At 72.9% G+C, this 56,990-nt stretch carries 52 protein-coding genes and 1 pseudogene (2 of these 53 running past the window's edge); 36 read left to right on the forward strand and 17 right to left on the reverse strand.

The features are described 5' to 3' along the window. Positions 1 to 277 carry the start of a sensor histidine kinase gene (locus AB0C21_RS11215; protein WP_500203887.1) on the reverse strand. The gene continues 917 nt to the left of window position 1, outside the view, so the window shows 277 of its 1,194 coding nt (coding positions 1–277); the start codon lies at positions 275 to 277; its stop codon lies off the left edge, out of view. A 119-nt stretch (positions 278 to 396) separates the two neighbouring features. Here AB0C21_RS11215 and AB0C21_RS11220 point away from each other — a divergent pair, with 119 nt between their 5' ends. The 5 genes from AB0C21_RS11220 (at position 397) to AB0C21_RS11240 (ending at position 4,605) form a co-directional block, all read left to right on the forward strand. Then, a complete protein-coding gene (locus AB0C21_RS11220; RefSeq protein ID WP_149261418.1) occupies positions 397 to 588 on the forward strand; it encodes a hypothetical protein in 192 nt (63 codons plus the stop codon). Next, positions 585 to 1,268, forward strand: a complete 684-nt coding sequence (locus tag AB0C21_RS11225; RefSeq protein ID WP_500203889.1) for an ABC transporter ATP-binding protein — start codon at positions 585 to 587, stop codon at positions 1,266 to 1,268. Before AB0C21_RS11220 ends, AB0C21_RS11225 begins: the two co-directional genes overlap by 4 nt. After that, the gene (locus AB0C21_RS11230; RefSeq protein ID WP_500203890.1) at positions 1,268 to 3,280 is read left to right on the forward strand and encodes an FtsX-like permease family protein; all 2,013 of its coding nucleotides are present in this window, start codon (positions 1,268 to 1,270) and stop codon (positions 3,278 to 3,280) included. Before AB0C21_RS11225 ends, AB0C21_RS11230 begins: the two co-directional genes overlap by 1 nt. Positions 3,281 to 3,455: 175 nt before the next feature. Further along, complete coding sequence (locus AB0C21_RS11235) at positions 3,456 to 3,662, forward strand: hypothetical protein (RefSeq protein WP_149261420.1); 207 nt, start codon at positions 3,456 to 3,458, stop codon at positions 3,660 to 3,662. Between the two features lie 142 nt (positions 3,663 to 3,804). Continuing rightward, complete coding sequence (locus tag AB0C21_RS11240; protein WP_500203891.1) at positions 3,805 to 4,605, forward strand: methyltransferase domain-containing protein; 801 nt, start codon at positions 3,805 to 3,807, stop codon at positions 4,603 to 4,605. Between the two features lie 22 nt (positions 4,606 to 4,627). On the opposite strand, the gene AB0C21_RS11245 is transcribed toward AB0C21_RS11240, so the two are convergent. The 4 genes from AB0C21_RS11245 to AB0C21_RS11260 form a co-directional block, all read right to left on the reverse strand. Continuing rightward, on the reverse strand, positions 4,628 to 6,337 hold the full coding sequence (locus AB0C21_RS11245; protein WP_500203893.1) for an acetolactate synthase large subunit: 1,710 nt from the start codon (positions 6,335 to 6,337) through the stop codon (positions 4,628 to 4,630). A 127-nt stretch (positions 6,338 to 6,464) separates the two neighbouring features. Then, entirely contained in the window at positions 6,465 to 7,484 is a 1,020-nt protein-coding gene (locus AB0C21_RS11250; protein WP_500203895.1) for an LLM class F420-dependent oxidoreductase, read from the reverse strand. Positions 7,485 to 7,614: 130 nt separating this feature from the next. After that, a complete protein-coding gene (locus AB0C21_RS11255) occupies positions 7,615 to 7,815 on the reverse strand; it encodes a DUF397 domain-containing protein (protein WP_149261424.1) in 201 nt (66 codons plus the stop codon). Then, positions 7,812 to 8,657 carry a helix-turn-helix domain-containing protein gene (locus AB0C21_RS11260; protein ID WP_500203896.1) on the reverse strand — a complete coding sequence of 282 codons (846 nt, stop codon included), beginning with the start codon at positions 8,655 to 8,657 and terminating at the stop codon, positions 7,812 to 7,814. The genes AB0C21_RS11255 and AB0C21_RS11260 overlap by 4 nt, the downstream gene beginning before the upstream one ends. Before the next feature lie 213 nt (positions 8,658 to 8,870). Between AB0C21_RS11260 and AB0C21_RS11265 the strand changes: the two genes are divergently transcribed. Next, positions 8,871 to 9,374 carry an ATP-binding protein gene (locus AB0C21_RS11265; protein ID WP_500204100.1) on the forward strand — a complete coding sequence of 168 codons (504 nt, stop codon included), beginning with the start codon at positions 8,871 to 8,873 and terminating at the stop codon, positions 9,372 to 9,374. A gap of 7 nt (positions 9,375 to 9,381) precedes the next feature. Here AB0C21_RS11265 and AB0C21_RS11270 read toward each other — a convergent pair whose 3' ends face one another. Further along, the gene (locus AB0C21_RS11270) at positions 9,382 to 9,987 is read right to left on the reverse strand and encodes a TetR/AcrR family transcriptional regulator (protein WP_500203898.1); all 606 of its coding nucleotides are present in this window, start codon (positions 9,985 to 9,987) and stop codon (positions 9,382 to 9,384) included. A 76-nt stretch (positions 9,988 to 10,063) separates the two neighbouring features. On the opposite strand from AB0C21_RS11270, the gene AB0C21_RS11275 reads away from it, so the two are divergent. From AB0C21_RS11275 to AB0C21_RS11355, 17 genes are all read left to right on the forward strand, one after another. Continuing rightward, entirely contained in the window at positions 10,064 to 10,699 is a 636-nt protein-coding gene (locus AB0C21_RS11275; protein ID WP_500203899.1) for a GNAT family N-acetyltransferase, read from the forward strand. Further along, positions 10,696 to 11,175 carry a hypothetical protein gene (locus AB0C21_RS11280; RefSeq protein WP_500203900.1) on the forward strand — a complete coding sequence of 160 codons (480 nt, stop codon included), beginning with the start codon at positions 10,696 to 10,698 and terminating at the stop codon, positions 11,173 to 11,175. The genes AB0C21_RS11275 and AB0C21_RS11280 overlap by 4 nt, the downstream gene beginning before the upstream one ends. Before the next feature lie 2 nt (positions 11,176 to 11,177). Then, positions 11,178 to 12,425 (forward strand): bifunctional cobalt-precorrin-7 (C(5))-methyltransferase/cobalt-precorrin-6B (C(15))-methyltransferase, encoded by a 1,248-nt coding sequence (locus AB0C21_RS11285; RefSeq protein ID WP_500203901.1) that lies wholly within the window; start codon positions 11,178 to 11,180, stop codon positions 12,423 to 12,425. Continuing rightward, positions 12,422 to 13,018: a precorrin-8X methylmutase gene (locus tag AB0C21_RS11290; protein WP_500203902.1), complete on the forward strand. Its 597-nt coding sequence runs from the start codon at positions 12,422 to 12,424 to the stop codon at positions 13,016 to 13,018. The genes AB0C21_RS11285 and AB0C21_RS11290 overlap by 4 nt, the downstream gene beginning before the upstream one ends. Next, positions 13,015 to 14,040 carry an Rv2231c family histidinol phosphate aminotransferase CobC gene (cobC, locus tag AB0C21_RS11295; protein ID WP_500203903.1) on the forward strand — a complete coding sequence of 342 codons (1,026 nt, stop codon included), beginning with the start codon at positions 13,015 to 13,017 and terminating at the stop codon, positions 14,038 to 14,040. Before AB0C21_RS11290 ends, cobC begins: the two co-directional genes overlap by 4 nt. After that, entirely contained in the window at positions 14,024 to 15,136 is a 1,113-nt protein-coding gene (gene cobT, locus AB0C21_RS11300) for a nicotinate-nucleotide--dimethylbenzimidazole phosphoribosyltransferase (protein WP_500203904.1), read from the forward strand. The genes cobC and cobT overlap by 17 nt, the downstream gene beginning before the upstream one ends. Positions 15,137 to 15,262: 126 nt before the next feature. Continuing rightward, on the forward strand, positions 15,263 to 16,501 hold the full coding sequence (gene cobA, locus AB0C21_RS11305; RefSeq protein WP_500203906.1) for a uroporphyrinogen-III C-methyltransferase: 1,239 nt from the start codon (positions 15,263 to 15,265) through the stop codon (positions 16,499 to 16,501). Next, entirely contained in the window at positions 16,498 to 18,645 is a 2,148-nt protein-coding gene (locus AB0C21_RS11310; RefSeq protein ID WP_500203908.1) for a GTPase family protein, read from the forward strand. The genes cobA and AB0C21_RS11310 overlap by 4 nt, the downstream gene beginning before the upstream one ends. Next, positions 18,642 to 20,354 carry a GTPase family protein gene (locus tag AB0C21_RS11315; RefSeq protein WP_500203909.1) on the forward strand — a complete coding sequence of 571 codons (1,713 nt, stop codon included), beginning with the start codon at positions 18,642 to 18,644 and terminating at the stop codon, positions 20,352 to 20,354. The genes AB0C21_RS11310 and AB0C21_RS11315 overlap by 4 nt, the downstream gene beginning before the upstream one ends. 84 nt (positions 20,355 to 20,438) lie before the next feature. Continuing rightward, positions 20,439 to 20,906 carry a single-stranded DNA-binding protein gene (locus AB0C21_RS11320; RefSeq protein WP_149261434.1) on the forward strand — a complete coding sequence of 156 codons (468 nt, stop codon included), beginning with the start codon at positions 20,439 to 20,441 and terminating at the stop codon, positions 20,904 to 20,906. 758 nt (positions 20,907 to 21,664) lie between these two features. Beyond that, positions 21,665 to 22,861, forward strand: a complete 1,197-nt coding sequence (locus AB0C21_RS11325; RefSeq protein WP_500203911.1) for a sensor domain-containing diguanylate cyclase — start codon at positions 21,665 to 21,667, stop codon at positions 22,859 to 22,861. A gap of 46 nt (positions 22,862 to 22,907) precedes the next feature. After that, on the forward strand, positions 22,908 to 24,572 hold the full coding sequence (ettA, locus tag AB0C21_RS11330) for an energy-dependent translational throttle protein EttA (protein WP_500203912.1): 1,665 nt from the start codon (positions 22,908 to 22,910) through the stop codon (positions 24,570 to 24,572). A 175-nt stretch (positions 24,573 to 24,747) separates the two neighbouring features. Beyond that, on the forward strand, positions 24,748 to 26,286 hold the full coding sequence (locus AB0C21_RS11335) for an aldehyde dehydrogenase (NADP(+)) (protein WP_500203913.1): 1,539 nt from the start codon (positions 24,748 to 24,750) through the stop codon (positions 26,284 to 26,286). After that, positions 26,283 to 26,936 carry an enolase-like domain-containing protein gene (locus AB0C21_RS11340; protein WP_500203914.1) on the forward strand — a complete coding sequence of 218 codons (654 nt, stop codon included), beginning with the start codon at positions 26,283 to 26,285 and terminating at the stop codon, positions 26,934 to 26,936. Before AB0C21_RS11335 ends, AB0C21_RS11340 begins: the two co-directional genes overlap by 4 nt. 48 nt (positions 26,937 to 26,984) lie before the next feature. After that, positions 26,985 to 27,416, forward strand: a complete 432-nt coding sequence (locus tag AB0C21_RS11345; protein WP_149261438.1) for an acyl-CoA thioesterase — start codon at positions 26,985 to 26,987, stop codon at positions 27,414 to 27,416. Beyond that, complete coding sequence (locus tag AB0C21_RS11350) at positions 27,413 to 28,006, forward strand: GNAT family N-acetyltransferase (protein ID WP_500203915.1); 594 nt, start codon at positions 27,413 to 27,415, stop codon at positions 28,004 to 28,006. Before AB0C21_RS11345 ends, AB0C21_RS11350 begins: the two co-directional genes overlap by 4 nt. 443 nt (positions 28,007 to 28,449) lie before the next feature. After that, the gene (locus tag AB0C21_RS11355; protein ID WP_500203916.1) at positions 28,450 to 29,862 is read left to right on the forward strand and encodes a S28 family serine protease; all 1,413 of its coding nucleotides are present in this window, start codon (positions 28,450 to 28,452) and stop codon (positions 29,860 to 29,862) included. Positions 29,863 to 29,944: 82 nt separating this feature from the next. Here the strand turns inward: AB0C21_RS11355 and AB0C21_RS11360 are convergent, their stop codons facing one another. The 4 genes and pseudogenes from AB0C21_RS11360 to AB0C21_RS11375 form a co-directional block, all read right to left on the reverse strand. Further along, positions 29,945 to 31,513, reverse strand: a complete 1,569-nt coding sequence (locus AB0C21_RS11360) for a glycoside hydrolase family 13 protein (RefSeq protein ID WP_500203918.1) — start codon at positions 31,511 to 31,513, stop codon at positions 29,945 to 29,947. A gap of 24 nt (positions 31,514 to 31,537) precedes the next feature. Then, positions 31,538 to 31,903 (reverse strand): annotated as a pseudogene (locus tag AB0C21_RS11365) (globin); the annotation flags it as partial. Positions 31,904 to 31,975: 72 nt separating this feature from the next. Beyond that, positions 31,976 to 33,016, reverse strand: coding sequence for a mechanosensitive ion channel family protein (locus AB0C21_RS11370; protein ID WP_500203919.1), 1,041 nt, complete (start codon positions 33,014 to 33,016; stop codon positions 31,976 to 31,978). A gap of 287 nt (positions 33,017 to 33,303) precedes the next feature. Continuing rightward, positions 33,304 to 33,603, reverse strand: coding sequence for a hypothetical protein (locus tag AB0C21_RS11375; RefSeq protein ID WP_149261444.1), 300 nt, complete (start codon positions 33,601 to 33,603; stop codon positions 33,304 to 33,306). 392 nt (positions 33,604 to 33,995) lie between these two features. On the opposite strand from AB0C21_RS11375, the gene AB0C21_RS11380 reads away from it, so the two are divergent. Next, a complete protein-coding gene (locus AB0C21_RS11380; protein ID WP_500203921.1) occupies positions 33,996 to 35,645 on the forward strand; it encodes an NsdA family TPR-like regulatory protein in 1,650 nt (549 codons plus the stop codon). A 5-nt stretch (positions 35,646 to 35,650) separates the two neighbouring features. Beyond that, entirely contained in the window at positions 35,651 to 36,256 is a 606-nt protein-coding gene (locus tag AB0C21_RS11385) for a GNAT family N-acetyltransferase (protein WP_500203922.1), read from the forward strand. A gap of 569 nt (positions 36,257 to 36,825) precedes the next feature. Here the strand turns inward: AB0C21_RS11385 and AB0C21_RS11390 are convergent. Both AB0C21_RS11390 and AB0C21_RS11395 read right to left on the reverse strand, forming a co-directional pair. After that, the gene (locus tag AB0C21_RS11390) at positions 36,826 to 37,611 is read right to left on the reverse strand and encodes a class I SAM-dependent methyltransferase (protein WP_500203923.1); all 786 of its coding nucleotides are present in this window, start codon (positions 37,609 to 37,611) and stop codon (positions 36,826 to 36,828) included. Beyond that, positions 37,608 to 39,710, reverse strand: a complete 2,103-nt coding sequence (locus AB0C21_RS11395; protein WP_500203924.1) for a prolyl oligopeptidase family serine peptidase — start codon at positions 39,708 to 39,710, stop codon at positions 37,608 to 37,610. Before AB0C21_RS11395 ends, AB0C21_RS11390 begins: the two co-directional genes overlap by 4 nt. A 262-nt stretch (positions 39,711 to 39,972) precedes the next feature. Here AB0C21_RS11395 and AB0C21_RS11400 point away from each other — a divergent pair, with 262 nt between their 5' ends. Together AB0C21_RS11400 and AB0C21_RS11405 are read left to right on the forward strand one after the other, a co-directional pair. Next, entirely contained in the window at positions 39,973 to 40,482 is a 510-nt protein-coding gene (locus AB0C21_RS11400; protein WP_149261449.1) for an HNH endonuclease, read from the forward strand. Positions 40,483 to 40,513: 31 nt separating this feature from the next. Beyond that, complete coding sequence (locus AB0C21_RS11405) at positions 40,514 to 40,732, forward strand: FmdB family zinc ribbon protein (RefSeq protein ID WP_089309617.1); 219 nt, start codon at positions 40,514 to 40,516, stop codon at positions 40,730 to 40,732. A 22-nt stretch (positions 40,733 to 40,754) separates the two neighbouring features. Here the strand turns inward: AB0C21_RS11405 and AB0C21_RS11410 are convergent, their stop codons facing one another. The 3 genes from AB0C21_RS11410 to AB0C21_RS11420 form a co-directional block, all read right to left on the reverse strand. After that, on the reverse strand, positions 40,755 to 41,105 hold the full coding sequence (locus AB0C21_RS11410) for a DUF1330 domain-containing protein (RefSeq protein WP_149261450.1): 351 nt from the start codon (positions 41,103 to 41,105) through the stop codon (positions 40,755 to 40,757). Between the two features lie 98 nt (positions 41,106 to 41,203). Further along, a complete protein-coding gene (gene ilvD / locus AB0C21_RS11415; protein WP_500203925.1) occupies positions 41,204 to 43,066 on the reverse strand; it encodes a dihydroxy-acid dehydratase in 1,863 nt (620 codons plus the stop codon). A gap of 247 nt (positions 43,067 to 43,313) precedes the next feature. After that, positions 43,314 to 44,126, reverse strand: coding sequence for a nuclease-related domain-containing protein (locus AB0C21_RS11420; protein ID WP_500203926.1), 813 nt, complete (start codon positions 44,124 to 44,126; stop codon positions 43,314 to 43,316). Positions 44,127 to 44,349: 223 nt separating this feature from the next. Between AB0C21_RS11420 and AB0C21_RS11425 the strand changes: the two genes are divergently transcribed. Both AB0C21_RS11425 and malQ read left to right on the forward strand, forming a co-directional pair. Beyond that, a complete protein-coding gene (locus tag AB0C21_RS11425; RefSeq protein WP_500203927.1) occupies positions 44,350 to 45,774 on the forward strand; it encodes an amidase in 1,425 nt (474 codons plus the stop codon). 28 nt (positions 45,775 to 45,802) lie between these two features. Then, a complete protein-coding gene (gene malQ, locus AB0C21_RS11430) occupies positions 45,803 to 47,908 on the forward strand; it encodes a 4-alpha-glucanotransferase (RefSeq protein ID WP_500203928.1) in 2,106 nt (701 codons plus the stop codon). Here the strand turns inward: malQ and AB0C21_RS11435 are convergent. Beyond that, positions 47,889 to 48,950 carry a hypothetical protein gene (locus AB0C21_RS11435; protein WP_500203929.1) on the reverse strand — a complete coding sequence of 354 codons (1,062 nt, stop codon included), beginning with the start codon at positions 48,948 to 48,950 and terminating at the stop codon, positions 47,889 to 47,891. The two genes, malQ and AB0C21_RS11435, sit on opposite strands and share 20 nt — an antisense overlap. A gap of 96 nt (positions 48,951 to 49,046) precedes the next feature. After that, positions 49,047 to 51,581 carry an aminopeptidase N gene (pepN, locus tag AB0C21_RS11440; RefSeq protein ID WP_500203930.1) on the reverse strand — a complete coding sequence of 845 codons (2,535 nt, stop codon included), beginning with the start codon at positions 51,579 to 51,581 and terminating at the stop codon, positions 49,047 to 49,049. Positions 51,582 to 51,745: 164 nt separating this feature from the next. Here pepN and AB0C21_RS11445 point away from each other — a divergent pair, with 164 nt between their 5' ends. The 7 genes from AB0C21_RS11445 to AB0C21_RS11475 form a co-directional block, all read left to right on the forward strand. Further along, positions 51,746 to 52,360 carry a mycothiol-dependent nitroreductase Rv2466c family protein gene (locus AB0C21_RS11445; RefSeq protein WP_500203931.1) on the forward strand — a complete coding sequence of 205 codons (615 nt, stop codon included), beginning with the start codon at positions 51,746 to 51,748 and terminating at the stop codon, positions 52,358 to 52,360. Between the two features lie 163 nt (positions 52,361 to 52,523). Continuing rightward, on the forward strand, positions 52,524 to 53,234 hold the full coding sequence (locus tag AB0C21_RS11450; RefSeq protein ID WP_500203932.1) for an energy-coupling factor ABC transporter permease: 711 nt from the start codon (positions 52,524 to 52,526) through the stop codon (positions 53,232 to 53,234). 10 nt (positions 53,235 to 53,244) lie between these two features. Continuing rightward, on the forward strand, positions 53,245 to 53,601 hold the full coding sequence (locus AB0C21_RS11455; protein WP_500203933.1) for a PDGLE domain-containing protein: 357 nt from the start codon (positions 53,245 to 53,247) through the stop codon (positions 53,599 to 53,601). After that, positions 53,601 to 54,365 (forward strand): cobalt ECF transporter T component CbiQ, encoded by a 765-nt coding sequence (cbiQ, locus tag AB0C21_RS11460; RefSeq protein ID WP_500203934.1) that lies wholly within the window; start codon positions 53,601 to 53,603, stop codon positions 54,363 to 54,365. Before AB0C21_RS11455 ends, cbiQ begins: the two co-directional genes overlap by 1 nt. After that, the gene (locus AB0C21_RS11465) at positions 54,362 to 55,114 is read left to right on the forward strand and encodes an energy-coupling factor ABC transporter ATP-binding protein (protein WP_500203935.1); all 753 of its coding nucleotides are present in this window, start codon (positions 54,362 to 54,364) and stop codon (positions 55,112 to 55,114) included. Before cbiQ ends, AB0C21_RS11465 begins: the two co-directional genes overlap by 4 nt. 129 nt (positions 55,115 to 55,243) lie before the next feature. After that, positions 55,244 to 56,188, forward strand: a complete 945-nt coding sequence (locus AB0C21_RS11470) for an ATP-binding protein (RefSeq protein WP_500203936.1) — start codon at positions 55,244 to 55,246, stop codon at positions 56,186 to 56,188. Between the two features lie 61 nt (positions 56,189 to 56,249). Continuing rightward, positions 56,250 to 56,990, forward strand: the 5' portion of a protein-coding gene (locus AB0C21_RS11475) for a hypothetical protein (protein WP_500203937.1). It continues 297 nt past the right edge of the window; 741 of the gene's 1,038 nt are visible here — the first part of the coding sequence; it begins with the start codon at positions 56,250 to 56,252; its stop codon lies off the right edge, out of view.

A 56,990-nucleotide genomic window follows, 5' to 3' on the forward strand; every position in this document is an offset into this window, starting at 1 on the left:
GGGCGGCGAGCTCCGGCCGGACCGCCGTCCCGAAGTACAGGGTGCCGAGCGCCGACAGCGCCCCGGCCGCGGCGGCCCAGAACAGGAAGCGGCGCCCGGAGACCGCCGCGGCGTTGGCCACCGCCGCGATGAACACCATCCCCAGGATCGGAGCGTGCCGGATCCCCGCGGCCGTGCACCCCAGCAGGTACAGGGCCGCGAAACCGGCGTAAGCCGCGCGCACCAGGCAGCCGCCCACCGAGTGGATGCGGTCCAGCCGTGCCCCTATGTCGCTCACGTTCACGGAGCGTACGACTCAATGCGGACCGGCGGATCGGCCGTTCGGCCGATCCGGCGGCGCTGGGTACGGCCCCGCGTCCGATGCGGCCGGGCGGCGGCGCGGCGCACGCTGGGGGCATGTACCTGATCTACCTTCCCCTCGCCGCCGCGTTCGCCGTCTTCGTGGTCTACGGCGGCGTCGTGATGCCCGCCATGGAGATCGCCGAGTCGATCCGGAACCGCCGCCGCACCCGTCCGCCCGACAACGTCGTGGAACTGCGCCCCTCGGGCGAGCCGAGCCCGTCGGGTGAGCGGGGGGAGGCGGCGTGAGCGAGCCCGTCCTGTCCGGCCGCGGGCTGGTGAAGCGGTTCGGGGCGACCGTCGCCCTGGACGGCGTCGACCTGGCCGTGGACCGCGCCGAGGCCGTCGCGATCATGGGGCCGTCCGGGTCGGGCAAGTCGACGCTGCTGCACTGCCTCGCCGGGATCCTGCCGCCGGACGCGGGGGAGGTGCACCTGCTCGGCCAGCGGATCGACACGCTCGGCGAGCGCCGGCGCAGCGCGCTGCGGCGCAGCCGGTTCGGGTTCGTGTTCCAGTTCGGGCAGCTGCTCCCCGAGCTGCCCGCCGTGGAGAACGTCGCGCTGCCGCTGATGCTGGGCGGCACGTCCAGGCGGGAGGCGGAGCAGGCCGCGCGGTCCTGGTTCCGGCCCCTCGGACTGGACGGGCTGGAGCGCCGGCGTCCGGGCGAGCTGTCGGGCGGCCAGGCGCAGCGCGTCGCGATCGCCCGCGCGCTCGCGCCGCGCCCGGCGGTCGTGTTCGCGGACGAGCCGACGGGCGCGCTCGACCAGGCGACCGGCCACGACACCATGCGGCTGCTCGTGGACGCCACCAAGCACAACGGCGCGTCCCTGGTCGTCGTCACCCACGACCCCGCCGTGGCGGCCTGGTGCGACCGCGTCCTGGAGGTCCGCGACGGCCGCATCCAGCACCCCATGCGGAGGACGGCCTGATGCGCGCGGCAGTGCAGCTCTCCTGGCGGCTGCTGCGCGGCGGCGGCCGGAACAGCATGCTCGGCACGTTCCTCACCCTCGCCGCCGTCGCCGTCTCGACGGGGCTCCTGCTGTTCGCGGCGGGCGCCGACCACGCGTTCCTCCAGCGCGCCCACGCCGACGCATGGCGGCATCCGGGCGGGACGAGCGCGGACCCCTCCGCGATAGAGGCGCTGTCGACCGACTACGTCCAGGGCAAGCCGATCACGGTCGTCGACCTGGCCGCGCTGAGGGGCGACGCCCCGGTGCCGCCCGGCATGCCCCGGTTCCCGAAGCCCGGCGAGGTCTGGACGTCGCCCGCCCTGGCCCGCCTGATGGCGGAGCTTCCCGCCGACCGGCTCGCCGAGCGGTTCCCCCGCCCGGCGGGCACGCTCGGACGCGGCGCGCTCGGACGCGGCGCGCTCGTCCATCCCGGAGAGCTCGTCGCCGTGGTCGGGCGCACCGCCGACGACCCCGCCATGACCGCCGACCGGGACGCCGTCGAGCACCTCGGGACCAGCGGAGGCCCGACCCGCATCGACCGGTTCGCGACCGGCGCGTCCTGGAGCGCCGGCATCTACCTGTGGCTCGCGGGCCTGGCCTCGGTGCTGATGGTCGTCCCGCTGCTGGTGTTCGGCGGGGCCGCGGCCCGGCTCACCGTGGCCCGCCGCGACGCCCGGCTCGCGGCGCTGCGGCTGGTCGGCGCCACCCCGGGGCAGGTCGTGGCGATCACCGCGGCCGAGGCGGTGCTGACGGCGGTGGCGGGCGCGGTGGCGGGGCTCGCGCTCTACGCGGCGGCGGTCCCGGCGCTCGCCCGGATCACGATCGCGGGCGGCGGCTGGTTCGCCGGCGACCTGTGGCCGGGTCCGGCCGTCCTCGCGGGCGTGCTCGCGGCGGTGCCCCTGCTCGTCGGCGCCAGCGCCGTCGCCGGCCTGCGCCGCGTGGTCGTCGGCCCGCTCGGCGTCGCGCGCCGCGAGACCCCGCCCGGTATGCGGGCGGTCCGGATCGTCGCGCTGCTCGCCGTCGTGGCCGCGTTCGGCGCGGTGGGCGGCGGCCTGGTCGACATGGGCCGCGCGGGGATGGTCATCCTGATGGTCTTCCTCGTGCTGGCCTTCCTTACGATCAACTTCGCGGGCCCGTGGGTGGTGGCGGTCATCGGCCACCTGACGGTCGCGGCGGCCCGCGGCCCGGCCCGGCTGCTCGCCGGGCGCCGCCTCGTGGACGACCCGCGCTCGGCCTGGCGGACGGTCGCCGGCGTCGCGCTCACCGGCTTCATCGCAGGGTTCTTCGCCCTGCTGAACGCCCCCGCGTCCACCGGCGAGGCGCGGGACGAGCTGAGGCTGGCCGTCCCGTACGCGCGGTCCGCCGCGGTCGCCGAGCAGGCGCGGGGCAGGCTCGCCGGCCTCGGCGCGGACGTGTCGGTGCGCCGCACCGAGACCGGGGACGGCCCGCCGGCCGCCGCCGGTCCTGCCATCGCGACCGGTGTAGTGGTCGTCAAGGTCTCGGGCGGTGCGGCCGCCGTCGACCGGGCGCGCACGGCGCTGAGCGGCCTCGTCCCGGGGAGGACGGCCACCGCGCCGGCGGACGACGAGGTGACCGGGGACCGGCTGCTGGCCGACCTGCGCACCGGCGCGCTGATCGTCCTCGCCGTCTCGTTCCTGCTCGCCATCACCAGCGCCGGCATCACCGGGGCGTCCGCCGTCCTGGACCGCAGGCAGGCGTACGCGATGCTGCGCCTCGCCGGGACGCCACTGTCCGTGCTCGACCGGGCGCGCCGCCAGGAGACGCTGATCCCGCTCGCCGTCATGGGCGGCGGCTCCCTGCTGGCGGGCCTGTTCATCAGCCTGCCGTTCGCCCGGGGGTTCGGGCTCTCCGGACTGGCGGGGCTCGCCGGGTTCGTCGTCCTCGGCTTCGGCGGCATCATCGGCGCGAGCGCGCTGAGCCGCCCGCTGTTGCGCTCCGTGACCGCCGACCCGGCGCCCCGTCCGGACTAGCCGGATAAGGGGTCGAGAATGTCAGACCCTCCGCGTAGCGTTGACCTTGTGATTTGGGAGACACCGGGAACAAGTGTCGAACCAAGTTGCTTTCAACTACGTACCTAGGGGTATGTGACAGACGGTGGCGTTCGCACAGGCGCGGCCCCACCGGGCTAAGGAAGGGGCGTTGGCAGTGAGCGCAGCGACCGGCACGTTCCATCTCACTCACCCGCGGCTGTACGGGCCCGCCGAGCGGACCGTCGTGGAGCCGTGGCTCACCGAGCTTCCCCATGCGGCGCTGAACGCCTACGCCGAGACCGCGCCCCCGCTCGCGGTGGTCGAGGCACTGCCCGTGCGCCCGCAGCCGATGCCCCGCCGCCGCGTCCCCGTGGCGGCCTGACGAACCGACCCCGCAGAGGGACCGAGGCCGACACCTCGGTCCCTTTTTTCACGCCTGCTCATCTCAAATAATGATACGCACTTCTCAAAGTATGAGAAGTGGTCGTACGGTGGAGGGCACCTGGACACAGAGAGGTGACCCCATGACCGCGAAGGCGACCTACACCCATGGGCACCACGAGAGCGTGCTGAGCGCGCACCAGTGGCGCACGGTCGAGAACTCCGCCGCCTACCTGATCGAGCACCTGCGTCCGGGCCTGTCGGTGCTGGACGTCGGGTGCGGGCCGGGCACCATCACCGCCGGGCTCGCCGAACGCGTCGCGCCGGGACGCGTCGTCGCCGCCGACTCCGCCGAGACCGTCCTGGACGAGGCCCGCAGGAACACCGCCTCACTGGACAACGTCGAGTTCGCGGTCGCCGACGTCCACGCCCTGGACCATCCGGACGGCACGTTCGACGTCGTCCACGCCCACCAGGTCCTCCAGCACGTCGGCGACCCCGTCCAGGCGCTGCGCGAGATGCGCCGCGTCACCAGGCCGGGCGGGATCGTCGCCGTGCGCGAGGCCGACTTCGGCACCATGGTCTGGTACCCGGACCCGCCCGGCATGGACGCCTGGCTGCCGATCTACTACAAGGTCGCGCGCGGCAACGGCGGCGAGCCCGACGCCGGCCGCCGCCTCGTCTCCTGGGCCCGCGCCGCAGGGTTCACCGAGGTCAGCGCGTCCGCCTCGGCCTGGTGCTACGCCACCCCGGAGGAGCGGGAGTGGTGGAGCGAGTCGTGGGGCGGCCGACTGATCAGGTCGTCCGTCGCCGACCACGCCGTGGCTGGCGGCCACGCCACCCGCGCCGAACTCCAGCGCGTCTACGAGGGCTGGAAGGCGTGGGCCGCCGCCGAGGACGGCTGGTACTCCGTCACCCACGGCGAGATCATCTGCCGCGCGTGACCCGCCCGCACCGGAGCCCGGGTCAGAAGGGACCGGTGAGGTCGCCGAGCTTGTCGGTCAGCTGCAGGTTGTGGGAGTAGTCGACCGGGACGGCGATGACCGAGACCGTGTCGTCCGCGAGTGCCTTGCGGAGGGTGGGGAGCAGTTCGGCGGCCGACTCGACGCGGTAGCCGCGGGCGCCGAAGCTCTCGGCGTACCGGACGAAGTCGGGATTGCCGAACCTGATGTTCGAACTGCGCCCGAGGTCGAGGTCCATCTTCCACTCGATCAGGCCGTAGGCGGAGTCGTCCCAGATCAGCACGGTGATCGGGATGTTCTCGCGGACGGCCGTCTCCAGCTCCTGGGAGTTCATCATGAACGCGCCGTCGCCCGTCGCGGCCAGGACCCTGCGGTCCGGGTGGGCGAGCTTGGCGGCGATCGCGCCGGGGACGGCGAAGCCCATCGACGACAGCCCGTTGGAGACCAGCAGCGTGTTCGGCTCGTAGGTCGGGTACATGCGGGCCATCCACATCTTCACCGCGCCGGTGTCGGCGAGGACGATGTCGCCCCGGCCCATGGCGGCGCGGACGTCGGCGACGATGCGGCGGGGGGAGAGCGGGAAGCCGTCCTCGGCCGCCCCCTCGGCCAACTCTTCCCGGAGCATCTCCCGGATCCTCTGGCCCGTCGAGCGGAGCTCGTCCTTTGGATGGTGGTGGGTGGGGGCTGGAGGACGGTCCGTGCCGTTCACGTCGAAGCGGCGGTGGACCGAGTCGGCGAGTGCGCGCAGCGAGCGGGAGATGTCGCCCTGGATGCCGACCTCGACCGGGTAGTGGTCGTCGACCTCGGCGGGCGACTGGTGGATGTGGATGATCTTCTTGTCCGCGTTCGGGTTGATCTTGACGGGGTCGAACTCCTGGAGCTCGTAGCCGACCGCGATCAGCACGTCCGCCTCGTCGAAGCCGTGATTGACGTAGTCGTGGCGCATGAAGCCGAACGCGCCGAGGGCGTTGCGGTGGTCGTCGGGGAAGACGCCCTTGCCGTTGAAGGTGGTGGCGACCGGCAGGCCGAGGTGCTCGGAGAAGTACACGAGGGCGTCGCTCGCGCGGGCCCGGGTGGCGCCGTGGCCGGCCAGGACGATCGGCCGCCGGGCGAGGGCGAGCACGTCGGCGGCGCGGGCGATCTGGGACGCCGACGGCTCCTGCGGGCGGACGACGTTGACCGGCAGGGGCCCGAGGTCGGCGGGCACCTTGGCCGACTCCACGTCCTCCGGGATCGCCAGGTAGACGGCGCCGGGGCGTTCGGTCTGCGCCGTCTTGAACGCCTTGCGGACCATCTCGGGCAGTGCCTCCGCCCGGGGCGCGAGCTCCGACCACTTGGTGATCGGGCGGAACAGGGAGACCAGGTCGACGATCTGGTGCGACTCCTTGTAGATGCGGTCCAGGCCGACCTGGGCGGAGATCGCGACGACGGGCGTGCTGTTGGTGGTGGCGTCCGCGACGCCGAGCTGGAGGTTGATCGCGCCGGGGCCGAGCGTCGCGGAGGCCACGCCCGCCTTGCCGGTGAGGCGGCCGTAGATCTCCGCCATGAACGCGGCGCCCTGCTCGTGCCGGACGAGGATGTAGCGGATCGGCGAGTCGTTCAGCGCGTCGACGAAATGGATGTTCTCCTCGCCCGGGATGCCGAAGACGTACTCGACGCCCTCCGCCTCGAGGATCCTGACGAGAAGCCGGGCGGCGTCCTCCTGCGTGGACATCGTGTGTCCCATCTCCAGTCTGCGTCTCTCCTGGGTGCATTCCGTGCAGCACCCAGGTCCCTACCTCCATTCCGCGCGATGATGTGTTCTTGATCTCCAGGGCCCGGCCGCCCGGGAGCCCGGCCGCTCAGGCGTCGGCCATCTCCTTGATGGCGCGCAGGGTCGGCTCGTCCTTCACCCCGGCGATCAGGAGGGTGGTGACCGGGCTGTCGCGCCACAGCTGCAGCCTCTCCTTGATCCGCCCGAGCGGGCCGAGGAGGGAGATCGCGTCGGCCAGCCCGTCCGGGACGGCCTTGATCGCCTCGTCGCGCCGGCCGCTCAGGAACAGCTCCTGGACGCGCCCCGCCTCCTCCGCGTAGCCGAGCCGGCCGATCAGGTCGAGGTGGAAGTTGCGGTCCTTGGCGCCCATCCCGCCGATGTAGAAGGCGAGCGGGATCTTGGCGAACTCCAGCGCGGACGCGAGGTCGTCGGTGACGATCGTGGTGACGGTCGCGGCGATCTCGAAGCCCTCCGGGCGGCCGGCCAGCGACGCGCCGAACACGGGCTCGATCTGCTCGGGGTCGACGAACAGCGGCAGCCAGCCCTGCGTGATCTCGGCGGACAGCGCGACGTTCTTCGGCCCCTCCGCGCCCAGGTAGACGGGGATCTCCGGGCGGAGGGGGTGGGCGATCGACTTCAGCGGCTTGCCGAGGCCCGACCCGCCGGGGTAGGGCAGCGGGTAGTGCGGGCCCTCGCTGGTCACCGGGGCCTCGCGGCGCCACACCTGCCGCACGATGTCGAGGTACTCGCGGGTGCGGGCGAGCGGCTTCGGGAACGGCTGCCCGTACCAGCCCTCCACCACCTGCGGGCCGGAGGCGCCGAGCCCGAGGATGACGCGCCCGCCCGACAGCGCGTCCAGCGTGAGCGCGTGCATCGCGGTGGCCGCCGGGGTCCGCGCCGACATCTGGACCACGGCCGTGCCCAGCTTGATCCGGGACGTGCGGGCGCCGTACCAGGCGAGCGTGGTGAACGCGTCCGAGCCGTACGCCTCGGCGGTGAACACCGAGTCGTAGCCGCAGCGCTCGGCGGCCAGGACCGTCTCGGTCTGGTCCTCGGGGTCGCGCTGCCAGTAGCCGACGTTGATGCCGAGCTTGAGTTCCGCGGTCACGTTGCACCCTCCGGTAGTCGACGCACCGGCGATACTAGAACACGTTCTAGTTTCTCGGGAAGGGGTGCGGGCTCCCGGCGGGCACGGAACGGGGCCGCGGCGTCCTTCGCCGCGGCCCCGCCACCGCTCGCTAGCTCTCCTTGATCGTGTCCAGCAGGCTCCGGCAGGCGGACGGCGTCAGCACCAGGGCGGGGCCGGCGGGGTCCTTGGAGTCGCGCACCGCGCGAAGGCCGCTGGACAGGGCCGCCATCTCGACGCACTGGTCTCCGCTTCCGCTGCGGGACGACTTGCGCCAGACGGCCAGGGTGAGTTCGCGGTGGAGGTGGGTCACAGGCTGCTCCTTGCTGCCTCGGCGATGAGGTGCGCGGAATCCTCGGGGGACAGGGCCGCGTCCACGATCCGTTGGAAGCGATCCCTATGTTTTGCTATTGCCTCGGCGCTCTCAAGGTAAACGTCACCCATGGTCCCCTCGACGTAGGCGATATCGGGGTCTGCGGGGTCCGGATACGACAATATGGTGAAACGTCCGTCCAAGCCCGCATGCTCCGCTGCTGTAAACGGAAGTACCTGGATCGTCACGGATGGGCGGATTTTCGCGGCGGTGGCGAGGGCCTCCAGCTGGGCCCGCATCACCTCCTGGCCGCCGATCGGGCGGTGCAGCACCGCCTCGTCGAAGATGACCTCCAGGCGCGGCGCGTCGGCGCGGTCCAGGAGGGCTTGGCGGATCTTGCGGGCGGCGATGCGGCGCTCGATCTCCTCCTCGGAGGGCAGCAGCCGGCCCGCCCTGATGACGGCCTGGGAGTACGGCTCGATCTGCAGCAGGCCGTGCACGAGCTGCGGGTCCCAGGTGCGGATGTGGGAGGCCTCGTCCTCGAGCGCGACGTAGCTGCCCGCGAAGACGTCCTGGTAGGCGGTCCACCAGCCGCGCTGGCCGGCCTGCCGGGCCAGCGTGATGAGCGCGTCGCGGTCCGGGCTCGGCACTCCGTAGAGGTCGAGGATGTCGGCGATGTCGCCGGGTTTGGGGCGGGTCTGGCTGGTTTCCAGGCGGGAGACGGTGGCTCTCGACCAGTCGAGCCGGTCCGCCACTTCCTGCAGCGTCAGGCCCTGCTCCTCGCGCAGCTTGCGGAGCTCCCGGGCGAGACGGCGGCCACGGACGGTGGGGCGGTAGGTCATGGGAGTGGAGTCTTTATCACTCCCGGCGCCCGTCACAACGCGATTGACGAACCCGGCAGGAAGGGCAGAGCAATTCCATGAAGGGTGTTGCGGTTGTGAGAATCTCACGTCACGCTGGGATGCGTGATCGGTCGTGGACCCACAGTGACGAACGCGGTCCGCCGGCCCGGTCCGTCCCACTCGCACGATTCCGCGGGAGGAACCGTGAAGAGCATGCCAGCCGACCTGACGGCGGAGACCATGGCCGACGCCATGACGGGCGTCGAGCCCGTCCGTGGCGACGGCGCGCCCGGGTGGGTGTGGGCCCTGCCGGGCGGCCCGGGAGGCGCGGGCTACGCCCGGCGCGTCCTGCGCGACGCCCTCGCCTCCCTCGGGGCGCCGGCGGACGGGATCGCCGACGCCCAGCTCATGGTGAGCGAACTGGCCACCAACGCCCACCAGCACGCCGGCGAGCACGGCCCGCACGAGCTGTGGCTCTACATGGGGGACGGGGCGGCGGGCGAGGTGCGGTGCGCCGTCTTCGACACCTACGCCGACGCCGGCCTGCCCGGCTACTCGTGGACGTCCGGCGACTGCGGGCGCGGGCTCAGCATCGTCCGGGAGCTGTCGGCCGGGCGCTGGGGGCTGCGGCGCACCCTCTCCAGGCTCGGGCCGCCCGTGCGCGGGAAGGCCGTCTGGTTCGCCGTCCCCGGAACCGGCGAGACCCCCGTCGCCTAGCCCGCCGCTAACCCCGCGGGGGCTTCTCCAGCGCGGGGCCGATGTCGCTGACGAGCGCGAGCAGCGACCTGGTGAGCAGCGTGCGGACCTGGTCGCGGTCGAGCGTCTTCTCCTGGAGCCACTGGCGCGTCGCCGCGTCCGCCAGCCCCGAGTAGGCCCGCAGCACGGCACGCAGCGTCTCGGTCGGCTCGGGCACCCGCAGCACGGCGAGCATGTGCTCGACCGTCTCGTCCCGGAACCGGTTGACGATGCGCAGGAGCTCGGGGTCCTGACCGAAGCCCTCGGCGTCCAGCGCCGCGAACCACGTCGTCGCGTTGCGCTCGGCCGTGTCGAGGAACAGGTCGACGCACAGCTCGACCGCCGCGGGGAGCGTCAGCCGCTCGTCCGGCGGCGGGGCCTGCATCGCGGCCGACGCCGTCAGGCCCTGCACGACCTTGAGGAACAGCTCCCGCTTCGTCCCGAAGTAGTAGTGGATCAGGCCGCGCTGCACGCCGGTCTCCCGCGCGATCGCGGCCGTGGACACCTCGGCGTACGGCAGCTCGGTGAACATCCGCCGCGCGACGTCCAGGATCTGGGCGCGCCGCTCGTCCGGGGACAGGCGCTGGTAGCTCACCGCGACAGCCTATTGTGTGGGGCGGCCGGCGCAGTACGGTCGGCGGTGCGCGGCGGGCGACGTGAGGGGAGCGCGCGTGAACGCGTTCGAGGAGAGCGTGCGCCTGGAAGGCGAGCGGCTCGTCCTGCGACCGTTCGGCCTCGACGACGCGCCCGCGCTGATCGAGGCGATCCGCGCCGGGGAGGACTACCTGCCCCCCAACTTCCCGGACGTCCTGGAGGCCGAGCCCATCGCCTGGTTCCTGCGGGAGGGCGTCCACAAGGTCCAGCGGTTCGGCCTGGGCGTCCATCTGGCGGCGGCGGACCGCGACACCGGCGACCTGGTGGGCACCATCGGGCTGTTCAGGGTGAACTGGACGCACCTGACGTGCGAGGTCGGTTACGGCATGCGGCCGAGCGCGCGCGGGCGGGGCCACGCCACCGAGGCGCTCTCTCTGATCTCCGACTGGGCGCTGCGCACCTGCGGGCTGTTCCGCGTCGAACTGCGCGCGATGGTCAACAACCCCGCCTCGATCCGCGTCGCGGAGAAGGCCGGCTACGTGCGCGAGGGCGTCGCGCGCGGCGGCGAGCGCGACTCCGAGGGCGTCAGCCGCGACATGGTCGTCTTCAGCCGCATCGCGACCGATCCGCCTCTCGTCGGCGCGCCAGCGCGCCGCCCCGGCAGCGCCTCGGGAAAGCTCGTCGCCGACGACCAGGAGGGACGGCACAGGTGACCGCTGCTGACAGGACGCTCGTGATGTACGGAGAGGGCGCGGGCGAGGCCGCGCGCCGGATGCTGCCGAACGTGCCGGAGGCGAGCTTCGTCCCGGTCTCGGCGGAGCGGCTGCAGGAGGCGGTCAAGGCCGGGTACGGGCAGGTCGTCATGGTCGCCCGCATCGCGGAGCAGGCCGCGTTCCTCGGCGGCGCCGCGGGCCTGTTGGAATCGATCACGCTCGACATGGACTGCGGGCCCGCCCTGGCCGGCCGCGTGGCGCAGGCCGAGGCGGTCCAGGACGTCTACGCGCTGTGGGACGCCGCCGGCAAGCTCGGCCCGTGCGGGCGCGAGCTGTGCCGCAGGACGGCCGAGGGCCTCGAACGCCTCGCCGCAGAGGCGGCGGGCACGGCGGCCAGTCCGGTCGCCGCCCAGGTGGTGCTCCTGGACGCGGCAGGAGACCGCATGGTCGGCATGTACGGGCGGATGGCCAGGTAGCGATGCTGACGGTCGTCGGCCGCGACGGGTCGCCCCTTCCGGAGGGGGCCAGGGCGGCTCTGGAGAGCGCCACGCTGGTGGTGGGCGCCGCCGGGCATCTCGACGGGCTTCCCCTGGCGCCGGATGCCCGCACGGTCGCCACCACGGATTTCCTGGAAGCGCTCGAAGGCGTCGACGTCAGCAAAGAGGACGTCGTGCTCGTCGTGGACGGCGATCCCGGTTACTTCGGCGTCGTCCGCGAACTGCTCGAAGCGGGGCACGCGCCTGAGGCCTTTCCCGGGACGCCCGTGGTGGCGCGGGCTTTCGCCCAGGCAGGCCTGCCCTGGGACGACGCTCTCGTCGTCTCCGCCAAGGACGGGCATCTGAGGCAGGCCGTCAACGCGTGCCGCGCCCATCCGAAAGTGGCCGTCCTGACCGAGCCGGGCGCTGGACCATCCGAGTTGGCACGCGCGCTGTTCCCGGTCACGCCGCGCTCGTTCGTCGTCTGCGAGGACTTGGGCGGCCCCAAGGAGCGTGTCGTCTACGTCCGTCCGGCGGAGGCGACCACCCGTCCGTGGAACGACCCCGAGGTCGTGCTCGTTCTGGACAACCGCCATGCGCTGGGAGAGGCGGGCTGGGTCGGCGGGCCGGCGCCGGGCCCGGCCGGGTGGGCGCTGCCGGCGGACGCCTTCGGCGGCGGACCGGGCCCGCGCCCGGAGGTGCGCGCCTTCGTCCTGGCCAAGCTCGGCCCCAAGGTCGGCGACATGGTGTGGGACGTGGAGTCCGGCGACGGCTCGGTCGGCATCGAGTGCGCCCGCTTCGGCGCGGCCGTCGTCGCCGTCGACCGCGACCACGCCGCGTGCGCGCGGGTGCGGGAGAACGTTCGCCTGCACGGCGTCAAGGTGGCGATGGCGTCCGGAGACGTCCGGTCCAGCGCCGAACACCTCCCCGTGCCCGACGCCGTCTTCCTCGGCCGTGGCGGGCCGGAGGCCGTCCGGGTCTGCGCGGCCCTTCGCCCCGCCCGGATCGTCGTCCTGGCGACGCCCGCCGAGGCTCGCGCCATACTGGACGAACTGGGCGGGCAGGGCTTCGCCGCCGACGCCGTCCGGCTCCAGGCCGCCCCGCTGGACCCGGGGGCGGAGGCGGGGGAGCCCGTGATCGTCGTCTGGGGCGAGCGCGACGCCCGGACCCCCGAGCGGCCGACCTCCCGGACGAGCCGCCCCATCGAGACCATCTCCGCGTTGCCCGGAGTTGTGGAGGAGCGCAGTTGACCGTCCGCCGGCCCCACCCGATCGAGGTCCGCTCGTACGAGGTCCTCCGGTCCCGTGTCGACCTGTCCCCGATGCCGCCGCTGTGGCGGGCGGTGGCCGAGCGGGTGATCCACGCCACCGCCGACCTGGAGTACGCGGTCGACCTGGTGACCACGGAGGAGTCCCTCGCCCAGGGCTGGGCCGCGCTGCGCGCCGGTGCGCCGATCGTCGCCGACGAGGGCATGGTCGCCGCCGGGATCACCGCCCGGGAGGCGGTCTGCCACGCCGCCGACCCGGCCGCCGCCCGGATGGCGCGCGCCGCCGGCATCACCCGGTCGGCCGCGGCGGTCCGGCTGTCGTACTCGGAGGTGGGCCCGGGCGCGGTCTGGGTGGTCGGCTCCGCGCCGGAGGCGGTCTTCGAGATCATCACCCGCCGGGTGAGCCCCGCCCTGGTGATCGGGATGCCGGTCGGCTTCGTCGGCGCCTGCGAGGCCAAGGACGCCCTGCGCGCGAGCGGGCTGCCGCAGCTCAGCAACGTCTCGGAGAAGGGCGGGTCCGCGGTCGCGGCCGCCGCCGTCAACGCGCTGCTCTACTACGAGGCGGAGCGGCCGTGACCGAGCCCGCCGACATCGACCTGCGCCACCACGGGGACGCGGAGGTCGGCGACGGCCTCGCCGACTTCGCCGTCAACGTCCGCACCGGGACGCCCCCCGAGTGGCTGGCCGAGCGGATCCGCGCGTCCGTCGCCGACCTCGCCGCCTACCCCGACCCCCGTCCGGCCCGCAAGGCGGTCACCGCCCGGCACGGCAGGTCGACCGAGGAGGTGCTGCTCACCGCCGGGGCCGCGGAGGCGTTCGTGCTGCTCGCACGGGTGCTCACCCCGCACCGGGCCGTCGTGGTGCACCCCCAGTTCACCGAGCCGGAGGCCGCGCTGCGCGCCGCCGGGCACGAGGTGGAGCGGCTGGTCCTCGGGAAGGACTTCACCCTCGACCCCGGAGCCGTCCCGGACGACGCGGACCTCGTCGTGATCGGCAACCCGACCAACCCGACCTCCGTCCTGCACCCGGCCGGCGCGCTCACCGCGCTGGCCGCGCCCGGCCGGACCGTCGTGGTCGACGAGGCCTTCATGGACTGCGTCCCGGGCGAGCCGGAGAGCCTCGCCGCGCGGCTGCCCCCGGGCGTCGTGGTCATCCGCTCGCTGACCAAGACGTGGGGCCTCGCCGGGCTGCGCGCCGGTTACGTCCTGGCCGACCCCGCCCTGATCGGACGGCTGGCGGAGGCGCAGCCGCTCTGGGCGGTGTCGACCCCGGCGCTCGCCGCCATCGAGGCCTGCTCCGGCCCCGAGGCCGTCGCCGAAGGGGAGGCGTGGGCCGTCGAGCTCGCCGCCGAACGCGACCGGCTGGCCGCGGAGCTGGCGGCGAGGGGCCTGTACGTCGTGCCCGGAGCGCGCGCGTCGTTCCTGTGCCTGCGCGTGCCGGACGCCCTGGGCATCAGGGCCCTGCTGAGGCAGCGCGGTTACGCCGTCAGGCGCGGAGACACCTTCCCGGGGCTCGGCTCCGACTGGCTGCGGATCGCCGTGCGCGACCGCCCGTCCAACGACCGGCTGCTGGAGGTGCTCGGTGAGCTGGGCATCTGACATGGGAAAGGACGCCATGAACCTGATCGAGGAGACCGTCGCCTCCATCGCCCCCCTGGACGAGGCGGCCATGCGGGACGCCCGCGACCTCCAGGCCCGGCTCACCAAGCCGCCCGGGTCCCTCGGCGTCCTGGAGGAGGTGTCGGTCCGGCTCGCCGGGCTGGCCGGGCAGTGCCCGCCACCGCTGCCGGAGCCCGCCGCCGTGGCCGTGTTCGCCGCCGACCACGGCGTCCACGCCCAGGGCGTCACGCCGTGGCCGCAGGAGGTCACCGCGCAGATGGTCGCCAACTTCCTGGCGGGCGGCGCCGTCGTCAACGCGTTCGCCGCCCAGGTCGGCGCGGACGTCACGGTGGTCGACATCGGCGTCGCCGCCGAGCTGGACGAGGCCCCCGGCCTGCTCCTCCGCAAGATCGCGCCCGGTACCGCCGACATGACCGCGGGTCCCGCGATGACCGCCGAGCAGGCGCGGCGCGCCGTGGAGGCCGGCATCGAGGTCGCCGGACGACTCCGCGCGCGGGGCGCCCGGTGCCTGATCACCGGGGACATGGGGATCGCCAACACCACCGCGTCCGCCGCGCTGATCGCCGCCTTCACCGGCCTGCCGCCCGAGCGGGTCACCGGCCGGGGGACCGGCATCGACGACGCCACCCACGCGCGCAAGGTCGAGGTGGTGCGCGCCGCGCTGGACAAGCACGGGCTGGCGGAAGGGCACGGCAAGGCGCCGATGGAGGTCCTCGCGGCGGTCGGCGGGCTGGAGCACGCGGCGATCGCCGGATTCGTCCTCGGCGCGGCGGCCCTGCGCGTCCCCGTCGTCCTGGACGGCGTCATCGCCGGCGCCGCCGCCCTGGCCGCCGCCGCGCTGTGCCCGGACGCCCTCGGCGCCTGCGTCGCCGGACACCGCTCGGCCGAGCCCGGCCACTCCGCCGCCGTCGAGTCCCTCGGCCTGCGGCCCCTGGTCGACCTGGAGCTGCGGCTGGGCGAGGGGACCGGCGCCCTTCTCGCGTTGCCGCTGGTCCAGGGTGCGGCGCGGGTCCTGCACGAGGTCGCCACGTTCGACTCCGCCGGGGTGAGCGAGAAGGACGCCGGGCGGCCGTAACAACGTGATCACGGAATGAGTCACGCTCGGCTATCGAACGGGCGGAGCCCCTCTCCACCGACTCCCCGGGCCGAGTACCTTTGTTCCACAAAGCCACTGTCCGCCACCCCGTCCGAGAGAACCACCGTGCCCCCGTACCTGCTTGGCCTGCGACTCGGCGGGCGACGCGTCCTCGTCGTCGGCGGGGGGCGGGTCGCCCAGCGCCGCGTGCCCGCCCTGCTGGACGCCGGCGCCGAGGTGGTCCTCGTGTCCCCCTCGGTCACCGCGACCCTGGAGGGCCTCGCCGACCATGGCCGCATCACCTGGCACCGGCGGCGCTACGAGCACGGCGACTGCGCCGGCGCCTGGCTGGTGCAGGCCGTCACCGACGACGCCAAGGTCAACGGCGACGTGGTGGCGGAGGCCGACGCCGCGCGGATCTGGTCCGTCCGGGCCGACGACGCCGAGTCGTCCCCGGCCTGGACGCCCGCCAGCGGGCACGCGGGCGACGCGACCGTCGGGGTGCTGCTCGGCGGCGACCCCAGGCGCGCCGCGGGCATCCGCGACGCGGTGGTGGAGGGGCTCCGCGACGGCGCCCTCGAATCCCGGCACTCCCGGCGCAAGCCCGCGGGCGTCGCGCTCGTCGGCGGCGGGCCGGGCGACCCGGGCCTGATCACCGTGCGCGGGCGGCAGCTGCTCGCCATGGCCGACGTCGTCGTCACCGACCGGCTCGCCCCCGGCGGGCTGCTGGACGAGCTGGCCGCCGACGTCGAGGTGATCGACGCCGCCAAGATCCCCTACGGCCGCACGGTCACCCAGGACCGCATCAACGAGTACCTGGTCGAGCACGCGCGGCGGGGCCGCTTCGTCGTCCGGCTCAAGGGCGGCGACCCGTTCGTGTTCGGGCGCGGCGGCGAGGAGGCGCTGTACTGCGCCCGCCACGGCGTCCCCGTCACGGTCGTCCCCGGCATCACCAGCGCGGTCGCCGTGCCGTCCGCCGCCGGCATCCCGGTCACCCACCGGGGCGTCGCGCAGGAGTTCCACGTCGTCTCCGCGCACGTCCCGCCCGGGCACCCCGACTCGACCGTCGACTGGGAGGCGCTCGCCCGCGCGAACGGCACGATCGTCCTGCTCATGGCGGTGGAGCGGATGGGGCTCATCGCGGCGGCCCTCATGCGCTATGGTCGGTCGTCCGGCACGCCGGTGGCCGTGGTGCAGGACGGCACCCTTCCCGGCCAGCGGGCGCTGACGGCGACGCTGGGCACGGTGGCCGACGAGATGGCCGCCGGTGAGGTCCGGCCCCCGGCGATCGTGGTCGTGGGCGACGTGGTCAACGTGGCACGAGAGATCGACATGATTCGAGCGGACTTGGGACGGGATCCGTGACACCCCCCGCAGAGCAGAGCACGGTCCACGACGAGGAGGCCGGCGCCGGCTCGGGCCGCGGGGTCGAGGAGCCCGCCCCCGGCGAGACCACGGCGTCCGGTGAGACCACTACGTCCGGTGAGACCACTACGTCCGGTGAGACCGCCACGTCCGGTGAGAGCGGGGCGTCCGGTGAGACGGCGTCCGGCGAGAACACGTCCGGCGAGGACGCGCCCGCCGAGCGCGGGCGGGTCGAGGACACGGGAGGCCGCGCCACGGCACGGAAGAAGGAGACCTCGAAGAAGGGCAGGGCGGGAGACGACGCCGTGCCCGAGGACGAGGCGAAGGACGTCCAGACCCCCGAGACCGAGACCTCCGAGGGCGCCGAGACGCCCGAGGCCGTCGAGAACGTCGCGATGGCCCAGCCCAAGCCCAAGCGCGGCAGGCGGCGCGCCCCCAAGGCCGGGGCCACGGTCAACCAGGGCGAACTGGTGCGCGCCCTGACCGCGCTGCGCGAGCAGCTCGGCGCGTTCGACTTCCTGCTCGACGTCCCCGGCGTGGAGCAGGCCCGCGAGGCCCGCGACGAGCTGCGCGGCCAGCTCGTCGACTACGTGCTGCCCCGCGTCCAGGCCGCCGGCGCCCCCATGCTCGTGGTGCTCGGCGGCTCCACGGGAGCGGGCAAGTCCACCCTGGTCAACACGCTCGTCGGCGCCCGCGTCAGTGCGACCGGCGTGCTGCGCCCCACCACCAGCAGCCCGATCCTCGTCTGCCACCCCGACCACGTCCAGTGGTTCATGGAGGGCCCGCTCCTGCCCGGCATGGGACGGGTCCGCGGCCCCGCGCCCGACGCCATCGCGGGCGACCAGCTGGTCATCATCGCCAGCGACGTCCTCCCGCCGGGGCTCGCCCTGCTCGACAGCCCCGACTTCGACTCCGTCTTCGAAGACCACTACGAGTTCGCGACCAAGCTGATGGCCGCCGCCGACCTGTGGCTGTGCGTCACCACCGCGGCCCGGTACGCCGACGCCCAGGTCTGGCAGATGCTCCAGCGGGCCAAGGAGAACGGCGCCACGATCGGCGTCGTGCTGTCGCGCGTCCCGCAGGGCGCCGGCGCGGGCGGCGGCGAGATCGTCGAGCACTTCGCCGAGATGCTCGACGAGCACGAGGTCGGCGACGCGCGGCGCTTCACCATCCCGGAGACCCGGGTCGAGGACAGCCGCCTCCCCGAGGAGACCGTCGAGGACATCCGCTCCTGGCTGACCGGCGTCGCCGAGGACGCCGAGGACCGCGAGATCGTCGTCAGCGACACCCTCGCCGCCGTACTGGACAGCTTCCGCACCCGCGTTCCCGAGGTCGCCCGGCAGGTCGAGGCCCAGGTCGAGCAGCGCACCGAGCTGGCCAGGGAGGTCGAGGCCGGATACGGCACCGCCCTCGCCGAACTGGACGAGGCCACCCGCAACGGCTCGCTGCTGCGCGGCGAGGTGCTGGCCCGCTGGCAGGACTTCGCCGGCACCGGCGACCTGCTGCGCTCCCTGCACGTCCAGCGGTCCCGGCGCGGCCGCGCCGCGAACCGGCGGCACCGCAGCCCGGCCCGCGTGCGCGCCCTCAAGGCGGCGCTGCGCAGCGGCCTGGAGTCGCTGATCATGGCGTCCGCCGAGCACGGCGCCGAGCAGGTCATGGCCCGCTGGCGCGAGCACCCGGCGGGCCCGCAGGTGCTCGCCCGCGCCGACGCGAGCCTCGGGCACGTCTCCCCGGAGCTGTCGCGCCGCGTCACCCGGGCCGTCAGCGCCTGGCAGGACCACGTCCAGGAGCTGATCCGCACCCAGGGCGTCACCAAGCGCTCGGTCGCGAAGCTGGTCTCGTTCGACACCGAGGCGGTCTCGCTCGTCCTGATGGTCGGCATGCTCGGCTACGGGACGTCCGACGTGGCCGTGGAGGGCGGCAACAGCGCCGTCCCGCAGCGGCTGCTGAAGGCCCTGTTCGGCGCCGAGTCCCTGCGCGGCATGGGCGCCAAGGCCCGTGCCGACCTGCGCAGCCGCATCGGGATGCTGTTCGACGAGGAGGCCATCCGGTTCGGGCAGGTGCTCGACTCGGCCGGCATCCCCGACGAGACCGTCCCCGTCCAGCTGTACCAGGCCACCTACAACCTCGAGGTTGCCCGATGACCACCTCGGCCATCCCCGCGAACTCCCCGGCGGGAACCGGCGAGACCCCGCTCCCCGGCGCGCCCGCGCCCGGCGCCCCCGCCGAGCCCGCCGGCCCGCCCGCGCTGGTCGACCGGCTCAACGGCCTCGACCGGCTCGTCCAGGCGGGGCTCGGACGGCTCGACCAGCCCGTCCTGGACGACGCCGACGCGCTGCTGCGGCGTGCCGGGCAGCGGCTGCGGCTGTCCGGGGACCACACCGTCGTCACCCTCGCCGGCGGCACCGGCAGCGGCAAGTCCTCGCTGTTCAACGCCATCTGCGGGCTCGAACTGTCGCCGACCGGGATGCGCCGCCCGATGACCTCGCAGGCGCACGCGTGCGTCTGGGGGCTGGACGGGGCGGGCCCCCTCCTCGACTGGCTCGACGTCGACAAGCGCCACCGCTACGCCCGCGCCAGCGCCCTCGACGAGCGCGCCGACGCCTCCCTGCAGGGCCTCGTCCTGATCGACCTGCCCGACCACGACTCCATCCAGGCGATGCACCGCGCCGAGGTCGACCGGTTCGTCACCATCGCCGACCTGCTGGTCTGGGTGGTCGACCCGCAGAAGTACGCCGACGCGGCCCTGCACCGCAACTACATCGTCCCGTTCGCCCGGCACACCGGCGTCACCCTGGTCGTCCTCAACCAGGTCGACCGGCTCGCCCCGCACGAGATCGACGACTGCGTCGCCGACCTGCGCCGCCTCCTGGAGGCCGAGGGGCTCGCCGACCCGCGGATCGTCACGACCTCCGCGGTCGCCGAGGACGGCGTGCACGGCTTCCGCGACATCCTCGTCGACACCGTCGCCGCCCGCCGCGCCCGCACCGAGCGGCTGTCGGCCGACGTCGACCGGGCCGCCGAGCGCTTCATCGGCTACCGCTTCGACGCCGAGCCGCCCGTCACGGTCGACGACGGGCGCAAGGCCGACCTCATCCAGGCCTTCACCGACGCCGCGGGCGCGCCCGCCGTCGCCGAGGCCATGGAGAGCGCCTACGAGCTGCGCGCCGCCGACTTCATCGGCTGGCCCGTCACCGCCATGATCACCCGGCTGCGGTCGGACCCGCTGCGCCGGATGCGGCTCACCGAGCTGCGCGAGGAGCTGCGCAACGCCTTCACCGGCCCGATCGGCGCCCAGCAGGGCGACGTGGACAACGCGCTCCAGGCCGTCACCGAGGGCGTGGCCGCCGAGCTCCCGCCGCACTGGGGCCGCTCGGTCCGCGCGGCGGCCCGCTCCCACGCCGGCGAGATCCCGGAGGCGCTCGGCGAGTCCCTCAAGGAGGCCCTGCCGACGTTCAACGTGGTGCCGCGCTGGTGGTGGCTGGTGAAGACCTGGCAGTACTTCCTGATCCTGGTCGCCGCCCTCAGCGTCGTGTGGATCGGCTTCCTCGTCGCCTACGGGCTGCTCGGCCTCGGCGGCGACGACCCCGACGGCCTCCTCGGCCAGGCGGGGCTGATCCCGTACGTCGCCATCCTGGCCGTCTGCACGTTCGGGATGGGCTGGCTCACCGCCTCCGCGTGCCGCAACATGGTCGCCCTGTCGTCCGCCAAACACGGCGAGAAGATGGAGCTCCACATGCGCCAGGGCATCGAGCGCGTCGCCCGGGAGAAGGTGATCGTCCCCATCGAGGACGACCTGGAGGTCTACGCCCGCTTCCGCCGGGACGTGGACGTCGCCCTCGGCCGCGGCTGAGTTATCCACAATTCCGTGACGCCCGGCCGGGGCCGCCGCCGCTGAGCCACCGTTGTCCTCGTACGCGAGACAACGGAGGACGCGATGAACGAGGCGCTTGTCACCATCACCGGCTGGGTAGCGGCCGAGCCCCGCTACGCCGTGACGGCCAACGGCCACCCCTTCCTGTCGCTGCGGGTGGGCTGCACGCCCCGCCGCTTCGACCGCCAGACCAACCAGTGGCAGGACGACGAGTCCCTGTTCGTGACGGTGAACTGCTGGCGCGGCCTCGCCGACAACATCAACGCGTCCGACCTCCAGCGCGGCACCCCGGTCCTGGTCACCGGCCGCCTGCGCATCCGCCAGTACGAACGCGACGACCAGTGGCGCTTCTCCGCCGAGGTGGAGGCCACCACCCTGGGCCCCGACCTGTCCCGCGGCACGGTCGACTACCGCCCCGCCCAACGCAGCGGCCCCCTGACGGACGAAGACCGCCAACTGGCCCGCGAAACCGCCGACCAATGGGCCCTGACAACCCCTACCGACCAGGAGGAGGAACCCAAGGCCGCCTAACCCACCCCATGCCCCCCGCCCCCGATCACAGCCCCCCACACCAACCCCGCCCACCGAACCCGCCGCCGGACCGGCCGTCGAGCCTGGCCGTTGCGTCCGGTCGTAGGACCCGGCTGCCGGAATAAGGCCGTACGGGGGCGCTGGTCCGGGGTGCCGGATCCGGGCGTCGAGCCCGGTCGTCGGACCGGCCGTCAACTCTGGACGTCGAGGTCGGTCGCCGAGCCTGGCTGCCGGAGCCGCCCGCCGGAGCTGGCCGTCGAGTTCTGGTTTCCGGATTCGGTCGCTGGATCGGTCGGCGGGCCGGTGGCCGGGTTCGGCCGCGCGTTCGGGCGCGCGGGCCCCCCGGGCCTGCTTGGCCGCGGAGTTTTTCGTGGGCGAGCAGGGGTGGGCCGGGATGTCCGGGTGGGGGGAGGTCGCGGGTCGCAGGTGGCGGGTCCGTGTGGGCGTGCCCGCGGCCTTGGTGGCTTTCTGGCAGGTCAGATCCAGGAAACGCCGCGCATGATGGTCCCCCTCAGGATGTGCCGGGCGCCGTGAGATGTCGGGCCCGGACGCCGGTGATCAGATCGGTCACCCGCTTGGGCGTTCCCGAACGTACCTGTTTCACGCCCGTTCCGCACACGTTGCAACTATCGTATTACACAACGTGATGTGCGTAAGGGGGAAGGATGACGGCAGTGCAGTCGTCCGCCGAGGACCGGGGTGGGGAGCTGGCGCGCAGGCCGAGGCGCAGGGCGCGACTTAAGCGTCCGTCCCTGCTCGTGGTCTACGTGCCGGTGGTCGTCGCCGTCCATCTGGGGCTCACCGTCGCCGGGCTCCTGGACACCCCGTTCCGGGGCGACGACCTGATGACCTTCGGCGCCCTGCTGGCGTGCAGCGCCGTGTGCATCGAGGCGACCCGCAGGCTGGGGATGCCGGCGGGCGTCGCGCGCGACCTGCTGTCGGCCTGGTGGCTGCCGGTCGCGCTGCTGCTGCCGCCGGTGTACGCGCTGCTGATCCCGGTGCCATTGCAGGCGCTGCTGCAGTTCCGCGTCCGCCGGACGCTGATCTACAGGCGGGCGCTCGTCGCCGCGGCGCACGGGATCGCCGGCGCGGGCGCGTCGGTGGTGTTCCACCTCGTGGTGCCCGATCCGCTGCAGGGCGCGCCGCAGTGGGTCGTCGACGCCTACCCGGGCATCCCGGCGGCCGTCGGCTGCGCGGCGCTGTTCACGGTGGTGAACACGGCGATCGTCGCGGTCGCCGCGCACGCCGCCGATCCCGAGAGCCGCTGGCGGGACGTCCTGTGGACGCGCGAGAGCCTCCTGCTGGACGTGGTGGAGCTCTGCGTCGGCATCCTCGTGGCGATCACGAGCGCGCTGTCGCTGGGGCTGCTGCTGCTCGCCCTGCCGCCGGTGATGCTCCTGCAGCGCAGCCTGATGCACCAGCAGCTCCAGGCCGCCGCGCGCACCGACGCCAAGACGGGCCTGCTGAACGCCGCCGCGTGGCAGCGCGAGGCCGACACCGAGCTGTCCAGGGCCCTGCGCACCCACGACGCCGTCGCCCTCCTGCTGATCGACATCGACCACTTCAAGCGCGTCAACGACACCCACGGCCACCTGGTCGGCGACCAGGTGCTGGTCGGCGTGGCCAGCACCCTGTGCCACCAGCTGCGCGACTACGACGTGGTGGGCCGGTTCGGCGGCGAGGAGTTCGTCGTCCTGCTGCCGGGCGCCGACACCGTGGAGGCCTGCCGCGTCGCCGAGCGCCTCCGCGGACGGGTGCGCCGCCTCGCCGTCCCCGCCGAGGAGGGCACCGTCACGGTCACGGTCTCCGTGGGCGTCTCGCTGTTCCGCACCCACGGCCAGGACCTCCTGGAACTCCTCGCGGCGGCCGACCTGGCGCTCTACCGCGCCAAGTCCTCGGGACGCGACCGGGTGTGCCTCCCCGCCCTGGAGGGGCCCAAGCCGTCCGACAACTGAGGCGCGACGCGATAAACAGGTTCCAGGACCCCCTAGTCTTGACGACATGGCCGAGTACATCTACACGATGCAGCGTGTGCGCAAGGCACATGGCGACAAGGTCGTCCTCGACGACGTCACCCTGCATTTTCTTCCGGGCGCGAAGATCGGCGTCCTGGGGCCCAACGGCACCGGTAAGTCGACGCTGCTGCGCATGATGGCCGGTCTGGAACAGCCCTCGAACGGCGACGCGCGCCTCATGCCCGGTTTCTCCGTCGGCATGCTCCAGCAGGAGCCGCCGCTGAACGAGGAGAAGGACGTCCTCGGGAACGTCCAGGAGGGCGTCGCCGAGACCAAGGCGATGCTCGACCGGTTCAACGAGATCGCCGAGCTGATGGCGACGGACTACTCCGACGAGCTGATGGAGGAGATGGGCAAGCTGCAGGAGCAGCTCGACCATCGCAACGCGTGGGACCTCGACAGCCAGCTCGACCAGGCGATGGACGCGCTGCGCTGCCCGCCCGGCGACGCCGACGTGTCGAAGCTGTCGGGTGGTGAGCGCCGGCGCGTCGCGCTGTGCAAGCTGCTGCTGGAGGCGCCCGACCTGCTGCTGCTGGACGAGCCCACCAACCACCTGGACGCGGAGAGCGTCCAGTGGCTGGAGCAGTTCCTCGCCAAGTACGAGGGCACGGTCCTGGCCGTCACGCACGACCGGTACTTCCTCGACAACGTGGCCACCTGGATCCTGGAGCTCGACCGGGGCCGCTGCTACCCCTACGAGGGCAACTACTCCGTCTACCTCGAGAAGAAGGCCGACCGGCTCAAGGTCGAGGGCAACAAGGACGCCAAGCGCAAGAAGCGCCTCGAGGACGAGCTGGAGTGGGTCCGCTCGAACCCGAAGGCGCGCCAGACCAAGAGCAAGGCCCGTCTGGAGCGGTACGAGGAGATGGCCGCCGAGGCCGCGAAGCACCGCAAGCTCGACTTCGAGGAGATCCAGATCCCGCCGGGCCCGCGCCTCGGCCAGACGGTGATCATCGCCGACAAGCTGACCAAGGGCTTCGACGACCGGCTCCTGATGGACGACCTGACGTTCAACCTCCCCCCGAACGGGATCGTCGGCGTCATCGGCCCCAACGGCGTCGGCAAGACCACGCTGTTCCGGATGATCGTCGGGGAGGAGCAGCCGGACGCGGGCGACCTGCGGGTCGGCGAGACCGTCAAGATCTCCTACGTCGACCAGGGCCGCGGCGGCATCGACCCGAAGAAGACGGTGTGGGAGGTCGTCTCCGACGGCCTGGACCACATCAACGTCGGCCAGGTCGAGATGCCGTCCCGCGCCTACGTCGCGGCGTTCGGGTTCAAGGGCCCCGACCAGCAGAAGCCCGCCGGCGTCCTGTCCGGCGGCGAGCGCAACCGGCTCAACCTGGCGCTGACGCTCAAGCAGGGCGGCAACGTCCTGCTGCTGGACGAGCCGACCAACGACCTGGACACCGAGACCCTGTCCAGCCTGGAGAACGCCCTCCTGGAGTTCCCCGGGTGCGCCGTGATCACCTCGCACGACCGGTGGTTCCTGGACCGCATCGCCACGCACATCCTCGCGTGGGAGGAGGGCTCGAACTGGTTCTGGTTCGAGGGCAACTTCGCCGACTACGAGAAGAACAAGATCGAGCGGCTGGGCGCCGACGCCGCCCGCCCGCACCGGGTCACCCACCGCAAGCTGACCCGCGACTGACCCCGTCGCCACCGGACGGCCGCGCGATCACGATCGCGCGGCCGTTCGCGTTCCCGTCCGAAACCGGCGATACCGGTCGCGCATCGAACGATGCGTTCTTCGTGTTGGACAGGTATCGATCACGTCTCCTATCGTCCGGGTTCAGACACTCCGCCGGACCGAGGAGGACGGGACGTTGGCGCGGCTCACCGGGCAGATGCTGATCGGTTCCGAGCACGTCACCGGGACGGGGGAGGCGATCACCGCCGTCGATCCCCGCACCGGGGAACGCCTCGCGCCCGAGTACCGCTACGGCGGCGACGCCGAGGTGGACCGGGCCTGCGCCCTCGCGGAGGAGGCGTTCGACGCCTACCGCGCGACGGGGCCCGAGGAGCGGGCCGCGTTCCTCGAATCGATCGCCGCGAGGCTCGACGACCGAGCCGGTGATCTCGTCCGGCGCGCCGCGTCCGAGACGGGACTTCCCGAAGCCCGGCTGACCGGGGAGGTCGCGCGCACCTCGGGGCAGTTGCGCCTGTTCGCCTCCGACCTGCGCGCGGCCGTGAAGCCCGGCGCCACCGCCCGCTACGGCTCGCGTCCGCCGGAGGGCGCCGGACCAGGGGCGGGCGGCCCGGCCGCGAGCACCGACCCGCCGGGCGAGGGCGCACCCGAGATCCGGCAGGGGCGGGTGCCGCTCGGGCCCGTCGCGGTGTTCGGCGCGAGCAACTTCCCGCTGGCGTTCTCGGTGGCGGGCGGCGACACCGCATCCGCGCTCGCGGCGGGCTGCCCGGTGGTCGCGAAGGCGCACGACGCCCACCCCGGCACCTGCGAGCTGGCCGGACGGGCCGTCTCGGAGGCCGTCCGGGAGGCCGGGCTGCCCGAGGGGGTGTTCTCGATGCTGTACGGGGACGGCCCCACGCTCGGCATCGCACTCGTCACCGACCCGCGGGTCCAGGCCGTCGGGTTCACCGGTTCCCGGAAGGCGGGCCTGGCGATCGCGAGGGCGGCGGCGGGCCGCCCGCGGCCGATCCCGGTCTACGCGGAGATGAGCAGCGTCAACCCGGTCTTCCTGCTGCCGGACGCGCTGGCCGAGCGCCCCGCCGAACTGGCGGAGGAGTACGTCGGCTCGGTCACGCTCGGCGCCGGCCAGTTCTGCACCAACCCGGGCCTGGTCTTCGCGGTCGGCGGCACCGGCCTCGACGCCTTCCTGGACGCGGCGGCGGCGGCGATCGAGGCCGCCCCCGGGGCCCCCATGCTCACGCCGGGCATCGCCCGCGCCTACGCCGAGGGCGTCGAACGGCTCGGACGGCGTCCCGGCGTGAAGATCCTCGCGCGCGGCCGGGAGCCCGAGGCGGCGGCCGGATGCCGCGCCGCCCTCGCGGCCGTGGACGCCGGGGACTTCGGGCCCGACCTCCAGGAGGAGATCTTCGGCGCCTGCTCCCTCGTCGTCCGCTGCGGCGACCTCGACGAGGCCATCGGCCTGGCGCGCGGGCTGGAGGGCCAGTTGACCGCGACGATCCATGGCGGGGGGAAGGCGGCGGCCCGGCTGCTGCCCGTCCTGGAACGGCTCGCCGGACGGATCCTGTGGGGCGGATGGCCCACGGGCGTCCGGGTAGGGCACGCGATGGTGCACGGCGGGCCGTACCCGGCGACGTCCGACGCGCGGACGACGTCCGTCGGGAGCTTCGCCGTCGAGCGGTTCCAGCGGCCGATCGCCTACCAGGGGGTTCCGCGGTGAGCACGCCGGTCGTCACCGGGATGCGGGTCGTCCCGGTCGCCGGGAGCGACAGCATGCTGCTCAACCTCGGCGGCGCCCACGGGCCGTTCTTCACGCGGAACATCGTGCTGCTCAGCGACTCGTCCGGCAGCACGGGCGTCGGGGAGGTGCCGGGCGGCGAGGGCATCCGGCGGACGCTGGAGGAGGCCCGCGGGCTGGTGGTCGGCAGGCCCATCGGACGGTCCGACGAGATCCTCAACGCGGTCCGCGCGGCGTTCGGCCACCTGGACGCGGGCGGGCGCGGCCCGCTCACCCACGACACCAGGATCACCGTCCACGCGCTGGCCGCGATCGAGTCGGCGCTGCTCGACCTGATGGGGCGGTTCCTCGGCGTTCCGGTGGCGGCGCTGCTCGGGGACGGCGTCCAGCGCCGGACGGTCCCGGTGCTCGGCTACCTCTTCTACGTCGGCGACCGGAACAGGACGGACCTTCCCTACGAAGCGCCACCGGAGGGCGCGGACGGCTGGGAGCGGGTGCGCCGGGAGGAGGCGCACGACCGCTACGTCCGTTACGGGCTGGGCGACCGCGACGACGCCGCCGCGATGGAGTACCTGGTGCCGGGCTGGCGGTTCGACCCGAAGCGCCCGTGCCTCGTCAGGGACTTCACCTGACACGGGTAGCATCAGGCCGACCCCGGTTCCCCTCACCCAGGCGAGGACATGCAGCAGTTGCCCACGGCCGAGTACCGGCACGTCTACGAGTTCAAGATCCGGTTCGGCGACATCGACTCCCAGGGACACGTGAACAACGTCAAGTTCCTCGGCTACCTTGAGGACGCCCGGCTGGAGATGTTCCACGGCGACCCGGTGCGCAAGGGCGAGCAGCCCGTCCGCGGCATGGTGATCTCGCGGCACGAGATCGACTACCGGCACCCGCTGCTGCCGACCGTCTACCCGATCCGGGTGGAGACGTGGGTGACCGAGGCCCGCGCGGCGTCGTTCAAGCTGGCCTACGAGGTGCGCGACGACGACCACCTGTACGCCGAGGCGACCTCGACCCTCGTCGCGTTCGACGTGGAGGCGAACCGGCTGCGGCGGTTCACCCCCGAGGAGCGGGAGTTCATCGGCCGGTACGTGGCGCCCGGGTCATGACCGCCCTCGCCGGCCCCCCGCCCGCGCTGGAGGGCCGCAGGCTCGGTGTCCGCCTGCGCGCCGTCCAGATGGCGGACGCGGAGGCGCTGGCGGCGCTGTACCGGGAGAACCGCGACTACCTGCGCCCCTGGGAGCCGGAACGCGACGAGGCGTACTTCACCCTCGGCGGCCAGCGCGACAACCTGCGCGAACTGACCGAGGCGTACGCGGCGGGGGAGATGTGGCCGGGCGTCATCCTCGCCGGCGGTGAGGTCGCCGGACGCATCACGCTCAACAACATCCTGCGCGGGCCTCTCCAGAGCTGCTTCGTCGGCTACTGGGTCGCCCGCGCACACGCCGGCAGGGGCGTCGCCACCGAGGCGGTCAGGCAGGCACTGGACGTGGCGTTCGGCGAGCTGCGCCTGCACCGCGTCGAGGCGTTCACGCGGGTCGACAACCTCGCGTCCCAGCGCGTGCTCGAACGCAACGGCTTCACCCCCGTGGGGACGGCCCGCCGCCACATCCACCTGGACGGGCGCTGGCACGACGAGCGCCTCTTCGAGCGCTTGGCCCCCTGGGACGACGGCTTCGCCCTCGTCCCTCCCACCTGACCCTCGCTCCCGCCTTCCCCCGCTTCTCGACCTGCACGCCGATCTCTGGGCTCCGGCGGCCGAGTCATCGTCGTGAGGGCTGCCGCCGTCAGGCTTGCCGATGCCCCGCGCTCGGCCGGGGCCCGACTCGACCGCCGCACTCGGCGGGGCCGACTGCCCGAGGCGGTCTGATCTCCGGTCACCGTTGCTCGCCGTTCCGAACGTGATCGAGGTCCACCGGTCGGCGGGCGTTCCTCCAGCGTGACCGCCATTGCCCGCCTGATCACGCTCTGCCGCTTACTGTGCTTGATTTCCGGTCTGATCGGGTGACAACCGAGGCGTCACGGATAGGTAACAAGCCCAACAGCAATCCGTTTTGGCCGGGCTTCTCCCTCTAGGGTCGCGACGCGAATGTGGAGAACCCACGTGAAAGGGGCACAATGCGGCGCGTCTCACGAGGAGCCATGGCACTGCTGCTCGCCGCGGGCATGACCGGGGCGGGCGCCACCGTGGCGCAGGCCGCGGCCACGGCCCAGGCGGGCACGGCGAAGGCCGGCGCCGCCCAGGCGGGCGACATCCTCGCCCAGCTGAAGGCGATCCCCGGCATGCAGGTGACGGAGAAGCCGTCCACCCTGCCGGGCTACCGCTGGTTCTGGCTCGAGTACCGGCAGCCGGTCGACCACCGCAACCCGCGGGGGCAGTGGTTCGAGCAGCGCATCATGTTGCAGCACAAGTCGGCGGACCGTCCCATGGTGCTCTACACCAGCGGGTACAACACGCCCGAGGTGATGTTCACCTCCGAGCCGACGGCGCTGGTCGACGGCAACCAGATCTCGGTCGAGTACCGGTACTTCACCCCGTCCCGTCCCGAGCCGACGGACTGGAAGAAGGACACGATCTGGCAGGCCGCCACCGACGAGCACCGGCTGATCGGCGCCCTCAAGACCATCTACCAGGGCAAGTGGATCTCGACGGGCGCCAGCAAGGGCGGCATGACGGCCGTCTACCACAAGCGCTTCTACCCGCGGGACGTCGACGGCAGCGTCGTGTACGTGGCGCCGAACGACGTGAACAACAACGACGACCGCGCCTACGACAAGTTCTTCCAGACGGTCGGCACCGACCCCGAGTGCCGCGCGAACGTCAAGGCGCTCGCGCGCAAGTTCCTCGAGCGCCGCACCGAGATGCTCAAGCGCTTCAAGGCCGCCGCCGACGAGAACGGCTGGACGTTCGAAATCCTGCGCACCCAGGACCGCGCGTTCGAGAACTCGGTGATGGACTACGAGTGGGGCTTCTGGCAGTACAGCCTGCAGTCGGCCTGCGCGTCGCTGCCGAAGGCGGCGGACGCCACGGACGACCAGCTCTACGAGACGCTCGACAACATCTCCGGGCTGTCGTTCTACAGCGACCAGGGCCTCGCCCCGTACATCCCGTACTACTACCAGGCGGGCACCCAGCTCGGCTGGCCGACGCCGAAGTTCAAGCACCTGCGGCCGCTGCTGCGGTACGAGGACAGCTACCAGCCGCGCACCTACGTCCCGCGCGACATCCCGATGCGGTTCGACAACGGCCGTGCCATGCGCGACATCGACAGCTGGGTGCGCGGCAACGCGAACCACATGCTGTTCCTGTACGGCGCCAACGACCCGTGGGGCTCCGAGCCGTTCCGCCTCGGGCGCGGCAGCCGCGACTCGGCGGTCTACGTCGCCCCGGGCATGAACCACAGCGGCCGCCTCATCGCCAAGCTGCCGAGTGACCAGCAGTCCAAGGCGATCGCCGACGTCAAGCGCTGGGCGGGCCTCGGGGCCGGCATGCAGACGTTCAAGGCGGGTCTGGTCGCCGACGACCCGCTCCAGCTCCAGCGCCCGCCGCTGTAGCCGGAGGCACCTCCAGCGAAGTCCGCGGTGTGCCGGACCGTGCGTCGACCCCTCGCACGGACCGGCGCACCGCGTCGCGCTTTCAGGGGGCGGTCAGCCAGGCGGCGGTGTTGCCGGGGAGCAGGTCGCCGTAGAGGGGCGTGCTGGTCAGCAGCGGGGTCCCGGCGGGGAGCCGCACCGGGTTCTCGCCGCAGTTGAGCGCGCAGACGAGCGGCCCGCGGCGGAAGAAGAGGGCCGTGTCGGGGGAGTCGATCCACTCCAGCTCGTCGGGGAGGCCGTCCTTCAGGCGGCGGCGCAGGGCGAGCGCCTCGCGGTACCAGTTCAGCATGGAGGACGGGTCGGACGCCTGCGCCTCGGCGGTCATGGACGCCCATCCCCGCGGCATCGGCAGCCAGGGCCGGACGCCGTCGGGGGAGAAGCCGTAGGGCTCGGCGCGTCCCGACCACGGCAGCGGCACCCGGCAGCCGTCGCGTCCGGCGGTCCGCCCGTTCGTGCGCTTGAAGATGGGGTCCTGCCGGGCCTCGTCGGGCAGGTCGGTCACCTCGGGCAGGCCGAGTTCCTCGCCCTGGTACAGGTAGGCCGACCCGGGAAGCGCCAAGAGCAGGAGCAGCGCCGCCTTGGCCCTGCCGTGCCCGATCCCGGGAAGCCCGCCCGGCTGCTCGTAGCGGGTGACGTGGCGGACGGAGTCGTGGCTCGACAGCACCCATGTCGGAGCGGCGCCCATGGGCGCGACGGCCTTCAGCGCGGCGTCGATCACTTCGCGGAACGCCATGGCCGACCACGGAGCCAGTTGCAGGTCGAACTGGAAGACCTGGTGCAGTTCGTCTGGGCGCAGATAGAGCGCGAGGTCCTGCGGGCCGTCCGTCCACACCTCGCCGATGGCCATGCGGTCGTCGTACTCGTCGAGGATCTGCCGCCATCTCCGGTACACGTCGTGGACCTCGGGACGGCTGTACATGGGTCCGTTCAGCATGCGCCGGTCCTGGCCGTGGAGGTCGCGGAACGACTCGTCCTTGAACAGGCCGGCGGCGACGTCGATGCGGAAGCCGTCCACGCCTCGGTCGAGCCAGAACCGCAGGATGTCCTCGAACTCGTGGCGCACCTCCGGGTTGCGCCAGTTCAGGTCGGGCTGCTCGGGCGCGTACAGGTGCAGGTACCACTCGCCGTCGTCCAGCCGCGTCCAGGCCGGGCCGCCGAACGCGGACGGCCAGTCGTTCGGCGGGTCCTCCTCGCCGGGACGTTCCCCTGGCTTGCCGGACCGGAAGATGTAGCGCGAACGTGCGGGCGACCCGGGCGGCGCCGCCAGCGCCTCCCGGAACCAGCGGTGCCGGTCGGAGGAGTGGTTGGGGACGATGTCGACGATCATCCGGAGGCCGTGGTCGTGCGCGTCCGCCACGAGGGCGTCGAAGTCGTCCAGCGTGCCGAACCGGGGGTCGACGTCGCGGTAGTCGGCCACGTCGTAGCCGCCGTCGGCCAGCGGCGAGGTGTAGAACGGGGTGAGCCACAGCGCGTCCACGCCGAGGTCGCGCAGGTGGCCGAGCCGCGACCGGATCCCCCGGAGGTCGCCTTCGCCGTTCCCGTCGGCGTCGGCGAAGCTGCGGACATAGACCTCGTACACGACGGCGTCGCGCCACCACGGGATTCGCGTCATACGAGGCGATCTACCCGCTTAGGTCGGGGCGTTCACCATGCTCTGCGCCGCCATCGTGAAGTAGTTCCAGAGCTGCTTCTCGAGGTCCTCGGGGAGCCCGAGCTCGTCCACGGCGACCCGCATGTGCCGCAGCCACGCGTCCCGCTCGGCCGCGCCGATGACGAACGGCACGTGCCGCATGCGGAGCCTCGGGTGCCCCCGCCGCATGCTGTAGGTGTTGGGGCCGCCCCAGTACTGGATCAGGAACAGCCGCAGCCTCTCCTCGGCCGGACCGAGGTCCTCCTCGGGGTAGAGGGCGCGTAGCTCGGGGTCGTCCGCGACGCCCTGGTAGAAGCGGTGGACCAGCCGGTGGAAGGTCTCCTCGCCGCCGACCGCTTCGTAGAAGGTCACCTGTTCAGCCATAGCGGTCCCACCCTATGTGAGGGGCGTCCCATTCCTCACCTTGATCCATCCGGAAGGCGGCTAGGGCGTGGGGGTGGCGACGGTGACCCCCGCCTCGTCGAACGCGCGCTTGACGCGTTCGCGCAGCTCGCGGGCCACGTCCCCCTGCTTGCCCGGTGCCGTCTTCAGCACGACGCGGATCACGATGGCGTCTCCGGCGAGGGCCTGCACGCCCCACACCGACGGCTGCTCCAGGACGAGGTCGCTCCACGGCGAGTCCGCGGCCATCTCGTCGGCGGTGGCCTGGAGGATCTCCTTGACCTTCTCGGTGTCCTCGTTGATGTCGACCGGGATGTCGAGGACGGCGCGCCCCCAGTTCTGCGACTCGTTCCCGACCTTCTTGATCTCGCCGTTCGGGACGTACCAGACGACGCCGTTCACGTCCCGCATGCGGGTGACCCGCAACGTGACGGCTTCGACCGTCCCCTTGGCGCTGCCCACGTCGATGATGTCGCCGACGCCGTACTGGTCCTCCAGCAGCATGAACAGCCCGGCGAGGAGGTCCTTGACGATGTTCTGCGCGCCGAAGCCGACCGCGACGCCGATGACGCTGGCGCTGGCCAGGATGGGGGCGAGGTTGAGGCCGAGCGAGCCGAGGATGCTGAACGCGGCCGTCCCCATGATGATGACGGACGCGATGGAGCGCAGCACCGAGCCGAGCGTCTGGGCCCGCTGGGCGCGCCGCTTGTTGAGCAGTGCCGGGCTGCCCTCGAAGACCGTCCGGGACCGCTCCCGGACCTTCTCCGACATCGTGCCCTCGGCCATCCGCAGCGTGACCTTGGTGATCATCCGGTGCGCGATGTTCTTCACGATCAGCGCGACCACGAAGGTCACGATGATCCACAGCAGGGTGGTGAGCGGCTTGTCCAGCCAGGTGGCCCAGAACTGGGTGAAGTCGGTGTTCTTCGAGATGTTCCAGACCAGCCGGCAGGAGATGCTGGGGTCGGTGCTCTTGCAGGCCGCCTCGGGGGTGCCCTGCTCGGCCCAGGGCAGGACCTTGGCGACCGGCGACACGGCGAGCGGCGCGGCGAGCGGCACGCTGATCGACGCGACTAGAGACATGGTGTGGCAGACCCTCCCCGGCCATTGTGGTGCCTCGACACCTCGCCGTGGACCCGCGGCGGGCACGAGCCGATCGTAGGGGACTGTTCCGACCGGTTCGTACGACCGCCGGGCATATGGCGGGGCCCGGCCGGGGAGGGGGCCTTCCGGGCGAACGTGCCCCGCGAGGTCGCTGCTGCCGCGCCCTTCTCGCCGCGGCCTCGCGGGACACGCCCGGCTTTGCGGGCGCCCCCTCTCGGGGCGCCCGGGTCTGTGGTGGGGCTCGGACCGGGCCGGGGCCCGGGAGCTCAGGTGCGGCCGCTCACCTCGCGGCGGAGCGGCTGGAGGACGTGCGCCAGCTTGAGGGCGGCGCCGCCCACGTCGTCGACGCGGTGCATGCGCTCGCCCCACGACCACCAGAAGTAGTGGTCCTTGGTCTCGGGAGCCGGCGCGCAGGTGACGTCCTCGGCGAGGCTCGCGGCCTCGGGGTTCACGACCCTGAGGAAGGCCGGCCCCGAGCGGGTCCTGACGACGCGGGCGACCAGCCCCCGCGTGTCGAGTTCGTGTTCCAGCTCTTCGAGGTAGCCGACGCGTCTGTCGCTGACCACCTTCGCACCCCCTCCATCGGCGGGCGGCCCGCCCGCGGGCCCGGAGCCCGGTCGACCGGGCGGTCGACTCTCCGGATTCGTTCGATCACACCATGCGAGAATTGCAACTCTCACGGTGACCGGTCAAGGGGTCGGTCGGGCGCCGGAGAACCGGATTTCCCCACCTCAGAGGAAGTCCCTCGTCCGGCGGAGGAAGAATCTCTACCCGAGGGGTGCCGGGCGCCTCCCGGACATCACCACTTGCCGCGAATCGCTTGGCGGTGGCTGTGACCAGGATTACGCTGCGTGCGCAAGAGATTATCTGTTGTGGCCATTTCGACCGGTCGCCGTGGCACGGACGACCGCCCACCCCCCGAGTGGACGGCGCTCCGGCACGACGGTGAGGAGGCCGGATGTCGGATCCCCCTCGGAAAGAGACGGACGTGGCTCGCCGGATCCGCGCGCACGCCCTGGCCCGGGGGCGGGGGCCGGTCGAGATCGCGCAGGAGATCCACGAGCAGTGCGGGCCGCTGTTCGGCACCAGCCGGATCAAGGCGCACCGGCTGGCGCACGGCGTCGCGCTGTCCGACATCGTGGCGCAGGTCAAGGCGCTCTACGAGGTCGACGGCAAACCGCAGCCCCGGTTAGGGGAGACGCTGCTGTCCGCCTACGAGAGCGGGTACAAGCGTCCCGGCCCCGAATACCTGCACTACCTCTGCGCCGTCTACCGAGTGGAACCCGACGCGCTCGACTACCAGAGCCCCTGCATCTGCGGGCGTGGCCACGCGGCCCGCGCGGGCGCCGCGAGCGTCCCCCAGCCGAGGGTGCCGGACCGCCGTCCGGTGCCCGACCCCGACGCGATCGTCGGGTCGATCGTGCCCAGGAGCGATGAGCGCCCCTGGGCGACCGTCAGCGAACTACGGGGCCATGACCGCGCCGAAGGCCCCCTGACCATTGATGTTGGAGAGGAGGACATCGTGCTTCGTAGGACCCTTCTGCAGTTGCTGGCCGGAGCGGGCGTGGCGCTCGACGGTCAGTTCCTTGGGGCCGTCGACAACCTGCGCCGCAAGATGGACGACACGCTCGTCGGCGCGACCGTCTCGCCGACCATGCTCGACCAGTGGGAGGAGACCACCTACGGCTACGGCCGGCAGTACCAGGCGACCCCGTCGCTCCGGATGCTGTGCGACGTGCTGCTCGACTTCAGCGAGGTGCGGCGCATGTGCGACAAGCGCCAGCCCGTCGAGCTGCAGGAGCGGCTGTGCCGCATCGCCGCCCAGCTGTCCGGGCTGTCCGGGCTGATCATGATCAACCTGGGGGACCACCGGCTCGCCCGCTCGTTCTTCCGCACCGCCCGGACCGCCGCCGACGAGACCGGCGACCGCCAGCTGCGCGCCTGGGTGACCGTCCGCGAGTCGCTCGTGCCGATGTACTACGGCGACCCGCGCGAGGCGCTCCACCTGGCCCGCAAGGCGCAGGACCTCGCCGGCCGGACGCCCGGCGTCGCCGCCGCCATGGCCCCCGCCGTGGAGGCGCGCGCCCTCGGCATGCTGGCGATGCGCGGGCGCGGCGACGCCGCGCCCAGCGCCCGCCGGGCGCTCGTGCGCGGGCGCTCGGTGTTCGACCAGCTCTCCAAGACCGACACCTCCGACCTGGTGTTCGGGTTCACCGACCGGCAGATGGCCTTCTACGAGGGCGACACGTTCACCAACCTCGGCGACCACCGGCAGGGCGACGAGGCGCTCAGCCACGCCCTCACCCTGTACGCGCCCACCGACCGCGTCGACCTGACCCTGGTGCGGCTCGACCGGGCCATGTGCAAGCTGCACGCCGGCCACCCCGAGGCCGCGCTGACGGCCGGCCGGGAGGCCATCTTCGACCTGCCCGCCGACCACCGGTCCGACATCCTCGTCCACCGGGCCCGGCAGATCGGCGCCGCGGTCGCGACCAAGTGCGGCGAGATACCGGAGCTGAAGGACTTCTACGAGGCCCTCTCCGGGCCGTGGGTGAAGAGCCCCACCCAGGATCCCCCCGCCGCCGTCCGCCCCGGGGAGCAGGTCTGAGCGGAATGAGCACGCCCGACAGCGCCTCCTGGCAAGACCACCCCGTCCTCGTCCGGCTCCAGGACGATCCCCCCGAATGGCGGTACGGAGACCTGCGGATCCGCCGCTACCACGCTCCCGACCACGCCGTCGTCCTCGCCCTGCACCGCGAGGGCCTGGCCCAGGTGGGCCTGCGCCCCGGCGACGGCGTCTACTACGACCACGACTTCTTCCAGATGGAGGCCATCTACCTCCGCAACAACGGCGAGTTCCTCGTCGGCGAGCTCGGCGACCGGATCGTCGCGATGGGCGGCCTGCGCCGCGCCGACCTCATCCCCGGCGGCCACGCCCGCGCCTACGGCGGCTACGCCCCCGGCGCACCGGCCCTCGACGCCGCCGAGATGGTGCGCCTGCGCGTCCGGCCCGCCGTCCAGCGCCGCGGCTACGGCACCGCGCTCGTCCAGGCCCTGGAGGAACGCGCGGTGGAGTACGGCTACCGCATCCTCCGAGCCGACACCACCGAACTCCAGACCCCCGCCCTCTCCCTCTACCGCAAGTTCGGCTGGACGGAGACCCGCCGCGAGACCATCGGCGGCATAGTCAACATCTACATCGAAAAACCGCTGCGCTGAAACGACGACACAAACCGTCCACCGCAACAACTTCAGCCACCACAGCAACCCCGCAACAAGCTCACTGGTTGCGATCGCGTCCGAAGGAAGGTTCAAGCGAAGCGAGAACCTGATCGCGCAGCGAGCCGCAAGGCGAGTCGGAGCGATGCCGGCGATCGCCCGCTTTTATCGACGATGGAGGGCCGCCAGGCCCGATGGAGGAGAAAAAAGCAATGAGCACGAACCCCCTCCTGGAGGCTTCCCAACCCCAGGAGGGGGCGCTCGCGGGCACGGTTCTCCGTGCGTGTTCCCCCGGCAGCGTAGCGCGATCTTCGAGCACCGTCCTCAAGATCACCTCACGGCCGACACCCCTCGGCTGTACCCCGCAACAACCTTCAACGGTTGCGATCGCGTCCGAAGGCAGATTCGAGCGGAGCGAGAATCTGATCGCGCAGTGAGCCGCAAGGCGAGCCGGAGCGATGCCAGCGATCGCCGCAGGCCCCGACGATGGAGGGCCGCAAGGCCCGAAGGAGGAGAGGACTGCAATAGGCACAGCAGGGCCGCCAGGCCCGAAGGAGGAGAGAAATGCATCAGGCACGACTGGCTCCGACCAGTTGCATGAGGGGATAGCGGTGGTGGCGGAGGGCGGTGTAGCCGCGGGCGGTGAGGGCTCGGGTGATCTCGGTGTCGCCGAAGGCGGTGAAGCCGGTGGTGCGGCGCAGGAGTTCGGCGCCGAGGCGCGGGGTGGTGAGCGGGCGGCGGGAGGTGAGGACGACCAGCTTCCCGCCCGGCTTGAGGACGCGGGTCATGCCGTCCAGGGCCGCCCAGGGGTCGTCGAAGAGGTAGAGGGCGCCGAAGCAGCAGACGGCGTCGAAGGCGCCGTCGCGGAACGGCAGGTCGACGGCGTCGCCCCGGACGTAGGCCACGGGGTCGCCGGGTGAGGTGTCGGCGACGGCGCGGGCGAGCATGGTCTCGGAGGCGTCGAGGCCGACGACCAGGCCGCCCGGTCCGACGCCGGCGGCCAGGGCGCGGGTGACGTTGCCGGGGCCGCACGCCACGTCCAGCACGGTCGCGGGCGGGCGGGCGGCGTAACCGGGGTGCGACAGGCCGAGCCAGTCGCGTGCCGTGGCGTGCTCTTCGGCGGTGTCCGGGCCGAGCGGCCAGCCCTTCGCCAGGTTGAAGCCGACGGGCCGCCACACCTTCTCGTAGATCCGCGGAAGGAACGTCGACTCCATCACCGACTGGGCGAGGGAGGGCGAGCGCTGCGCGGGCGGGCCGAGCAGGTCGAGATAGCCGCCTGACATGTCCGGCTCGCCGGGCGGTTCGCGAAGCAACTCCAGCGCCCGTTCCACGGGCTCGCGCAGCGTCTCGGTCATCCGACTATTAGACCACGCGTCAATTCGTCGTCCAGTTCGAGGCCTGTTTGCGCCGCGAGGAAGGTCAGGGTGTCGGCCATGAGGTCCGCCGAGCGGGTGACCGAGCGGGCGGCGTGGCCCACCTCGGCTTCGTCGCGCAGGAGGATCGGGGCGTCCGAGGTGGTCGCGTGCTGGAGGGCGGCGCACAACTTGCGGGCGTGCAGCGGGTCCACGCGGGTGTCGCTGCCGAACGTCGTGAACAGGACGGCGGGGTACGCGGTGCCGGGGTGGACGTGGTGGTACGGCGAGTAGCCGATGAGCCAGCCGAACTCCTCGGGGTCGTCGGCCGTCCCGTACTCGTCGTTCCAGGTCTGGCCGAGGCCGAACCGCTCGTAGCGGACCATGTCCAGGAGCGGCGCGGAGCACACCACCGCCCGGTACAGGTCGGGGCGCTGGGTGAGGGCCGCGCCGACGAGGAGGCCGCCGTTGGAGCCGCCGGAGATCGCGAGCTGGGACGGCGTGGTGAGGCCGTCGGCGACCAGCTTCTCGGCGGCGGCGTGGAAGTCGTCGAAGACGTTCTGCTTGCGGTCCCGCATGCCGGCGCGGTGCCACTCCTCGCCCTCCTCGGAGCCGCCGCGCAGGTTGGCGACCGCGTAGACGCCGCCCGCCTCGACCCACGCGAGGATGCTCGCCGAGTAGGACGGCGTGAGCGAGATGTTGAACCCGCCGTACCCGTAGAGGATCGCGGGGCGCGGCCCCGTCAGGCCGGGACGGGATGCGACGATCATCCGCACCTCGGTGCCGTCCCGGGAGGTGTAGGCGATCTGGCGCGTCTCGATCTCGGGGACGTCGACCGTGCCCGGCGCGGACGCCCACAGCGTCGTCTCCCCGGTGCGCGCGTCGTAGCGCAGGACCGACGACGGGGTCACGTTGTCGGTGTAGCCGAACCAGGCCTCGTGCCCGCCCTCGGGGCGCTCGATGATCCCGCCGATGGAACCGAGCCCGGGGGTCGGGACGGTGCCGAGCCGCTCCCCGGACGCCAGGTCGTGCACGGTGATCTCGCTGATCGCGTGGCGCGTCCACCCGGCGAGCAGGACCGGGCGCTCCAGGTCGTCGAGGATCGCGAAGTCGGTGAGCACGGCCTCGGGGTCCTGGGGGACGAGGTCCCGCCACGTCCCGTAGGAGAGGTCGGACGGGTCGGCGACGCACAGCCGGGAGCGGGGCGCTTCGCGGTCGGTGAAGACGTAGGCGCGGCCGTCGCGGCCCACGTGGACGCCGGTGGAGGCGTCGACGCCCTCCTGCACGGACCGCAGCGCGGGCGCCTCGGGGGAGGACGCGGTCAGGTCGGCGATCCACAGGTCGTTGCGCGGCGCCGTGCCCTGCGAGGCCGAGACCGTGAGCCAGCGGCCGTCGCGGCTGACGCCGACCCCGTAGTAGTTGGTCTTGTCCAGGCCCTCGCCGAAGATCAGCACGTCGTCGGCGTCGGGTTCGGTGCCGACCCGGTGCAGGTAGACGCGCCGGTGGTACTGCTCCTCGCCCTCCGGGACGTCCCGCGCGGGCAGCCGCCGCGCGTAGTAGTACGCCTCGCCGCCCGGCAGCCAGGCCACCGAGGAGTACCGGGCCCGGTCGATCGGCCCCTCCACCCGGTCGCCCGTCGCGACGTCGATGACGTACAGCAGCGACTCCTCGTCGCCGCCGGTGGACACCTTGTACGCCAGGAGGCGGCCCTCCTTGTCGGGCTGCCAGCCGTCCAGCGTCGTCGTCCCGTCCGGGTCGAGGGCCATCGGGTCGACGAGGACGCGCTCGGACCCGTCCGGGTCCGCGGTGTAGAGCACGGGGTGCTCCTGGTCGGCGCCGCGGCGGGTGAAGAAGCGCCGCTCGCCCCGCCACACCGGCGACCCGACGCTGCCCGCGCCGAGCAGTTCGAGGAGGCGGGCCCGCAGCGCGTCCCGGCCCGGCAGCGCGTCCATGGTCTCGTGGAAGAGCCGGTCCTGCGCGGCGCGCCATTCGGCGGTCTCGGCGCTGTCCGCGTCCTCCAGCCAGCGGTAGGGGTCGGCGACCCGGTGACCGTGGATGTCCTCGACGATGTCCTGGCGCTGCGCGGGCGGATACGGCGTCATGGGATGAACTTTATTGGCCGTTAAGCGCTGCCCGTCCCAGTACTCCCTAAGGGTTCCGTGTTCGAGCGGTGTGCGGCTGGGGATTATTGGGGTAGCGGACGACCTCCCTCAGACGCCACACTGATTATGGTCGGTTCGCCCCTGGGGAGGTCCTCATGGCGAGTGCGCAGGTGCCGGAGACGATAATCGGGCCTCGGTGGGAGGCGCGCTGCGCCGCGACCACCGGGGCGTCCAAGCAGTGCGGCCCGGCGGAGGGCGTCTGATGCGACAGGTCCTCCTCCTGAACGCGACGTACGAACCCCTCACCACGCTCCCTCTCCGGAGGGCGGTCTGCCTCGTGCTTCGCGAGAAGGCGGAGATCGTCCACCATGACATCTCGGGCGCGGTGCTCCATTCGGCGGCGATGACGATCGAGGTCCCGTCCGTCATCCGGCTCCGCCGCTACGTCCGCATCCCGTTCCGGACCCGCGTGCCCCTCACCCGCGCGGCCCTCATGCGGCGAGACAACTTCCGGTGCGTCTACTGCGGGCGCCGCGCCGAGACGATCGACCACGTCCATCCGCGCAGCCGCGGCGGCAAGCACGTGTGGGAGAACTGCGTGGCCTCCTGCATGACGTGCAACCACCGCAAGGCCGACCGCCTGCTGTCCGAACTGGGCTGGACGCTGAGCGTCACTCCGGCCGTCCCCAGGGGCGCGCACTGGCGGCTCATCGGCCTCGTCCACGACGGCGATCCCCAGTGGGCCGCCTACGTCACCGAGCCCGCGGCCTGACGCGCACACCCCAGGGCCGTATCCTGGGGGCGTGCCTCGTTATGACTACCGCTGCCGCGCGTGCGGATCGACCTTCGAGGTCTCCCGCCCGATGATCAACGCGTCCGACCCGGCCCCGTGCCCGGCCGGCCACGACGACACGGTCAAGCTCCTGTCCACGGTCGCCGTCACCGGCACCTCCCGCGGCGGAGCGCCCCAGCCCCCGCCGAGCGCGGGCGGGGGCTGCTGCGGCGGAGGCTGCTGCTCCTGACCGGCCGCCCGGCCCCGACCGCTCAACCGGCCGCCTGGGCGGCGCGCAGCGCCCTGCCGGTCGCCGCGACGTCGTAGTTCGGCGGGACGCCGTCGAGCAGCACGGTGGTGCCGGGGATGTTGTCGGCGCGCATCGGCAGGATCTCCTGGTAGGCGTCCGAGGCGTACCAGGCGCGCGCCTTGTCCGTGTCGGGGAACTCGATCAGCACGTACATGCCCTCGAGGGGTCCTTCGACCACCTCGGGCGGGGTGCCGTGCACGAGGAACCGGCCGCCGAACGGGTCCATGGTCTCCTGGATGCGCTCCATATAGACGAAGACGTCGTCGTGCAGCGGCGGCTGGGGGGTCATGTAGGCGAGGGCGTAGGCGGTCATCGTGAGCTCCCTTTCAGCGGTGGGGTCGGGCTGGTTCGCCCGACACCCACCACTTTGCCCGGAGCAGGGAATGGGTGCGATTACCTGATGGGTAATGCTCAGCCGTTGAGGCGGTCGAGCTGGGAGACGTCGCGCGCGGCGCCGGTCGAGGCGGACGTGGCCATCGCGGCGTAGGCGCGCAGGGCGGCGCTGACCGGGCGGTGCCGGTCGCGGGGCCGGTAGCCGCCGAGGTCGGCGAGCAGCTTCTCGCGGCGGACCTCCAGCTCGTCGGCCGGGACGTCCAGCTCCAGCGTGCGGTTCGGGATGTCGATCACGATGCGGTCGCCGTCCTCGACGAGGGCGATGATGCCGCCGCCCGCGGCCTCGGGGGAGGCGTGCCCGATCGACAGCCCGGACGTGCCGCCGGAGAACCGCCCGTCGGTGATCAGCGCGCACGCCTTGCCGAGCCCGCGGCCCTTGAGGAAGCTCGTCGGGTACAGCATCTCCTGCATGCCGGGGCCGCCCTTCGGGCCCTCGTAGCGGATCACGACGACGTCGCCGGCCTTGACCTTCCCGCCGAGGATGCCCTCGACGGCCTGGTCCTGGGACTCGAAGACGACGGCGGGCCCGGTGAAGGTCCACAGCTCCTCGTCCACGCCGGCGGTCTTGACGATCGCGCCGTCGGGGGCGATGTTGCCGCGCAGGACGGCCAGGCCGCCGTCGGCGGTGTAGGCGTGCTCGGCGGAGCGGATGCAGCCGTTCTCGCGGTCGAGGTCGAGCGACTCCCAGCGGGCGCTCTGCGAGAACGCCGAGGTGCTGCGGACGCCGCCGGGCGCCGCGTGGAACAGCTCGACGGCCTCCGGCAGGACGTCGGGGGAGCGGACGTCCCACTTGGCGACGAACTCGTCGATGGACGCGGAGTGGATCGAGTGCGCCGACGCGTTCAGCAGGCCGGCGCGGTGCAGCTCGCCCAGCAGGGCGGGGATGCCGCCCGCGCGGTGGCAGTCCTCGACGTGGTACTTGCCGGTGGCGGGGGCCAGCTTGCAGACGCACGGGACGCGGCGGGACACCGCGTCGATGTCGTCGAGCCCGAAGTCGACGCCGCCCTCGGTCGCGGCGGCGAGCAGGTGCAGGATCGTGTTGGTGGACCCGCCCATCGCGACGTCGAGGACCATGGCGTTCTCGAACGCCTCGCGGGTGGCGATGCTCAGCGGCAGGACGGATTCGTCGTCGCCTTCGTAGTACCGCTTGGCGACCTCGACGACGGTGCGGCCCGCGTCCTCGTAGAGGCGGCGGCGCGCGGTGTGGGTGGCGAGGACGGTGCCGTTGCCGGGCAGCGCCAGCCCGATCGCCTCGGTGAGGCAGTTCATCGAGTTGGCGGTGAACATGCCCGAGCAGGACCCGCAGGTCGGGCAGGCGCTCTCCTCCATCTCGAGCAGCTTGTCCTCCGGCAGGGAGGCGTCGGCGGAGGCGATGATCGGGTCGATCAGGTCGAGCTTGTTGCCGCCCATGACGCCCTCGACGGGCTTGCCGGCCTCCATCGGGCCGCCGGAGACGAACACGGTCGGGATGTTGAGGCGCAGCGCGGCCAGCAGCATCCCCGGCGTGATCTTGTCGCAGTTGGAGACGCAGACCAGGGCGTCGGCGCAGTGCGCGTTGACCATGTACTCGATCGCGTCGGCGATCACCTCGCGGGACGGCAGCGAGTACAGCATGCCGTCGTGGCCCATCGCGATGCCGTCGTCGACCGCGATGGTGTTGAACTCGCGGGGCACGCCGCCGGCCTCCCGGACGGCGCCGGCGACGACCTTGCCGACCTCGTCCAGGTGGACGTGGCCGGGCACGAACTGGGTGAAGCTGTTGGCCACCGCGACGATGGGCTTGCCGAAGTCCTCGCGTTGCACGCCGCTGGCCCGCATGAGCGCGCGGGCGCCCGCCATGTTCCTGCCATGGGTGACCGTGCGTGACCTTAGCGGTGGCATCGTGACCTCTCCAAAACTGTGGCGTGCGGGGCGACGGGCGACTGGAGGCCCAGCCCGGCAGGGCGGGTCGCCTGGAAGTGGTACGCGCAGCGGCGGATCGCGGCGCTGCCGCCGGCTCGGCGGAGGTCGCGCCCGGGCCGGCCCGTGGGATCCGATGCTACCAACCCGGACGAGGGCGGGAAAAAAGCCGGGACGGCGGTGTCCCGGCTTTGCGCGGGCGGCCCGGGGAAGAGGGCCGCCCTCGGCCTCAGTCGGGGTACTTCGGCGGCAGGGCCTGCTCCGCCGCCTGGAAGATGCGCTGGACGTCGCTCTCGGTGAGGATCTTCGGACGCCGGCGCAGGTACGAGCGCGCCCGGTTGCCGGCGTAGACGTCCACGTCCCGGACCCGCATGACCTTCCACGGGATGGACGGGCCGTAGATCGCCACGGACGGCTGCACCGGCACGTCGAAGCCGACCCGCTCGGCGAGGATGATGCTCGCCATCTGGGCCTCCCAGCGCGCCTCGTCCAGCCGGTCCTTCTTGTTGAAGGGGCCGTGGAAGAGCTTGAGGTGGGACATGGTGCGCACGGGGAGACGCTTGTCCCACTTCTCCGAGTCGATGGCGTAGACGCCGCTCGGCCCGATGACCAGGTGGTCGATCCGCCCGTCGCTGACGCCCTCGTCGTCGCGCGGGACCGCCCGCGCGTGCAGCACGAGGTATCCGTTGCGCCGCAGGGACTTCAGCTGCCGCTCGGTGCGCCGCTCCGCCGCCGAGGACTTCTGCCAGGCGGCGACGGTGGAGCTCTTGCGGGACTGCCGGACGACGTCGCCGATGACCACCAGGACCGCGACGGTCAGTCCGAGCCTCCAACCGGTCAGGAGGGCCGCGACCGCGCCGGCGGCGGCGGCGACGCCGATCCGGTAGAGCCAGCGGCGGATCTTGGGGTCGTCGAGCACCGCCGCGGCGGCGCTGCCCTCCAGCCGCTCCTTCACCGGAGTCTCGTCATGCTCGTCACGCGCCTCTTCGGACTCGGGTCGCGCCCTGGCATTCTGCGTGTTGCCCCGCTCCATGATCGCCATTTGTGACGCTCCGTGTTCCTTTCCCATCGGGGGCATGATCCTCCGTGCGCAGAGTAATCATCGGGAGGGTGGGCGACCAGTCATGCCGGGTTAATAGTTTTGTCGCCCCACGTCAGTGATTCTCTTACGGCACGGATGGGTAGGCCAGTACTAATCTCCTTCCGCCGGTGTTGTCCTGTGTGCCCTCTTTGATGCCCCCGCACACGGCGTCTAGCGTTCCGGTGTGACACAAACCCATGACCTCACCGCCACCCGGATGGCCGCGGCCGTCCGCAACCGGGACGTATCCCCGGTCGAGCTCGCCGACCACTACCTGGACCGCATCGAACGGCTGGACGAGCAGGTGGGGGCCTACGTGACGGTCACCGCCGAGCGCGCCCGCGAGGAGGCGCGCCGCGCCGAGAAGGCGGTGCTGGAGGCGGGCGACCCGGCGGAGCTGCCGCCGCTGCTCGGCGTCCCGGTGCCGATCAAGGACCTGAACATGGTGAACGGCGTCCGGATGACGTTCGGCTCGGCGGTCTACGCCGACCTGGACGGGTTCGCCGACGACCACGTTGTGGCCAAGCTCGCGGCGGCCGGGACGGTGCTCCTCGGCAAGACCGCGTCCCCCGAGTTCGGGCTGCCCTGCTACACCGAGGGCGCCGTGTCGCCCCCGGCCAGGACGCCCTGGGACCCGACCCGGTCGGCGGGCGGTTCGAGCGGCGGCGCCGCGGCGGCGGTCGCGGCCGGGCTGGCGCCGGTCGCGCAGGGCAGCGACGGCGGCGGCTCGATCCGGATCCCGAGCAGCGTGTGCGGGCTCTTCGGGATCAAGCCGACCCGCGGCCGGGTCTCCCAGGGGCCGGTCATCCCCGACCTGTTCGGGCTCTCCACCAACGGGCCGATCGCCCGCACCGTCCGCGACGCGGCCCTCCTGCTCGACGTCATGGCGGGCCCCATGCCGGGCGACCTCTACCGGGCGCCGGAGGCGGACGGGCCGTTCCTCGCCCGCGCCGACCGGGCGCCCGGACGGCTGCGGATCGCGCGGAGCCTCCAGCCGCCGGTGCCGGACGTCGAGGTCCACCCCGACTGCGTCGCCGCCTACGAGGACGCGTCGGCGCTCCTGGAGGAGCTGGGCCACGAGGTCGTGGAACTGCCGCAGGTGCTCGGCTCCGACCTCGTCCCCCACTTCGCGACGCTGTGGGGCGTGATGGCGACGATGACGCCCGTCCCGGAGGGCGGCGAGGACCTGCTCCAGCCGCTGACCCGGTGGCTGCGCGGGCACGGCGAGCGGACGACGGCGCCGCAGCTGTTCCAGGCCCACGCGGCGCTCCAGGGGGCGCTGCGCGCGGCGTTCCCGGTGATGGACGAGTTCGACGCGATCCTGCACCCGACGCTGGCCATGCCGCCCGTGCCGGTCGGGTACTTCCACGACCAGGAGCCGGAGGAGAACTTCCGGCGGCAGACGCACTTCACCCCGTTCTGCGCGATGTACAACATCTCGGGGCAGCCCGCGGTGAACGTCCCGCTGCACTGGACCGCCGACGGCCTGCCCATCGGGATCATGCTCGCCGGGCGGCTCGGCGGGGAGGGCACGCTGATCTCGCTGTCCGCCCAGCTGGAGGAGGCGCGCCCCTGGATCGGCCGCAAGCCCCCTGTCTGGACGGCGTGACGCGGCCCGCAAGGGGCATGGTGCAGGCGTGGGCGACGACGAACTGATCAGACTGGCCGGGCACCACGGTGTCGCGACGCGCTACGAGGACTGGCGGGGGCGGGAGACGGCGGTCCCGCGCGACACGCTCGTCGCCGTCCTCGCGGCGCTGGGGGTGGACGCCTCCACCCCCGGCGCCGTCCGGACGGAGCTCGACCGCCACCGGGAGCGGGCGCGGGGGCTGCCGCCGACCCTCGTCGTCCGCCGGGCCGGCGGCGGCACGGCCGACCGGATCCGCGCCGCCCTCGCCGGGCACCTCGGCGGCGGCGCCGAGGTGGAGGTCGAGTCCGCCGCCGACGAGGTGCTGGCGCCGCCGCGCCCCGCCGGCGCGTCGCCCGCCGAGCGCTCCTTCGAGCCGCTGGACGCCCTCGGCGACGTCCCGCCCGGCTGGCGCGGCCTGCGCGTCCGGGACGGAACTCGGACGCAGTACACGCAACTGCTGGTGGCTCCGGACGCGCTGGAACCCCCGTCCCGGATGTGGGGGTTCACGGCACAGCTGTACTCGGTGCGGTCCGCCGCGTCGTGGGGCCTCGGCGACCTGGGGGACCTGGCCGACCTCGCGCGGTGGAGCGGCGGGGAACTCGGCGCGGGCTTCGTCCTGGTCAACCCGCTGCACGCGACCGAGCCGGTCCCGCCGGTGGGGGCGTCGCCGTACTCGCCGATGAGCCGCCGCTTCCCCTCGCCGCTCTACCTGCGGATCGAGGACATGCCCGAGTACGCGGAGCTGCCCGCCGGGGACCGGGAGCGGTTCGCGGCCCTCGCCGCCGGGCTTCGCGACCGGCAGGGCCTGCTCGACAGGGACGCGGTCTGGGCGGCCAAGCTGGAGGCGCTGGAGGCGATGTACCGCCACCGCCGGTGGCGCGACCCGGAGTTCGAGGAGTTCCGGCGCCGCGAGGGCGCGGCGCTGGAGGGCTTCTCGACGTGGTGCGCCATCAGCGAGGAGCAGGGGACGACGGACTGGCGGCGCTGGCCTTCCACGCTGCAGCGGCCCCACGGCCACGGCGTCGTGGACGACCCGCGGTACCACGAGCGCGCCGGCTTCCACGAGTGGCTCCAGTGGCGGCTGGACGGGCAGCTCGCGGCGGCGCAGCGCGCGGCCCGCGACGCCGGCATGCCCGTCGGGATCGTCCACGACCTGGCGGTGGGGGTGCCGCACGGCAGCGCCGACGCCTGGATCTACCGCGACTCCTGCGCGCCGGGGATGAGCGTCGGCGCGCCCCCGGACGAGTTCAACCAGCGCGGCCAGGACTGGGGGCAGCAGCCGTGGCGGCCGGGCGCGCTCGCCGACTTCGGCTACCGGCCGTTCCGCGAGATGGCCGCGGCCGCGCTCAGGCACGCCGGCGGGATCCGCCTGGACCACGCCATGCAGGTGTCGCGCCTGTGGTGGGTGCCCGAGGGGGCGTCCCCCGCCGACGGCACCTACGTCCGCTACGACCGGGACGCCCTGCTCGGCTCCCTGGCCTGGGAGGCCGAGCGGTTCGGCGCCGTGGTCGTCGGCGAGGACCTCGGCACCGTCGAGCCGGAGGTCCGCGAGGCGCTGGCCGACAGCGGCGTCCTCGGCACGTCCCTGCTCTGGTTCGAACGGGACGGGAAGGGCCGCCCCAAGCCGCCGGGCCGGTGGCGGGAGCTGTCCCTCGCGACCGTCGGCACCCACGACATGCCGCCGATCACCGGGTTCGTGCACGGCGACCACATCGACCTCCGCGACCGCCTGGGGCTGCTGACCCGCCCCCGCGCCGAGGAGGAGGACGACCACCGGCGCCAGCTGGCCGACTGGCTCGCCGTGCTGCACGCCGAGGAGTTGCTCTCCGCCCCGCCGGCCGAGGTGATGCGGGCGCTGGCGGACGGCTCCGCCGCCTACGACGAGGAGATCGTCACCGCCCTGCAGGAGTTCCTGACCCGCACCCCGGCCCGCCTGATCGGCATCTCCCTGGCCGACGCCGTGGGCGAGCGCCGCACCCAGAACCAGCCGGGCACCGTCGACGAGTACCCGAACTGGCGGGTCCCGCTGGGAGACGCGGAGGGCCGTCCGGTCCTGCTGGACGACCTCAAGACCCGCGACGCGCTCAGGCTCTTCAGGCGAGCGCCGATGTGATGCGCTTCGTGACGTCGTGGAGAAGAGTGTCGGGGGCGATGTCGGCCGCAGCGACCGCGGAGAAGAGGGCGGGCAGCCCCGGAAGGGGGTAGTCGTCGTCCGCCAGGACGGCCTTGCCCAGCGGGTGGCGGGAGAGGGATTTGCGGGCGCGCGCCCAGGCGGCCTGGACCTCCTCGGGTGAGGGGACGCCGAAGCCGTGCCCGACGGGAGCGGCGTGCCGGAGCTTCACCAGGGCGCCGTCGGTGAAGTCGGCGGCGAGCCTGCAGCGGTCGCCGAGGTCGGCGCGGACGAGGGAGTCCAGGCGGGTCATGACCGTGCAGGGGGTGCGGCAGCGGGCGGCGCAGTCGCCGAGCGCGGACGCGACCTGGCTGTGGTGGCGGTCGAGGTAGGCGCGCCAGCCGGGCGGCGGCTCCTTGGCGACGCGCAGGGTGCGCTCGCAGGCGGCGCGTTCCGGCCGGGTGTGGTCGCACACGCGGGTCGAACCCGGCTCGACGGGGACGCCGAAGCGGCTGCCCTCGCCGCCCACGGCCGCCGCGATCAGGGCCGGGTCGCCCGCGTGGCCGAGGACGGGCTCCCAGGCCAGCATCGGGAGGTACTCGCCGGCGATGTGGACGGCGGCGACGAGCGCGGCCATGTCGCGGCGGTGCCAGCGGATCGCGATGACCTCCAGCAGGAGGCGGTACGCGGGGCGGAGGCTGGCGAGCGCCCCGCGGGGCCGCTCCCGGGGCGCCTGCGGCATGCGGCTGGCGCGGGCCCGGTCGAGGAGGTCCCGCGGGACCTCGCCGGCCTCCTCGGGCATGCCGAAGTCCTCGGCGTCGAGGTCGAGGACGCGCTGACCGAACGCGCACAGCGCCGCGACGCGCGCCGCGTGACCGTCCGCGACCCGCGCGGCGCGGCGGTCCGCGACGCGCGCCGCAGGGCCGTCCGCGGCCCGCGCCGCAGGGCCGTCCGCGGCCAGGGCGCCCTCGGCGACCAGTGCCTCCAGGTCGCCGAAGGCGTAGCGCCGCGCCAGTGCCGCCAGAACGTCCCGAGCCGTCTCCACCGCGTCCCCTCCCCGTGACCATGCAACGATCGCATGGTCACGGGGCCTGTGGGACAGCCAGGAGCGGCCAGGTTAGGGCGAACCCTCACCCTCCGGTCAGGTGGAGGCGGCGTCCTTCGCACGGGCGCGCAGGGCCCGCGCGACGCCGTCGCGCCCCTCCGACAGCAGCCGGCGCAGCGCCGCCGGCGGGTCGCTCTCCGCGATGTAGGCGTCGGTGCGGTCGACCGTGGACTGCTCGATCACCAGGAAGGGGTAGGCGACCTCGGCGAACGTCTGGGACATGTCGCTGGTCCACTCCTTCCACACGCGCCCGACCTCGGCGAAGTACTTGTCCACGTACGGGACGAGCAGGTCGGCCTGGTCGGGCTCCACGAAGCCGCCGAGCGTCGCGCGGTAGACGGCGTTCGGCAGGTCGCCCGCGATGATCCGCTCCCACGCGGCCGCCTTCGCCTCGGCGGTCGGGATCGCGGCCTTGCAGGCGGCGGCGTGCCGCTCGCCCGCGGCGGTCCGGTCCCGCTCGTGCTCGGCGTCGATCTCGGCCTCGCCCGCCTTGCCGGTGACGACGAGGCGGCGCAGCAGCGCCCAGCGCAGGTCGGTGTCGACGGTCAGGCCGTCGAGCACCTGCGAGCCGTCCAGCAGGCCCTGGACGAACGCCAGGTGCTCACCGGTGACGGCGGACGCGGCGAACGCCTGCGTGTAGGCGAGCTGGAGGTCCGAGCCGGGCCGGGCCTCGCGGGCCAGCTCCGACAGCGTGTCCGCCATCAGGGCGAGGCCCTCCTTGCGCCACGCCGGGTCCGCGTACTGCTGGACGGCGGTGCGCGCCTGCCGCAGCAGCGTCTGCGTGACCGAGATGTCGGTGACGCCGCGGATGCCCTTCACGACGAGCCGGACGTAGTCGCGCGTCGCCATCTCGGCGTCGCGCGTCATGTCCCACGCCGACGACCAGCACAGCGCGCGCGGCAGGCTCTCCGTGATCTCGCCGATGTCCTCGACCAGCGTCTTCAGAGAGTGCTCGTCGAGCCGCACCTTGGCGAAGGTGAGGTCGTCGTCGTTGACCAGGACGAGGTCGGGCCGCTTCTTCCCGACGAGCTGCGGGACCTCGGTGCGGGCGCCGACCACGTCCAGCTCGACCCGGTCGCGCCGGACGAGGCCGTCGGCGGTCTTGTCGTACAGGCCGATGGCGAGGCGGTGGGCGCGCAGCGTCGGGTAGTCGGCCTTGGCCTCCTGCAGCACGGCGAACGAGGAGAAGTTCCCGTCGGCGTCGAGCTCGTACTCGGGCCGCATCGTGTTGACGCCGGCGGTCTCCAGCCACTCCTTCGACCAGGACGCCAGGTCGCGGCCGGACGTCTCCTCCAGCGCGCCCAGCAGGTCGGTCAGGACGGTGTTGCCCCACGCGTGCCGGTCGAAGTAGCGCCGCACGCCCTCAAGGAAGTTCTCGAGGCCGACATAGGCCACGAGCTGCTTCAGCACGGACGCGCCCTTGGCGTAGGTGATCCCGTCGAAGTTCACCTCCACCGCGCGGATGTCGGGGATGTCGGCGGAGATCGGGTGCGTGGAGGGCAGCTGGTCCTGCCGGTAGGCCCACGCCTTCTCCAGGTTCGCGAACGTCGTCCACGAGCCCTTCCACTTGGTGGCCTCCGCCTGGCACAGGACGCTCATGTACGTGGCGAACGACTCGTTCAGCCACAGGTCGTCCCACCAGCGCATGGTGACGAGGTCGCCGAACCACATGTGCGCCATCTCGTGCAGGATCGTCTCGGCGCGCCGCTCGTAGGCCGCGTCGGTCACCCGGGACCGGAAGACGTAGTCCTCCAGGAACGTGACGCAGCCCGCGTTCTCCATGGCGCCCGCGTTGAACTCGGGCACGAAGAGCTGGTCGTACTTGGAGAACGGGTACGGGCGGCCGAAGACCTTCTCGAAGTAGCCGAAGCCCTGCCGGGTCACGTCCACGATCGCGTCGGCGTCGAGGTGCTCGGCGAGCGAGGCGCGGCAGTACACGCCGAGCGGGATGACGGTGCCGTCCTCGCGGCGGTACTCGTCCTGGACGACGTGGTACGGCCCGGCCACGAGCGCGGTGATGTAGGTGGAGATCTGCGGCGTCGGCAGGAAGTGCCACGTCCCGCCCTCGGCCGTCTCGGCGGCCTCGTTGGTGACGACCTGCCAGTCCTGCGGCGCCTTCACGGTCAGCTCGAAGGTGGCCTTCAGGTCGGGCTGGTCGAAGCAGGTGAACATGCGGTGCGCGTCGGCGGTCTCGAACTGCGAGTACAGGTACACGCTGTCGTCGACCGGGTCCACGAACCGGTGCAGGCCCTCACCCGACCGTGAGTACGCGCAGTCGGCCACGACCCGCAGCTCGTTGTCGGCCTCCAGGCCGGGCAGCGGGATCCGGCCCTTCTCGGCGTCGTAGGAGCCCGCGTCCAGGGCCTTGCCGTTCAGCGTCACCTCCCGCACGACGGCGCCGTGCAGGTCGATGAAGGTGGACGCGCCGGGCTCGGCGCAGCCGAACCTGACCACGGTGGTGGAACCGAACCGCTCCTCACCCGTCGTGAGGTCCAGGTCGACCATGTACGACGCGACGCTGAGCAGCCGGGCCCGTTCCCGCGCCTCGTCGCGCGTGAGGTTGCCTGCCACATGAACTCCTTGGTCGGCTTAAAGGCTTGGTGCCTCATGTCTACCAACCGGACGGCCGATCGGCCCGTCCGCCACGGTCTTCGGCGGCCTCTCGCCGAGGGGAATCGGGACGGGGACCCCCGGGTTGTGGCATGGGAGACATGGACACTTTCTAGGAGGCGACGTTGCCCGAGGACGTTCCCACACCGGTGGACTTCTGGTTCGACCCGCTCTGCCCCTGGGCGTGGATCACCTCCCGCTGGATCCTGGAAGTGCAGGAGCAGCGGCCGATCGAGGTCCGCTGGCACGTGATGAGCCTGGCCGTCCTCAACGAGGACAAGGACATCCCGGAGGACTACCGCCGGGGGCTCGCCGACGCGTGGAAGCCCGTGCGCGTGTGCATCGCCGCCGAGCAGAAGTACGGCCCCGAGGTGCTCGGACGCCTCTACACCGAGATGGGCACCCGCAGGCACCACGAGCGGCAGAAGTTCGACCGCGCGTTCTTCGAGGCGTCGCTGACGGCGGCCGGGCTCGACCCGGGCCTCGCGGACGCCGCCGAGTCCACCGACTACGACGGCGCCGTGCGGGCCTCCCACAAGGACGGGATCGACCGCGTCGGCCAGGAGGTCGGCACCCCGGTCATCGAGGTCGAGGGCCACGCGTTCTTCGGGCCGGTCGTCACGCCCATCCCGCGCGGCGAGGACGCGGTCAAGCTCTTCGACGGCGTCCTGGCGGTCGCGAGCACCCCCGGCTTCTACGAGCTCAAGCGGACGAGGACGGCGGACCCCAGCTTCGACTGAGCGCAGGCCGCGGCCGCCCGTGCGGACGGGCGGCCGCGGTCCCGCGCGCCCCGGCCTTCCCGGCGAGCCACACATGGGTTGCTATTGCGAGCATGTTGCAACAACCACGTGACTGCCGACAAACTGGTCCTGCTAGCTGCGAACAGGTAGGGGTGGTCAAGTCGTGCACGTACCGGACGGATTCATCGACGCGCCGGTCTCGATCGCGGCGGGCGCCGTCGCGGTGGCCGGGGTCGGGGTCGCGCTGCGCGGGGCCCGGCGCGAACTGGACGACCGCACGGCGCCGCTCGCCGGGCTGACGGCCGCGTTCGTGTTCGCGGCCCAGATGCTCAACTTCCCCGTCGCCTCGGGGACGAGCGGCCACCTGCTCGGCGGGACGCTCGCCGCGATCCTCGTCGGGCCCTATACCGGCGTCCTCTGCGTCTCGGTCGTCCTGCTCATGCAGGCGCTGCTGTTCGCGGACGGCGGCCTCACCGCGCTGGGCGTCAACATCACCACGATGGCGCTGGTCACCGTGGTCGCGGGCTACGGGCTGTTCCGGCTGCTGCTGCGGGTGCTGCCCAAGACGCGCGCCTCGGTGTCCGGGGCCGCGTTCGCCGCGGCCGTCGTCTCGGTGCCCGGCGCGGCCGTCGCCTTCACGCTGATCTACGCGGCGGGCGGGACGGCCGACGTCTCGATCGGCAGGGTCGCCGCCGCGATGATCGGCGTCCATGTGCTGATCGGCATCGGCGAGGCGCTGATCACCGCCGTGACCGTGTCGAGCGTGCTCGCCGTCCGGCCCGACCTCGTGTACGGGGCGCGCGGCCTGATGAAGCCGCTGGAACTGCGCACCGCCGGCCGCGACGCCGCCGGACCCGAGCCGTCCCGGGCCTGAGGAGGACACGATGACCACCAAGCGCTTCTTCGCCGGGTTCCTGCTCGTCTCGCTCGTCCTGGCCGGGATCGTCAGCTACTACGCCAGCGCCAGCCCGGACGGCCTGGAGAAGGTCGCCGAGGACAAGGGCATCAGCGCCAAGGAGAAGGACCACTCGCTCAAGGACTCCCCGCTCGGCGACTACGGCGTCAAGGGCGTCGACGACGCGCGGCTGTCCGGCGGGCTGTCCGGCGTGATCGGCGTCGGCGCCGTGCTCCTCGTGGGCGGCGGGCTGTTCTGGGCCGTCCGGCGGCGCGGTCCGGCCACCGCGGAGACGGCCCCGGAGCACGACGACCCGGCGCCGTCCGAGCCGTCCCGGAAGGGCTGATGGGCGCGGGCCACGCGCACCGGCTGTACGTGCCGGGCGCCTCACCGGTGCACCGGCTGCCGCCGCAGTGCAAGCTCGTCGCCGTCCTGGCGTTCGTCCTCCTCGTCGTCGCCACCCCGCGCGAGCGGATCTGGGCGTTCGGCGTGTACGCGCTGCTGCTCGCCGCCGTCACGGCGGCGGCCCGGATCCCGTTCGGGACGGTCGCGCGGCGGATCGTGATCGAGGTGCCGTTCGTCGCGTTCGCCTTCCTCATGCCGTTCGTCGCGAACGGTGAGAAGGTCGCGGTCCTGGGGCTGCGGCTGAGCGAGAGCGGGCTGTGGGGCGCCTGGAACATCCTCGCCAAGGGCACCCTCGGCGTCGTCGCCTCGATCCTGCTGGCCGCGACGACCGAGCCGCGGCTGCTGCTGCTCGGCATCGAGCGGCTGCGGATGCCGCAGCTCATCACGCAGATCGCCACCTTCATGCTGCGGTACGGCGACGTCGTCGCGGCGGAGCTCGGCCGGATGAAGGTCGCGCGGGCGTCCCGCGGCTTCGAGGCGCGCGACATCCGCGCGACCGGCGTGCTCGCCAAGTCCGTGGGCGCCCTGTTCCTGCGCTCCTACGAGCGCGGTGAACGCGTGCACCTGGCCATGGTGAGCCGCGGATACGAGGGCCGGATGCCGGTCGTCGACGCCGTGGGCGCGACCGCCGCCCAGTGGACGGCCGCCGCCGCGCTGCCCTTGGCCGCGGCCATCGTCACGCTGGCTGCTTGGATGGCCCCATGACCCCGTCGCTTGAGGTGAAGGGCCTCGCCTACGCGTACCCCGACGGCACGCAGGCGCTGTTCGGCGTCGACCTGACGGTCGGGCGCGGCGAGCGCGTCGCGCTGCTCGGGCCGAACGGCGCCGGCAAGACCACGCTCGTCCTCCACCTGAACGGCATCCTGCACGGCGGGCTGGGCGAGGTCCGGGTGGGCGGCCTCGCGGTCGACCCGAAGGACAGGAAGGCCCTGCGGGAGATCCGCCGCCGCGTCGGCATCGTCTTCCAGGACCCCGACGACCAGCTGTTCATGCCGACCGTCCGGGAGGACGTCGCGTTCGGCCCGGCCAACCTCGGCCTGCGCGGCCCCGACCTCGACCGCAGGGTGCGCGACGCGCTGGCCCGCGTCGGCATGCTCGACGCCGCCGACCGCCCGCCGCAGCACCTCAGCTTCGGGCAGCGCCGCCGCGTCGCGGTCGCCACCGTCCTGGCGATGGAGCCGGAAATCCTCGTGCTGGACGAGCCGTCCTCCAACCTGGACCCGGCGAGCCGCCGCGAGCTCGCCGAGATCCTGGTGAGCCTGGACGTGACGGTCCTGATGGTCACGCACGACCTCCCGTACGCGGCGGAGCTGTGCCCGCGCTCGGTGATCCTCGCCGGCGGCGTCATCGCGGCCGACCGCCCCACCCGCGACCTGCTCACCGACGCCGAGCTGCTCGCCGCCCACCGCCTGGAGCTTCCGTTCGGGTTCGACCCGGCGGCCGCCCTGCGCTGACCGCGCCCTGACCTGCGCGCCGGCCCCGCGCCGGCACTTCCGCCGTTCCGCTTGCCTCCCCGGCGACGCTCCGCCAGACTCGTTGTCCTGACTGTGGAAACGATTTTCATACCCAGAATGGGGGCATTCGTGAAGGTTGCGTTCGTCGGCAAGGGCGGCAGCGGCAAGACGACCCTGTCGGCGCTGTTCGTCCGCCATCTGGCCGGGCTCGGGCTGCCCGTGGTCGCGATCGACGCCGACATCAACCAGCATCTCGGCGTGGCGCTCGGGCTGGACGAGGGCCGCGCCGCCAAGATCCCCGCGCTGGGCGACCGGCTCGCCGTGCTCAAGGAGCACCTGCGCGGCGACAACCCGCGCATCTCCTCGGCGTCCGCGATGGTCAAGACCACACCGCCCGGCGCCGGGTCGCGGCTGCTGCGGTTCCGCGGCGACGACCCCTTCCACGAGGCCGGCCAGGAGGTGGACGGCGTCACGCTGCTCGCCACCGGCCCGTTCAACGACGACGACCTCGGCGTGGCCTGCTACCACTCCAAGACCGGGGCGGTGGAGCTCTACCTCAACCACCTCGTCGACGGGCCCGGCGAGTACGTCGTCGTCGACATGACCGCCGGCGCCGACACGTTCGCCTCCGGGCTGTTCACGCGGTTCGACCTGATGTTCCTGGTCGCCGAACCCACCCGCAAGGGCGTCGGCGTCTACCGGCAGTACACCGAGTACGCCCGCGACTACGACGTCGCCATCCGCGTCGTCGGCAACAAGGTCCAGTCCGAGGAGGACCTCGCCTACCTGCGCGAGCACGTCGGCGACGACCTGCTCACGTGGCTCGGCCAGTCCGCCGCCGTCCGGGCGCTGGAGCAGGGCAGGCGCGGCGTCGACCTGGAGGAGGGCAACGTCGCCGCGCTCGACCGCATGCGCGCCGAGGTGGACGGGTGCGCCAAGGACTGGGACGAGTTCCAGCGCCAGGCCGTGGAGTTCCACGTCAAGAACGCGCGGAGCTGGGCGAGCCGGGCCGTGGGGGAGGACCTCGAAGCGCAGGTCGACCCCGGTTTCCGCTTCCCCGTCCCCGCCTCGTAGTGCCTACTGCGGGTAGTGCGGGCCCTACCGGCGGAGACGAAACCGCACTACCCTGCCCGCCATGACGATGCGGCGGATGCTCGCGATGACGGGCGGCGCGGTGGTCCCCATGGCCCTCCTCGCCCTGATCTTCGGCAACCAGTGGGTCGTCGACGAGATCGGCAGGAGCCACGTCAAGTACGACGAGGGCATCGGACCCGTGGTGACGTGGCTGCTCACGCTCTCGTGGCGGATCACGCCGGCGGGCGGCCTGGGCGTGAAGCAGGTGGTCCTGGACGACTTCAGCCTGCTCGTCTTCTTCGGCGTGCTGGTGGCGCTCGTCATGGCGGGCGCCCGGCTCGCCGATCCGGAGCGCGGCCCGTTCGGCGCGCTGATCATCGGCTGGTGGGCGGCGCTCGTGGCGGGCGGCGTGACCGGGATCGTGGCCGCGCCGCTCACCCGCTGGGCGTTCGATTTCCGGGAGACGCCGTTCGGCAGCACCTTCAGCAGCACGGTCGGCCAGGGCGCCTCCTTCGGCTTCGCGTTCGGCTGGCTGGCCGGGCTCGGCGCCCTGGGCGGGTTCTTCCTCGCCCGGACGCGCGGGGGCGGCGCCCTGCCTCAGCAGCCGTACGCTCCGGCCCAGCCCTACCCGGGCCCGCAGGGCATGCCGCAGCAGCCGTATTCGCAGCAGCCCTATCCGCAGCAGATGCAGCCGCACCCCTCGGCCGTCCCCTACGTCCCGCCGCGGGGGCAGCCGCAGCAGCCCATGTGGGGTGCCGCACCCGGCCAGCAGCCCCCGCAGCCGGGGCAGCCCCCGCAGCCG

Origin of the sequence: Spirillospora sp. NPDC049024, from assembly GCF_040649235.1 — a bacterium.
In the GTDB taxonomy this organism is placed as follows: domain Bacteria; phylum Actinomycetota; class Actinomycetes; order Streptosporangiales; family Streptosporangiaceae; genus Spirillospora.

Coding starts and splice junctions, on each gene's coding strand:
- AB0C21_RS11320 (WP_149261434.1), top strand. CDS start 20,439: ATGAACGAGGCGCTTGTCACCATCACCGGCTGGGTAGCGGCCGAGCCC.
- AB0C21_RS11370 (WP_500203919.1), bottom strand. CDS start 33,016: ATGTCTCTAGTCGCGTCGATCAGCGTGCCGCTCGCCGCGCCGCTCGCC.
- AB0C21_RS11400 (WP_149261449.1), top strand. CDS start 39,973: ATGCGACAGGTCCTCCTCCTGAACGCGACGTACGAACCCCTCACCACG.
- AB0C21_RS11395 (WP_500203924.1), bottom strand. CDS start 39,710: ATGACGCCGTATCCGCCCGCGCAGCGCCAGGACATCGTCGAGGACATC.
- cbiQ (WP_500203934.1), top strand. CDS start 53,601: ATGGGCGCGGGCCACGCGCACCGGCTGTACGTGCCGGGCGCCTCACCG.
- ettA (WP_500203912.1), top strand. CDS start 22,908: ATGGCCGAGTACATCTACACGATGCAGCGTGTGCGCAAGGCACATGGC.
- AB0C21_RS11220 (WP_149261418.1), top strand. CDS start 397: ATGTACCTGATCTACCTTCCCCTCGCCGCCGCGTTCGCCGTCTTCGTG.
- AB0C21_RS11465 (WP_500203935.1), top strand. CDS start 54,362: ATGACCCCGTCGCTTGAGGTGAAGGGCCTCGCCTACGCGTACCCCGAC.
- AB0C21_RS11355 (WP_500203916.1), top strand. CDS start 28,450: ATGGCACTGCTGCTCGCCGCGGGCATGACCGGGGCGGGCGCCACCGTG.
- AB0C21_RS11420 (WP_500203926.1), bottom strand. CDS start 44,126: ATGGCGATCATGGAGCGGGGCAACACGCAGAATGCCAGGGCGCGACCC.
- AB0C21_RS11350 (WP_500203915.1), top strand. CDS start 27,413: ATGACCGCCCTCGCCGGCCCCCCGCCCGCGCTGGAGGGCCGCAGGCTC.
- AB0C21_RS11455 (WP_500203933.1), top strand. CDS start 53,245: ATGACCACCAAGCGCTTCTTCGCCGGGTTCCTGCTCGTCTCGCTCGTC.
- AB0C21_RS11360 (WP_500203918.1), bottom strand. CDS start 31,513: ATGACGCGAATCCCGTGGTGGCGCGACGCCGTCGTGTACGAGGTCTAT.
- AB0C21_RS11245 (WP_500203893.1), bottom strand. CDS start 6,337: ATGTCCACGCAGGAGGACGCCGCCCGGCTTCTCGTCAGGATCCTCGAG.
- AB0C21_RS11315 (WP_500203909.1), top strand. CDS start 18,642: ATGACCACCTCGGCCATCCCCGCGAACTCCCCGGCGGGAACCGGCGAG.
- AB0C21_RS11240 (WP_500203891.1), top strand. CDS start 3,805: ATGACCGCGAAGGCGACCTACACCCATGGGCACCACGAGAGCGTGCTG.
- AB0C21_RS11385 (WP_500203922.1), top strand. CDS start 35,651: ATGAGCACGCCCGACAGCGCCTCCTGGCAAGACCACCCCGTCCTCGTC.
- AB0C21_RS11265 (WP_500204100.1), top strand. CDS start 8,871: ATGCCAGCCGACCTGACGGCGGAGACCATGGCCGACGCCATGACGGGC.
- AB0C21_RS11390 (WP_500203923.1), bottom strand. CDS start 37,611: ATGACCGAGACGCTGCGCGAGCCCGTGGAACGGGCGCTGGAGTTGCTT.
- AB0C21_RS11230 (WP_500203890.1), top strand. CDS start 1,268: ATGCGCGCGGCAGTGCAGCTCTCCTGGCGGCTGCTGCGCGGCGGCGGC.
- ilvD (WP_500203925.1), bottom strand. CDS start 43,066: ATGCCACCGCTAAGGTCACGCACGGTCACCCATGGCAGGAACATGGCG.
- AB0C21_RS11345 (WP_149261438.1), top strand. CDS start 26,985: ATGCAGCAGTTGCCCACGGCCGAGTACCGGCACGTCTACGAGTTCAAG.
- AB0C21_RS11285 (WP_500203901.1), top strand. CDS start 11,178: ATGCTGACGGTCGTCGGCCGCGACGGGTCGCCCCTTCCGGAGGGGGCC.
- AB0C21_RS11380 (WP_500203921.1), top strand. CDS start 33,996: ATGTCGGATCCCCCTCGGAAAGAGACGGACGTGGCTCGCCGGATCCGC.
- AB0C21_RS11260 (WP_500203896.1), bottom strand. CDS start 8,657: ATGACCTACCGCCCCACCGTCCGTGGCCGCCGTCTCGCCCGGGAGCTC.
- AB0C21_RS11410 (WP_149261450.1), bottom strand. CDS start 41,105: ATGACCGCCTACGCCCTCGCCTACATGACCCCCCAGCCGCCGCTGCAC.